The following is a 56,841-nucleotide window of genomic DNA, read 5'->3' on the forward strand; positions in this document are numbered from 1 at the left end:
GGGCAGCAGATTCGAACCGGGCAAGCGAACGTAAAAGTCTACAACCGCCGCTTGGCTGAGCTTATCCATCACGGGCGCGCCAACCCCGCGCAGATCATTTCGCACCGCCTTAAACTCTCCGAGGGGCCTGATGCGTACAAGCACTTCGACGCCCGTGACGACGGCTGGACCAAGGTTGTACTCAAGCCTGCTGCGTAAGTAGAACAAGCGTTGTAGTTTGATCAAACGCGCACACCCGTGGGAGCGGGCTGGCTTGCGATGCAGGCACCTCGGTGCATCAGGCATACCGAGTTGATGCTATCGCGAGCAAGCCCGCTCCCACAGTTGACTGCATTCTGCTTGGGAGCCCGCCCCGGCATCTGCGCGGCCGGTTTTCTGATGAAAGGTGCTTTTACACGGCTGGTCAGCCGTAACCTGCGCTTGCGCGTTTTAAAAGGTCTGGTAGAATCCGCGGCCTAATTACGTGCGGTATTCGACAATAGTGTCGAGTGGCGGCACGCTAGCCCGAGGAAGTCACCATGAAAGCCGATATCCATCCAGCGTACGAAACCATCGAAGTAACCTGCAGCTGCGGCAACAAGTTCGAAACACGTTCGAACCTGTGCAAGCCACTGGGTACTGACGTATGCAACGAGTGCCACCCGTTCTACACCGGTAAGCAGAAAACTCTGGACACCGGCGGCCGTGTACAGCGCTTCGCAGATCGCTTTGGTGCTTTCGGCAAGAAGCCTGCTGCAGCTACTCCAGCAGAGTAAGGCTCAAAAGCCCTGCGGGCTTTTGCAAGCTGTTAAAAAAGGCGCCCATCGCGGGCGCCTTTTTTGTGCCTGAAATGTGGCCGACTTCATCCGGTAGTGCATCGCTCACATCAATGCTGAAAGAAAAAATTGTAGACATTTTTTAATCGAATTGTGAACAGTTGAGCCCTTGTGCCGCGTGGCTCTTGGCCGAAAGTCTTAGCGCAGCGGCCTTGACACCTGTGACTGACCAGTCTTGTGGGGACTTTACGACACGCGTATCCTCGGCGGTCCGTCGACCAACAGTAAAAGCGGAATGCCGATATGTCTGATTTGAAAACTGCCGCTCTCGAATATCATGCTCATCCTCGTCCAGGAAAGCTGAGTGTAGAGCTCACCAAAGCCACTGCCACCGCCCGCGACCTGTCGCTGGCCTACAGCCCTGGCGTTGCCGAGCCCGTACGTGAAATCGCCCGCGATCCTGAACTGGCGTACAAGTACACCGGCAAAGGCAACCTGGTTGCAGTGATTTCCGATGGCACCGCGATTCTCGGCCTGGGTAACCTCGGCCCATTGGCTTCCAAGCCTGTCATGGAAGGTAAAGGCGTGCTGTTCAAGCGCTTTGCCGGTATCGATGTTTTCGACATCGAAGTCGACTCCGAAAGCCCGCAGGCTTTCATCGACACCGTCAAACGTATTTCCATCACCTTCGGTGGCATCAACCTGGAAGACATCAAGGCGCCTGAGTGCTTTGAAATCGAAAAGGCCTTGATCGAGCAGTGCGACATCCCGGTATTCCACGATGACCAGCACGGCACCGCAATCGTGACTGCGGCCGGCATGATCAACGCCCTGGAAATCGCCGGCAAAACCCTGGCTGACGCGAAGATCGTCTGCCTGGGCGCCGGCGCTGCGGCCATCTCCTGCATGAAGCTGATCGTGAGCATGGGCGCCAAGCTGGAAAACATCTACATGGTCGACAGCAAGGGCGTTATCCAGTCCGAGCGTACCGACCTGAACCAGTACAAGGCGATGTTTGCCCACCCGTCGTCCAAGCGCACCCTGGCGGATGCCCTCAACGGTGCAGACGTGTTCGTCGGCCTTTCCGGCCCGAACCTGCTGAGCGCTGATGGCCTGAAATCCATGGCGGCCAACCCGATCGTGTTCGCCTGCTCCAACCCAGACCCGGAAATCTCGCCGGAGCTGGCTCACGCCACCCGTAACGACGTGATCATGGCGACTGGCCGTTCGGACTACCCGAACCAGGTCAACAACGTACTGGGCTTCCCGTTCATCTTCCGTGGTGCACTGGACGTTCGCGCCAAACGCATCAACGAAGAAATGAAAGTAGCTGCCGCCAACGCCCTGCGTGAACTGGCCAAACTGCCGGTTCCTCAAGACGTGTGCGACGCCTACGGTGGCGCCAAGCTGGAATTCGGTCGTGAGTACATCATCCCGAAACCAATGGACAAGCGCCTGATCACCCTGATCTCGGATGCCGTGGCCAAAGCCGCCATCGAGACCGGTGTGGCCACCCTGCCGTATCCGAAGCACTACCCGCTGCAAAGCGTGGATGATGTGTTCAACGGCTAAGCCGTTGTAGCGCACCAACAAAAAGCCCCGGCTCTGACGAGTCGGGGCTTTTTGCTGTGTGGCATTAAACGCGAGCCTTGTGCCGAGCCAACTGTGGGAGGGGGCTTGCTCCCGATTACAGGCTGTCAGTCAATGAATCCGGCGACTGATACGGCGCAATCGGGAGCAAGCTCCCTCCCACATTGAGGTTGCGGTTAGAACAAGTCGATCGGCGCGCCTTCATCCGCCGGCAGTGGGCTGCCCGGTGCAACACTATTGCCCAGCTCGTTGACGGATGGCGGCGTGTCTTCGCTCTTGAACAGCTCGAAGTACGCGTTCGGGGTGCTTGGCGATGCTGCGCGGCCACTGACCGGATCAATCCGCAGGCTGAGGATGCCTTCCGGCTCGGGCTGAGTGTGCAGCGGCTTGTCTTTCAAGGCCGCGCCCATGTAGCTCATCCAGATCGGCAGCGCGACGGTGCCGCCAAACTCGCGACGGCCGAGGCTTTCCGGCTGATCGTAGCCCGTCCACACAGTCGTTACGTAGTCGGCGTTGTAGCCGGAGAACCAAGCGTCTTTGGACTCGTTGGTGGTACCGGTTTTGCCCGCGATGTCTGCTCGGCCAAGGGCCAGTGCGCGTCGGCCGGTGCCCTTCTTGATCACGTCTTCAAGGATGCTGTTGAGGATGTAGGTCGTGCGGCCGTCGACGATGCGCTCAGCCACGGCCGGTGCTTGTGGCTCGGCCGGGGCAGTGGCGTTGGTGGCGGGCGCTGCGCCTGGCGTCGGCTCGATGGTGATGCCGCCGTTGCTCGGCGCCGCGAGGCCGTCGGTGGCGGCCACGCCGTTGACCACGTCACCCGGCACGCGTGGCGGGTTGGCGGTGAACAGGGTGTCGCCATTGCGGCTCTCGATCTTGTCGATCAGGTACGGCGTGATCTTGTAGCCGCCATTGGCAAACGTGCTCCAGCCCGTAGCGATTTCCATCGGCGTGAGGGTTGCGGTGCCGAGGGCCAGCGACAGATTCGGTGGCAGGTCCGACTTGGCGAAGCCAAAGCGCGTGATGTAGTCGATGGTTTTGCCGACACCCATCGCCTGCAGCAGGCGGATCGACACCAAGTTACGCGACTTGTACAGCGCCTCGCGCACGCGGATCGGGCCGAGGAAGGTGTTGGTGTCGTTCTTCGGGCGCCAGACTTTGTCCAGGTACTCGTCGACGAACACGATAGGCGCATCGTTGACCAGGCTGGCAGCGGTGTAGCCGTTGTCCAGCGCGGCGCTGTAGATAAATGGCTTGAAGCTCGAACCCGGCTGACGCTTGGCCTGGGTCGCGCGGTTGTAATTGCTTTGCTCAAAGGCGAAGCCGCCGACCAGCGCGCGGATAGCCCCGTTCTGTGGGTCCAGCGACACGAGCGCGCCCTGTGCCACGGGCACTTGGCTGAACTTCAGGCTGTCGTCTTTCTGGCGCTGCACGCGGATCAAATCACCCACCTGCGCCACGTCCGACGGCTGCTTGGGCATCGGGCCCATGCTGTTGGTGTTCAAGAAGGGGCGCGCCCACTTCATGCTGTCCCACTCCACATGCGCTTCGCCGGTGCGCGTCAGCACCTGCACGCCATCTTTCATCACTTGGGTGACGATGGCGGGTTCCAGGCCGCTGATCGGGCGCTGTTTGCTCAGTTCGGTGGTCCAGGCGCTCAGGGTTTTGCCCGGCAGGCGTGACTCAGGGCCGCGATAGCCATGGCGCTGGTCATAGGTGACCAAGCCTGAATGCACCGAGGTATTGGCGATTTCCTGCAGGTCGCTCGGCACGGTCGTGGTCACGCGAAAGCCTTCGGTGTAGGCCTCGCTGCCATAGCGGCCGACCATTTCGGCCCGCGCCATTTCAGCGATGTACGGTGCGTTCACTTCCGGCGTCGGTACGTGGTAGCTGGCGTTCAACGGCTCGGCCACGGCACTTTCATAAGCGGCCTGATCGATTTTGCCGAGCTTGTACATGCGGCCCAGGATCCAGTCGCGACGCTCTTTGCTGCGTGCCGGGTTGGCCAGCGGGTTAAAACGCGACGGTGCCTTGGGCAGGCCGGCAATCATCGCCATCTGCGCCAGGCTGGCGTCACGAATCGACTTGCCATAGTAAACCTGCGACGCCGCCTCGATCCCGTAGGCACGATTGCCCAGGTAGATTTTGTTGACGTACAGCTCAAGGATTTCGTCCTTGGTCAACTGACGTTCAATTTGCAGCGCCAGCAGAATCTCGGTGGCTTTTCGCGAAAAACTGCGCTCGCTGGTGAGGAAGAAGTTTTTCGCCACCTGCATGGTGATGGTGCTGCCGCCGGACTGAATGTGTCCGCTTTTTACCAACTGAGTGGCCGCACGCACCAGGCTGCTAGGGTCGACACCATAATGATTGGCAAAATTATCGTCTTCAGCCGACAGCAAGGCGCTGATGAAGTTGGGCGGAATGTCGGCGAAACGGATCGGTGTGCGGCGCATCTCGCCGAACTCCGCGATCAGTTTTTCATCGCTGCTGTAGACCCGCAAAGGAATCTGCAACTGGATACTTCTGAGTGCCTCTACGGAGGGCAAACCCGGACTAAGGTAGAGGTATGCACCGCTGAGTACGAGCAGTAGCCCGCAGACGACCGCGACAATGGAGTACCCGAAAAACTTCAGCAGACGAATCAAGGCTTTTGGATTTCCAGAGAAAAGAAAGAGTTACGCGTCGGGGCATGCATGGCAAACGATGGATCGACCCGAGCAGCAGATAAAAAGCGGGGAAAAACGCTGGGCATTAAAGCATTTTCGGCTTGGGGCGTCATTCGTGCTACTCAAACAAGTCGACCGAATGCACCACGCCAACGCGCAATCAGGCGGTATGACAGGCAAAATTTTAGGGAGTTTTATGCGAAAAGGATTTTTCAGGCGAAAAGTCGACGCCGTATTGGGCATCGACATCAATGACGCAGGCATCAAGCTGGTTGAGCTGGGCCGGTCAGCCGACGGCTACACCATTCAGGGTTACGCCGCCCAGGCATTGCCGGCCACGCGGTAGTCGACGGCACCTTGTTGGACCTTGCAGCCATAGGGCAGGCGCTGCGCCAGGCGTTATCGCGGCTACGCACCTCAACGCGCCGGGCGGCGGTTGCGGTGGCGGGGCCATCGGTCATCACCAGGGTGATCGAAATGCAAGCCGGGCTCAGCGACGAGGAGATGGTCTGGAACATCCAGATGGAGGCCGATCAATACATTCCTTATCCATTGGATGATGTCGCCATCGACTTTCAGGTTCGCGGCCCGTGCGCCCAAGACCCTCTGAGGGTCGAAGTAGTGTTGGCCGCCTGCCTGCGTGAGCAAGTCGAGGCCCGCGAGGCGGTTTTAGCCCTGGCCGGGCTGGTGGCGCGCGTGGTGGATGTTGAAGGGTTTGCATTGGAGCGCGCTTGCAGTCAGGATTTCGCCAGCTTCACGCCGTGCCATCGTGTCGATGGCGCACAATGGGCGGTGGATGCCCACGGGATGGGAATTGCTTGTGGGTTGGCCCTGAGGAGTTTCGCAGGATGACACGGATCAATCTTTTGCCTTGGCGTCAGGCGCTGGCCGAGCGGCGGCGCAAATACTTCCTGGTGTTTTTGCTGGTGTTCGCAGGTGTCGCGCTGGCGGCGGTGTGGCTGGCAGATCAAGTTATCGATCAGGCTATCGACCGGCAGGTAACGCGTAACAATCACCTGAGCAAAGCAGTCACCGTTCAGGATTCGCTTATCAAGACCATCGACGACTTGCAGGAGCAGAGCCTGCAAATGACCGAGCGCATGAAGGTCGTGCAGGATGTGCACGAAGCCCGCTCCGCCAGCGCCGAGCTTTTGGACAAACTGGCCCGTGCGGTGCCCGACGGGGTGCACCTGCATGAGGTGGTCGCCAAGGGCGATACCGTCAGCATCAGCGGCAGTGCCGAGTCCAGCCAGGACATCGCGCAATTGATGCGCCGCCTGGAGGCTTCTGAAGGTGCTCACGCCACTCGGTTGCGGCATGTGCGAGCGGAAGGCGAGCGCGGCGCTAACCAATTTCAACTGGTGGTGCGCCAAGGCGATTCCACCGAGGCGCTGCCATGAGCCTGCCCAGGCTCGACTTTTTCACGCTCTCTCATAACGCTGCGAAATGGCCCTTGCCGGGCAAGCTTCTATTCGGCTGCGCGCTGGCAGGGCTCGTGTTTTTAGTGGGCAACGGCGTGTACCTGAGCCCTGCGCGTGATCGGCTTAATACGTCCGAGGCGCAGGCTGTTGAACTGCGACAGGCGCTTGCGCAAAAGGCTGGCTTGGCCGCCAGCGTTGAGGGCCGCACGCGTCACGCCCACGTGATGCAGGAGGCGGTTGCCGGGCTTTTACGGCAAATGCCCGGCGAGTCAGACACCCCAGGCTTGCTCGAAGACATTGCCCGGCTGGCGGTTGCCAACGGTTTGGCGGTGGAGGGCGTCACCGTGCTGGACGAGCAACCTCAGCCGTTGTTTATCGAGGAGCCTGTGCAGGTTGGTGTTGTGGGCGCCTACCACGACTTGGCGACGTTCGTGAGTGCTCTGGGCGGGTTGTCGCGCATCGTCAGCGTGCACGATGTTGTGCTTCGTTCTGATGGCGCCCGGGTGCAACTGGCGCTGCTGGCCAAGACCTATCGGAGTGCATCGCCGCGCAGCCCCTCGGGTGTGACGGTTGAACCGCTGCCGCGATTTGCCTACAGCGCCGCTTCGCTGCGTGATCCTTTCCAGCCGCGCACCTTGCAGGTCGATCATGCGCCTGGCCGCCCGGCGCCTGCGCCAGACCTCGCTCGGGCGCGTGGAGCGCTTGAAGGTCTGGCCGTCGACCAGTTCAAAATGGTCGGCACCTTGTCCCGGGGTGTGCACACCTTCGTCTTGCTGCGCGCCGCGTCCAGCGTGCATCGGCTTGCGGTCGGCGACTACCTGGGGCCGAACCACGGCCAGGTCACGGCCATTCATGCCGGCCACATCGAACTGGCCGAGCTGTTCCCGGATGAACAGGGCGCATGGCTGCAGCGTTCGCGAACCCTCGTTTTAAACGTCAACTCATAACGGAATCAAACAATGAAAAGGACTTTGCCGTCCTTCGGTGTGGCGCTATGGATAGCGTTCACGGCACCGATGGCTTTTGCTGTGCCTCATCGCGTGGACCTGATCCAACTGCCGCCCCCCGGCAGCGCAGGTTTGGGCGCTCACCGCGGTGAAACGCTGAACCTTAACTTCCAGAACATCGAGTTGCGTGCGGTATTGCAGCAGATCGCCGATGTCGCCGGGCTCAACCTGGTTGCCAGCGATGAGGTGCAAGGCTCGATTACCCTGCGGCTCAAGGACGTGCCCTGGGATCAGGCGCTGGACCTGGTGTTGCAAACCAAAGGCTTGGACAAGCGCGTGACGGCGGGTGTTTTGCTGGTAGCGCCCGCCGAAGAGTTGGCCGCCCGCGAACTGCTGGTGCTTGAGTCGCGCAAGCAATTGGCTGAGTTGGCGCCACTGCGCCGGGAGCTGTTGCAGGTCAATTACGCCAAGGCAGCGGACCTGGCCAAGTTATTCCAGTCGGTGACCAGCATCGAAGGCGTGCCCGACGAGCGCGGCTCGGTGGTGGTGGATGAGCGCACCAATAACATCATCGCCTACCAGACCGGCGAGCGGCTTGAAGAGCTGCGGCGCATCGTGGCGCAGCTGGATATTCCGGTACGTCAGGTGATGATCGAGGCACGCATCGTCGAGGCCAATGTCGACTACGACAAAAGCCTCGGCGTGCGCTGGGGTGGCCGGCTCAACCGTGGTAACTGGGGCGCCGGCGGGCTTGGCAAGCCTTCGGCCGAGGGCGCTGAAGCACTGGCGAGCCCGCCCGGTTCGTCGTTTGTTGACTTGGGTTCACTCACGGGTACCGCAGGCATGGGCATCGGTTTTATCACCGACAACCTGTTGCTCGACCTGGAACTCACCGCCATGGAGAAAACCGGCAACGGTGAAATCGTCTCACAGCCCAAGGTGGTCACTTCCGACAAGGAGACCGCACGTATCCTCAAAGGCACCGAGATTCCCTATCAGGAATCCACCTCCAGGGGTGCCACTTCGGTGTCATTCAAGGAGGCCTCGCTGTCACTTGAGGTAACCCCACAAATTACCCCTGACGGCTGGGTGTTCATGGAGGTCAAAGTCACCAAGGACGAGCCGGACTATTTGAACAAGCTCAACGACGTTCCGCCCATCAAGAAAAACGAAGTCAACGCCAAGGTGCTGGTCAAGGATGGCGAGACCATCGTCATCGGCGGGGTTTTTTCAGATACCCAAAGCAAAGTGGTAGATAAAGTGCCATTTTTGGGCGATGTGCCGTATCTTGGCCGCCTTTTCCGGCGAGATGTGCTGGCACAAAGAAAATCCGAGCTGCTGGTATTCCTGACTCCGCGTATTATGAATAACCAGGCGATTGCTGTGAGTCGTTGATTCTGTGCGAAATTTGATTCTTGTAGGACCGATGGGGGCTGGAAAAAGCACCATCGGCCGTTTGCTGGCCAAAGAGCTGCGCCTGCCATTCAAAGATTCCGACAAGGAAATTGAATTGCGCACGGGCGCCAATATCCCATGGATTTTCGATAAGGAAGGCGAGCTGGGCTTTCGCGACCGCGAGCAGGCGATGATTGCCGAGCTGTGCGGCTTCGACGGCGTAGTGTTGGCCACCGGCGGCGGCGCTGTCATGCGCGATGAAAACCGCCGGGCGCTGCATGCTGGTGGGCGCGTGGTTTACCTGCATGCGTCGGTTGAACAGCAAGTGGGCCGTACCGCCCGTGATCGCAATCGCCCGTTGCTGCGCACCGCCGACCCGGCCAAAACCCTCAAGGATCTGCTGACGCTGCGCGATCCGCTGTATCGGGAAATCGCCGATCTGGTGGTTGAAACCGATGAGCGGCCGCCACGAATGGTGGTTCTCGACATTCTTGAGCGCTTGCAGCAGTTACCACCCCGTTAAAGCCAAGCCCGAAATGCGCTATTCTCGGCGGCGCGTTATCACGGTTCGAGGTGTGGCGCAGAGCCATCAGGCGGCGTCAACTGAGCGTTGCCGATCGTACATATATCTTCACGCGGGGACACATGCAGACACTTAAGGTCGATCTAGGCGAGCGCAGCTACCCAATCCATATTGGCGAAGGTCTGTTGGACCTGCCCGAGTTGCTTGCGCCGCATATTGCCGGTCGGCAAGTGGCGATCATCTCCAACGAAACGGTCGCGCCGCTGTACCTTGAGCGTCTGAGCCGCAGCCTGGCGGCGTACTCGGTGATTTCGGTGATCTTGCCTGACGGCGAAGCTCACAAGAACTGGGAAACCCTGCAACTGATATTTGATGGCCTGCTGACTGCGCGCCATGACCGTCGTACCACCGTGGTCGCCTTGGGCGGCGGTGTGATCGGCGACATGGCCGGTTTTGCCGCCGCCTGTTACCAGCGTGGCGTGGACTTTATCCAGGTGCCGACCACTTTGTTGTCCCAGGTCGATTCGTCGGTGGGCGGCAAAACCGGCATCAACCACCCGTTGGGCAAGAACATGGTCGGCGCGTTTTACCAGCCGCAAGCCGTACTGATCGATACCGCTACCCTCAATACCCTGCCGCCGCGCGAGCTGTCGGCGGGTCTGGCCGAGGTGATCAAGTACGGGCTGATCTGTGACGAGCCGTTTTTGACCTGGCTCGAAGCGCATGTGGACGCGCTGCGCGCCCTCGACCAAGTGGCGCTGACCGAAGCGATTTCGCGCTCCTGCGCCGCCAAGGCGCTGGTAGTGAATGCCGATGAACGTGAATCCGGCGTACGCGCCACGCTCAACTTGGGGCACACGTTCGGCCATGCGATCGAAACGCACATGGGCTATGGTGTGTGGCTGCATGGCGAGGCCGTCGCGGCTGGCACGGTGATGGCATTGGAGATGTCGCAACGCTTGGGCTGGATCAGCGCGCAAGAGCGGGATCGCGGTATCCGTCTGTTCCAGCGCGCCGGTTTGCCGGTTATTCCGCCCTCGGCAATGACTGAGGCGGATTTTCTCGAACATATGGCAATAGACAAGAAAGTGATCGACGGTCGACTGCGGCTGGTGCTGCTGCGCCACATTGGCGAAGCTGTGGTGACCGACGATTATCCGAAAGAGATTTTACAGGCTACGCTGGGAGCGGATTACCGCGCCCTGGCCCAGCTGAAAGGTTAATAAGATCCCGATGACTAGTTTGCATGCCGACGAGGCGTTCCTCGGCCATTACCAGTTAAGCCACGACCCATTCGCTCCACGGGTGCCTGGTTTCAAATTTTTCCCTGCCCAGCGCAAGCCGGTGCTTGGCCAATTGCACCATCTTGCGCGCTACAGCCAGTTGTTGCTGGTGGTCACCGGCCCATTGGGCAGCGGCAAGACCTTGCTGCGCCAGGCGCTGGTTGCCAGCACCAATAAGCAATCGGTACAGAGCGTGGTGGTGTCGGCTCGCGGTGCTGGTGATGCGGCCGGCGTGTTGCGCCAAGTGGCGCAGGCGCTGAACGTCGCCACCGCCGAGCCGAACGCGATCCTCAAGCAAGTGGTGCAGTTGGGCCTGACCGGGCAGGAAGTCTACCTGCTGGTGGACGACGCCGAGCAGCTCGACGAATCCGCCCTGGAAGCGTTGCTGGCGTTGGCGGCGGGTACGCCGGAAGGTCGCCCGCACGTGTTCCTGTTTGGTGAGTCGTCGTTAATCGCCGATCTGGAGCAGATCAGCGGTGATCAGGAGCTGTTTCACGTCATCGAACTGCAGCCGTACGAAGAGGAAGAAACCCGCGAATACCTGGCTCAACGCCTCGAAGGCGCAGGCGCTGGCATCGAACTTTTCTCCGCTTCGCAGATCTCTGATATTCACGAAAGCTCCGACGGTTGGCCTGGCACCATCAACCAGGTCGCTCGCGATGCCTTGATCGAAGCCATGATTGCCAGCCGTTCTGCGGTTAAGCGTCCAAAGATGGGGTTTACTATGCCTAAGAAGCACGTATTGGCTATTTCCGCCGTTGTCGTGGTCGCTGTCGCCGCCGCCTGGTTGATTCCAGGTCGCAGCAAAGCGCCCACCACGGCCGGCGCGCCAACCGAACAGGCGCAGTTGCCACTGGGCAAGCCCACGCCAAATGTCGAATTCGCCAACTCCGGCCAACCGACCAACCTGCCGATGGTCGGCCAACCCGTGATGCGCGGCCCGCTCGCCGAAGAAGCCGGTGGCATTGCCGAAGGCGACGACGGCGTGCCGGTTGAAGGCTCCAGCGCCACCCCGCCGACGGTTACCACCACCGCGCCACCTGCCGGCGTACCGGCTGGCCCGGCGGCGACTGCCGCTGCCAAACCCGCGCCGACGCCGACACCGGCGCCCACTGTCGCCACCGCCAAGCCTGCGCCTGTGACCAAACCGGTCGCACCTGCGCCAGCCGCCAAACCCGCCCCGGCTGCCAAGCCTGCTGAAAAACCGGCCGCCACCGTTGCCAAGGCTGGCGCTGCCGGCAGCAGCTGGTACGCCAGCCAACCGACCGGCAACTTCGTGGTGCAGATCCTCGGCACCAGCTCCGAAGCCAACGCTCAGGCGTTCGTGAAAGAGCAGGGCGGCGAGTACCGTTATTTCAAGAAAGTGCTCAACGGCAAGCCTCTCTACGTGATCACCTACGGCAATTTCTCCAGCCGTGCAGCAGCCGATTCCGCCATCAAGGCCTTGCCAGCGAAGGTTCAGGCTGGTAAACCTTGGCCTCGCACTGTCGCCAGCGTCCAACAGGAACTGGCAACAACTCGCTGAAGATTCGGCGGCCTTACCCAGGCCGCCTCTCCCGGCACCTCAAGAAAACCGCAAGTGCGTGCTGCCCTCAAGGCCGCGCGCTTTGTAGTGTCTGCGTCACAGTAGCTATTGAGTCGTAGCAGTCAAAATTAAAAAGGTTTTGACTAGCACAGCATATCGCTTTAAACCTTTCATAAATGCGACATACATTTGCGACATTTCGTCGCTAAATTTGTGAGCCTAAGTGTCGGTGTGTACAATGACCTCCCTTTTGCCCCCGCCAAGCCGGCAGACGTTCGGCGCGGAAGGTAACCGGTTGAATTGAAAAGAAATTTGTCTCGAAATAAGAGGCAGCCTGGTGAGAAAGTGTCTATGAAAGCAGGTCTGTACCAACCCGATGAATTCAAGGATAACTGCGGTTTCGGCCTGATTGCCCACATGCAGGGCGAGCCCAGTCATACCCTTTTACAAACGGCCGTCGAGGCCCTGACCTGCATGACCCACCGCGGTGGGATCAACGCCGATGGCAAGACCGGTGACGGTTGCGGCTTGCTGATTCAAAAGCCCGACCAGTTCCTGCGCGCTGTTGCTAAAGAGCAATTTGCTGTCGACCTGCCCAAGCAGTACGCCGTGGGCATGGTGTTCTTCAACCAGGACCCGGTTAAAGCGCAAGCCGCTCGCGAGAACATGAACCGCGAGATCTTGGCTGCCGGCCTGCAACTGGTGGGCTGGCGCAAAGTGCCGATCGACACCAGCGTGCTCGGCCGCCTGGCCCTGGAGCGCCTGCCGCAGATCGAACAAGTGTTTATTGCAGGTGACGGCCTGAGCGACCAGGACATGGCGATCAAGCTGTTTACCTCGCGTCGTCGCTCGTCGGTGTCCAACGCAGCCGACGCCGACCACTACATCTGCAGCTTTTCGCACAAGACCATCATTTATAAAGGCCTGATGATGCCGGCGGATTTGACCGCCTTCTATCCAGACCTGAGCGATGAGCGCCTGCAAACCGCCATTTGCGTGTTCCACCAGCGCTTCTCCACCAATACCCTGCCGAAATGGCCGCTGGCTCAGCCATTCCGTTTCCTCGCCCACAACGGCGAGATCAACACCATCACCGGCAACCGCAACTGGGCCGTGGCCCGACGCACCAAGTTCGCCAACGATTTGATGGACCTCGAAGAACTCGGCCCGCTGGTTAACCGCGTGGGTTCCGACTCCTCAAGCATGGACAACATGCTTGAGCTGATGGTCACTGGCGGCATCGACCTGTTCCGTGGCGTGCGCATGATCATTCCGCCTGCGTGGCAGAACGTCGAGACCATGGACCCGGACCTGCGGGCGTTCTATGAATACAACTCGATGCACATGGAACCGTGGGACGGCCCGGCTGGCGTGGTAATGACCGACGGCCGCTACGCGGTGTGCCTGCTCGACCGTAACGGTCTGCGCCCGGCGCGTTGGGTCACCACCACCAACGGTTTCATCACCCTGGCGTCGGAAATCGGCGTTTGGGACTACAAACCTGAAGACGTTATCGCCAAAGGCCGTGTAGGGCCTGGCCAGATCCTGGCCGTGGACACTGAAACCGGGCAGATCCTCGACACTGACGCCATTGACAACCGCTTGAAGTCGCGTCACCCGTACAAGCAATGGCTGCGCAAGAACGCTTTGCGCATCCAGGCGACCATGGAAGACAACGACCACGGTTCGGCTTTTTATGACGTGGACCAGCTCAAGCAGTACATGAAGATGTACCAGGTCACGTTCGAGGAGCGCGACCAAGTGCTGCGCCCGCTCGGCGAGCAAGGCTACGAGGCCGTCGGCTCGATGGGCGATGACACGCCAATGGCCGTGCTGTCCCAGCGCGTGCGCACGCCGTACGACTACTTCCGCCAGCAATTTGCGCAGGTCACCAACCCGCCGATTGACCCGCTGCGTGAAGCCATCGTGATGTCGCTGGAAGTGTGCCTCGGTGCCGAGCGCAACATCTTCCAGGAATCGCCGGAGCACGCGTCCCGCGTGATCCTCAGTTCGCCGGTTATTTCGCCAGCCAAGTGGCGTTCGTTGATGACCCTGGAACGCCCGGGCTTCGACCGCCAGATCATCGACCTGAACTACGACGAAAGCCTCGGCCTTGAAGCCGCTGTGCGCAACGTCGCCGATCAGGCCGAAGAAGCGGTGCGCGCCGGTCGTACCCAAATCGTACTGACCGACCGCCACATTGCCCCAGGCAAACTGCCGATCCACGCCTCTTTGGCCACCGGCGCGGTGCACCACCGCCTGACCGAAAAAGGCCTGCGTTGCGACTCCAACATCCTTGTGGAAACCGCCACCGCCCGCGACCCGCACCACTTTGCGGTGCTGATCGGCTTCGGCGCCTCGGCGGTTTATCCGTTCCTGGCGTACGAAGTGCTGGGTGACCTGATCCGTACTGGCGAAGTGCTCGGCGACCTTTATGAGGTGTTCAAGAACTACCGCAAGGGCATCACCAAGGGCCTGTTGAAGATCCTCTCGAAGATGGGCATCTCCACCGTTACCTCGTACCGTGGCGCGCAGTTGTTCGAGGCTATCGGCCTGTCCGAAGAGGTCTGCGAGTTGAGCTTTCGTGGCGTGCCGAGCCGCATCAAGGGCGCGCGCTTCGTCGACCTCGAAGCCGAACAAAAAGCCCTGGCGGCCGAAGCCTGGAGCGCGCGCAAGCCGATCCAGCAAGGCGGCCTGCTCAAGTTCGTGCACGGTGGCGAATACCACGCGTACAACCCCGACGTGGTCAGCACCCTGCAAGCCGCTGTGCAGCAGGGCGACTACGCCAAGTTCAAGGAATACACCGCGCTGGTGGATAACCGCCCGGTGTCGATGATCCGCGATATGTTCAAGGTCAAAACCCTCGACACGCCGCTGGCGATCAGTGAAATCGAACCGCTGGAATCGATCCTCAAGCGTTTCGACTCCGCGGGCATTTCCCTTGGCGCGTTGTCGCCTGAGGCTCACGAAGCCCTGGCCGAAGCCATGAACCGCCTGGGTGCGCGTTCCAACTCCGGCGAAGGCGGTGAAGACCCGGCGCGCTACGGCACCATCAAAAGCTCGAAAATCAAGCAGGTCGCGACCGGCCGTTTCGGTGTAACCCCCGAATACCTGGTCAACGCCGAAGTGCTGCAGATCAAAGTCGCGCAGGGCGCCAAGCCCGGCGAGGGCGGGCAACTGCCTGGCGGCAAGGTCAACGGTTTGATCGCCAAACTGCGTTATGCAGTCCCCGGCGTGACCCTGATTTCGCCACCGCCGCACCACGACATCTATTCGATTGAAGACCTGTCGCAGCTGATTTTCGACTTGAAACAAGTCAACCCGCAGGCGCTGGTCTCGGTGAAACTGGTCGCAGAAGCCGGCGTGGGCACCATCGCCGCCGGTGTGGCCAAGGCCTATGCCGACCTGATCACCATCTCGGGCTACGACGGTGGCACTGGCGCTTCGCCGCTGACCTCGATCAAATACGCGGGCGCACCGTGGGAACTCGGCCTGGCTGAAACTCACCAGACCCTGCGCGGCAACGACCTGCGCGGCAAGGTGCGGGTGCAAACCGACGGCGGCCTGAAAACCGGCCTCGACGTGATCAAGGCCGCGATCCTCGGCGCCGAAAGCTTCGGCTTCGGCACTGCGCCAATGATCGCGCTGGGCTGCAAATACCTGCGCATCTGCCACCTGAACAACTGCGCCACCGGCGTCGCGACGCAGAACGAAAAGCTGCGCAAGGATCACTACATCGGCACCGTCGACATGGTGGTGAACTTCTTCACCTACGTCGCCGAAGAAACCCGTGAGTGGCTGGCCAAGCTGGGCGTGCGTTCGCTGGAAGAACTGATCGGCCGCACCGACCTGCTCGACATCCTTCAAGGCCAGACCGCCAAGCAACAGCACTTGGACTTGACGCCGCTGTTGGGCAGCGATCACATCCCGGCCGACAAGCCACAATTCTGCCAGGTAGAGCGCAACCCACCGTTCGACAAAGGCCTGTTGGCCGAGAAGATGGTCGACATGGCCAGCTCCTCGATCAATGACGCCAGCGGCGGCGAATTCGCGCTGGATATTTGCAACTGCGACCGCTCCATCGGCGCACGTATCTCCGGCGAAATCGCGCGCAAGCACGGCAACCAGGGCATGGCCAAGGCGCCGATCACGTTCCGCTTCAAGGGCACTGCGGGCCAGAGTTTTGGCGTGTGGAACGCCGGCGGCCTGCACATGTACCTGGAAGGTGACGCCAACGACTACGTGGGCAAGGGCATGACCGGCGGCAAGTTGGTGATCGTTCCCCCAGCGGGCAGCGTTTACAAGTCGCAAGACAGCGCGATTATCGGCAACACCTGCTTGTACGGCGCCACCGGTGGCAAGCTGTTTGCCGCGGGTACGGCCGGTGAGCGTTTCGCCGTGCGTAACTCCGGTGCCCACACCGTGGTGGAAGGCACTGGCGATCACTGCTGCGAGTACATGACCGGCGGTTTTGTCGCGGTACTCGGCAAGACCGGTTACAACTTCGGTTCGGGCATGACCGGCGGTTTCGCCTACGTGCTCGACCAGGACAACACCTTCGTCGACAAGGTCAACCACGAGCTGGTCGAGATCCAGCGGATCAGCGGCGAAGCCATGGAATCCTACCGGAACCACTTGCAGCACGTGCTGGACGAGTACGTCGAGGAAACCGGCAGCGAATGGGGGCGTAACCTCGCCGAAAACCTGGACGACTACCTGCGTCGTTTCTGGCTGGTCAAGCCCAAGGCTGCCAACCTGAAATCGTTGCTTTCCAGCATCCGTGCCAACCCGCAGTGATATGCGCCTGAAGAAGTTTGATGAGGTTTTAACATGGCTGAACGTCTGAATAACGACTTCCAGTTCATCGATGTCGGGCGCAAAGATCCGAAGAAGAAACTGTTGCGTCAACGCAAAAAAGAGTTCGTGGAAATCTACGAACCCTTCAAGCCCCAGCACTCGGCCGACCAGGCCCACCGCTGCCTGGGGTGCGGTAACCCGTATTGTGAATGGAAGTGCCCGGTGCACAACTTCATTCCCAATTGGCTGAAACTGGTGGCCGAGGGCAACATCCTCGCGGCCGCCGAGCTGTCGCACCAAACCAACACCTTGCCGGAAGTGTGCGGCCGCGTTTGCCCACAGGACCGTCTGTGTGAGGGCGCTTGCACGCTCAATGACGGTTTTGGCGCAGTGACTATCGGCTCGGTGGAGAAGTACATCACCGACACCGCGTTCGCCATGGGCTGGCGCCCGGACATGTCCAAGGTCAAGCCGACCGGCAAACGCGTCGCGATCATTGGCGCAGGCCCGGCTGGTTTGGGCTGTGCCGACGTGCTGGTGCGCGGCGGCGTGACCCCGGTGGTGTTCGACAAGAACCCGGAAATCGGCGGCTTGCTGACCTTCGGCATCCCCGAGTTCAAGCTGGAAAAAACCGTACTGAGCAACCGTCGTGAAGTGTTCACCGGCATGGGCATCGAGTTCCGCCTGAACACCGAGATCGGCAAAGACGTGACCATGGAGCAACTGCTCGCCGAATACGATGCCGTGTTCATGGGCATGGGCACCTACACCTACATGAAGGGCGGCTTTGCCGGTGAGGATTTGCCGGGCGTGTATGACGCGCTCGACTACCTGATCGCCAACGTCAACCGCAACCTGGGCTTTGAAAAGGCGCCGGAAGACTTCGTCGACATGAAAGGCAAAAAGGTCGTGGTGCTGGGCGGTGGTGACACCGCGATGGACTGCAACCGCACCTCGATTCGCCAGGGCGCCAAGTCGGTGATCTGTGCGTACCGTCGTGACGAAGCCAACATGCCGGGCTCGCGCAAAGAGGTAAAGAACGCCAAGGAAGAAGGCGTGCGATTCCTCTACAACCGCCAGCCGATCGCTATCGTCGGTGAAGACCGCGTCGAAGGCGTGAAGGTGGTAGAGACGCGTCTCGGCGAGCCGGACGCGCGTGGCCGCCGCAGCCCTGAGCCGATTCCGGGCTCTGAAGAGATCATCCCGGCAGACGCCGTGGTCATCGCTTTCGGTTTCCGCCCAAGCCCGGCGCCGTGGTTCGGGCAGTTCGAGATCCAGACCGACAGCCAGGGCCGTGTAGTTGCCCCGGAACAAGGCCAGTACAAGCACCAGACCAGCAACCCGAAAATCTTCGCCGGTGGCGATATGGTTCGTGGTTCTGACCTGGTGGTGACGGCGATCTTCGAAGGCCGCAATGCCGCCGAAGGCATCCTCGATTACCTGCAGGTCTAAGCCCAATCCCGAGTCGAAACGGGATCAACAGGTGGGAGGTGGCTTGCTCCCGATGGTGGTGTATCAGTCACCCAATGTATTGACTGACACTCAGCTATCGGGAGCAAGCCCCCTCCCACATTTGCTTTCAGCGCATTCAATACCCCGCGACAAATCGACCCGATAGACAAAAGGCACGGCGCATACCGTGCCTTTTGCGTCGCGCTCTGAGAAAATGCCCGCACTTTTTTTGCGGATGCCGACATGACTGCCCTCAAGAACGACCGTTTCCTTCGTGCCCTGCTCAAGCAACCCGTAGACGTCACGCCCGTGTGGATGATGCGTCAAGCCGGTCGCTACCTGCCGGAATACCGCGCCAGTCGCGCCCATGCCGGCGACTTCATGAGCCTGTGCATGAACCCTGCGTTCGCCTGCGAAGTCACGATGCAGCCGCTGGACCGCTATCCACAACTGGACGCGGCCATTCTGTTCTCCGATATTCTCACCATCCCTGACGCCATGGGCCAAGGCCTGTACTTCGAGACCGGCGAAGGCCCGCGTTTCAGGAAGGTCGTCAGCACCCTGGCCGATATCGAAGCCCTGCCGATCCCCGACCCGCACAAAGACCTCGGTTACGTGATGGACGCCGTCAGCACCATCCGCCGCGAACTGAACGGCCGCGTGCCGCTGATCGGCTTCTCCGGCAGCCCATGGACCTTGGCCACCTACATGGTCGAAGGCGGCTCGTCGAAAGACTTCCGCAAAACCAAGGCCATGCTCTACGACAACCCGCAAGCCATGCACCTGCTGCTGGACAAGCTGGCGCAGTCGGTCACCAGCTACCTCAACGGCCAGATCATGGCCGGCGCGCAAGCGGTGCAGATTTTCGACACGTGGGGCGGCAACCTGTCGGCGGCGGCGTACCAGGAGTTCTCCCTGGCTTACATGCGCAAAATCGTCAGCGGCCTGATCCGCGAACACGAAGGCCGCAAAGTGCCGGTGATCTTGTTCACCAAAGGCGGCGGCCTGTGGCTGGAAAGCATCGCCGACGCCGGTGCTGACGCGCTCGGCCTGGACTGGACCTGCGACATCGGCGAAGCCGCCGCCGCGTCGGCAACCAGGTTGCGTTGCAAGGCAACATGGACCCGACCGTGCTCTACGCCAAGCCGGAAGCGATCCGCAGCGAAGTCGGGCGTATTCTCGAAAGCTACGGCAAAGGCAGTGGACACGTGTTCAACCTCGGCCACGGCATCACGCCAGAAGTGAACCCGGAGCATGCCGGCGCGTTCCTGCGCGCGGTGCATGAGCTGTCGGCGCAGTATCACGAGTGATTGCAGCCCTATCAAAAACGCCCGGCTAATGCCGCGTTTTTGTCTGGGTTGGTTTTAGTGTCCGAGGAGTTGTTCTGCATAGCGAGCAACGACGTGGTCGAACGCTTCGTATTGACCACTGAGGGGCTGACGCGAACGCTGAATGATGGTCTCCAACTCTTCCATCGTGAAATCAGCCAGAAAGGCGTTGTCGAAAATACCTTCCAGTTTCTCCTTGCGGCGGCTGTTCAGGAACTCAATATCCAGTGCAAGCAGATTGATCATGCTCTCGGCAGGTGAGTCGTCATTGCCTTTAATCTCACCTAACAAGGTGAATCTGAATCGATTCTCGCAGTCATCCTCTAGCGGAGATATGTGGGTGTCCTCGCAGAAGTCGCTTTTTTTGCTGTGACCGCAGTGGGCGGGCTTGGGCGTTTCTGTCTCACCTTGGCAAGATGCGTGAAGGTTTATATATTCCAGACCCAGGTGCCTGAAGTGTTTCTGGGGCCGGAAGTGCTCTATGTGGCTGGAGTCCAGTGTGATTTTGTCGCCGCAATAACAGCACGCATAACCTTGTTCGTTGAGCAGGCTGGTGTGCAGTTCCTTTTTCTGTGGGTGCTTAAGATCGCGATAAGTGGGCGTCCACTGCTCATTTTCTAATGCTTTCCACTCGGTAAATGATACGGGTTCAGTTCCTTTGATAACGCGTTTCATCGACCAATCATCTCCTTGCGCTTGAGGAGCGCTTCAGCTCTGAGGAACTCCGGAAGACCGGGCGCTTTTGTTCTGAGCGTCTGAAGTTGAGTCTTGGCTTTTTGAAGGTCGTTGCCTTCGATTGTGCTGAACAGTTCGCTAAGGAGCATTTCTATTTCCGGCTCTCGTTCGGATACACCCATGACTTCTTCGAGTACCCGGCTGGAGTCGAGTCCGTACGTAACTCGTGGGTGTGAGCTATCACCGCGGTCTAAAAGCATGACCTCCTCAGGCCTCAGACTACCGATGATTTGCGGTGAGTGGCTGGCGGCGATGAATTGCACATTGGGAAATGCGGCCTTCAGGGCTTGAACGATACTGCGCTGCCAAGCGGGATGCAGGTGAATATCCAATTCATCAATAACCACAATGCCCGAGGTATCTTTCAGCACGTTCTTACCGAGGTGTGGGTTAAGAATGCACATGCGGCGGGCAATGTCGGCGAAGAGCGCAATCATTCCACGTTGACCATCACTGAGTTCGTAGAATGGAAGGGTGTTGTTGCCTGAAAGATTGATCAGAAGGCTTTGAAGCCTTATGTCATAACGCAAGCCTTGCGCGTCTGGAACCGCGAATTGTATGGCTTGGTTAACCCACGCAAGTTCGTCATCAAATTCCACAGGTGCGGTTTTCGTGTCCAAAAGGTCTTGCATGCGTTCGAGGGTTCGCCCAATCAACCAACCCTCAAAATCTTTCAAGTCGGTAACGGCATCGAACCAATTGTTGTAGCCGTCGAATCGGGATACGCGTTGTTGCGCAGCAAACTCGGCAGACACGTTGGCACTCTTCCAGTGGCGATTAGCACGATAAAACGCCAGTACCGGCAGGTCCACATTCACAGCAAGATTGATGCTGGTTTTTATAAGTTGAATTTGAGACTCAACTTCAGAGTCGACGAGATAAGGTTCTGTGTCTCCAGCGTGCGCCAGCTTCCACTCAGTCGCTTTGAAAATATTGCCTTTTGCTGCTATTCGAACAGGGTCAATGCGTTCGAGTCGTGTACGGCCATTTACACTGTCGATCACGAACCGAATATCTTTCGTCTGCAGGCAGGGTTGTTCTGCACGTACAAGTTTGCCAAATTCGAAAAATGAAACCGCCACCGCCTGCAACAACGAAGTCTTGCCACTCCCATTAACCCCCACCACCAGGTTAAACCCCGGCTGAAAGTTAAAAGTGGCTTCTTCGTAGCAACGAAAATTCTGAATGTGAAGCTGGTCCAGGCGCATTCTGGCTTTCCTTTACCAAGACTGACGAATGCCGTCAGTGTACCTTGGCCCGTCAGAACCGCCAGAGGCGCAGGTGTTACTGGCTTTTGGCGTGCCCCAATGGCGCCAACTTTGCCAGCTTCAACGCCACCAGCAGCGCACCGGTCAACAGCGCCACGATAAACCCGCCAATTCCGTTCCAGCCGGCAAAATGCCAGAAGAACCCGCCCGCTGTACCGGCAATGCTCGAACCCGCGTAGTAGCAGAACAGGTACAACGACGAGGCCTGGCCCTTGGCTTTCAGCGCGCGGCGGCCGATCCAACTGCTGGCAACCGAGTGGGCGGCGAAGAAGCCAAAGGTGAAGATCAGCATGCCGGGCACCACCAGCCATAGCGGCCTGAACAGCGTCAGGGCGATGCCTGCGAGCATCAACACGATGGTGGCCCAGAGTACGCGGCGGCGGCCGAGGCGGTCGGCCAGCGAGCCGATTTTTGCCGAGCTGTAGATGCCCGACAGGTACACCAGCGAGAGCAGGCCGACCACCGCTTGGCTCAGCTCATAGGGCGAGGCCAGCAGGCGATAGCCGATGTAGTTGAACAGCGTGACGAACGCGCCCATCAACAGAAACGCTTCGAGGAACAACCACGGCAGGCCTGCGTCCTTGAAGTGCATCACGAAGCCTTCCACCAGGCTGCGTGGCTTGAGGCTGCTGGCGCGGAAGTTGCGCGACTCGGGGAGGATTTTCCAGAACACCGTGGCCGCGATCAGTGCCAGGGCGCCGATGATCAGCGTCGCGGTGTGCCAACTGACAAAGTCGATCAGCACGCCCATGATCAAGCGCCCGCTCATGCCGCCAATCGCGTTGCCGCCGATGTACAGGCCCATGGCCAAGCCAATATGTTGCGGATGAATCTCTTCGCTCAGGTAAGTCATCGCCACCGCGGCCAAGCCGCTTAAAGACAGGCCGACCAGCGCGCGCATCAGCAGAATCCCTTCCCACGTCGGCATCAAACCGCTGGCGATAGTCGCCAGCGCCGCGCAGAACAGCGCCGCAACCATCACCGGTTTGCGCCCGAGTGTGTCGGAAACCGGCCCGGTGATCAGCAAACCCAGCGCGAGCATCGCTGTAGCCACCGACAGGATCAGGCTGCTTTGCGCCGCATTGATGGAAAACTCATGGGACAGCGCCGGCATCATCGGCTGCACGCAATACAGCAGGGCAAAGGTGGCGAAACCACCGGAGAACAGCGCCAGCACTGTGCGCATGAACATCGGTGTGCCTTTTTCGATGTACTCCTCGTTGAGCTGGGCCACCACCTCATCCAGGGCGGAAGGCGGGACTTCTTGAGCAAAGGGCGCGACAGCAGATTTCACAAGGACCTCGGGGAGGGAAAGCCTGCCAGGACTGGCAATGGAAAAAGAATATAGCTGCCTAATGATTCTTTCCAATATATTGTTCGACCTGTTTGAGAGCTTTTACGACCTAATGGGGTTTGCATGGAATTACGTCACCTGCGGTACTTCATTGCCGTCGCCGAAGAACTGCATTTCGGTCGCGCCGCGCAGGTGCTGGGCATCTCGCAACCGCCGTTGAGCCAGCAGATTCAAGCGCTGGAGCGGGAAGTGGGCGCGCGGTTATTTGAGCGCACCAATCGTCGGGTTGAACTGAGCGAAGCCGGACGATTGTTCCTGCAAGAGGCGCGGCTGGTGCTGGCTCAAGTCGATAAAGCGGCGGACGTGGCGCGTCGCGCGCAGTTTGGCGAACTGGGCGAATTGAAGATCGGCTTCACCTCGTCGGCGCCGTTCAACGCGAGCATTCCGCAGGCGATCTTCGCGTTTCGCCAGGCGTTCCCGGCGGTGCACCTGAACCTGCAGGAGATGAGCAGCACGGAAGTCGCCGAGTCGCTGGTGGATGAGTCGATTCAAGTCGGCTTGATGCGCCCGCTGCCATTGCCGGATTCGCTGAGCGTGGTTGAGCTGATGCGCGAACCTTTGGTCGCGGTACTCAGCGCCGGTCACCCCTTGGTGGCGGGCAGTGAGCGCGGCTTGCACCTGGCGCAACTGGCTGAGGAGCCGTTTGTATTTTTCCCGCGCAGCTACGGCAGCGGCCTGTACGCGCAGCTGATCAACCTGGCACGCGACGCCGGCTTCAGCCCGCACTTCGCCCAGGAAGCCGGCGAGGCCATGACGATTATCGGGCTGGTGGCAGCGGGTTTGGGCGTGTCGGTGCTGCCGGCGTCTTACCAGCGCATACGCATTGATGGCGTGGTGTATCGCACCTTGCTCGACCAGGAGGCGGTAACGTCGGTATGGCTGGTGCAACGCAAAGGCGCGCAAACGCCGATGGCCAAAGCGTTTGTGGACCTGTTGACGCGCAAGTCCACTCAGTAAAGCCCGGCGATCAGGCCGGCATCTGTGGCGAGCGAGCAAGCCCGCTCGCCACCGATTGCAGGCGGTCTGTTTTCAGGCATACTGGCCCAGTTCCCGAAAGGGGCTTGTGAGACTCTGAGGATCCTGGGTAACCAGCCATCGCAGAGCCAGGCAGGAGGTGGCGATGACAAGCCAACCTGTTTGTGAAGAGGGCGCCGAAAGGCGCCCTTTGTCGTTTCCGACTCACTGCGATCCTCAGTTTTGCTTCGCGGTGCCTGTTCGCTCAACCCACTCATTCGTGCCATTGCTGCGCAGTGCGGTCAGGCTGTCGCGGTAGCTGATGGCGTAGCCCGTCAATTAATACCTCAGCGCCAGCGCCGGAAGATCAACGAGGTGTTGACGCCGCCAAAGGCAAAGTTGTTGTTCATCACATAGTCGTGGTGCATCTCGCGAAACCCGCCTTGCAGGTAATCCAGCTCGCCGCAATGCGGGTCGACGGAGTCGAGGTTGAAGGTGTGCACGTACTGGTCGCGGTTCATCATTTCGATGCTGAACCACGACTCCAGCGCGCCACAGGCGCCCAGGGTGTGGCCGAGGAAACTTTTTTGCGAGCTGATCGGCATGCGGCTGCCGAACAGGCTGTGGGTGGCCAGCGTCTCGGCGATGTCACCTTGATCGGTGGCGGTGCCATGACCGTTGACGTAGCCGATGGCGCCGGGTTCAAGCCCGGCGTCTTCCAGCGCCAGCTCCATCGCGCGGCGCATGGTTTTCTGTTCCGGGCGCGTGGTGTGCTGGCCGTCGGCGTTGCTGCCGAAACCCACCAGTTCGGCGTGGATGTGCGCACCGCGGGCCAACGCGTGTTCGAGTTCTTCGAGCACCAGCATGCCGCCGCCTTCGCCGATCACCAAGCCGTCACGGCCGCTGTCGTAAGGGCGCGGGCTGGTTTGCGGCGCGTCGTTTTTCAGGCTGGTGGCGTACAGCGCATCGAACACCATGGCTTCGGTGGGGCACAGCTCTTCGGCGCCGCCTGCGAGCATCAACGGTAAACGGCCAAATTTGATCGCCTCGTAGGCATAACCAATGCCCTGGCTGCCGCTGGTGCAGGCGCTGGACGTGGGAATCAGCCGCCCGGTCAGGCCAAAAAAAATGCTGATATTCGCCGCCGTGGTGTGCGGCATCATGCGCACGTAGGAATTGGCATTCAGCCCTTCGGCCACCGAGTTCAGCAGCATATTGCCGAACGCCTTGATCTCGTCGGTGCTGCCGGTGGACGAGCCGCAGGCCACGCCCATGCGCCCGTCCTTGATCGATTCATCGCCGAGCAACCCGGCGTCCTGCAACGCTTGCTCCGCCGCCCACACCGCCAGGCGTGAAACGCGGCCCATGCTGCGCAGTTGCTTGCGGGTCCAGTGCGCGGGCACCACAAAGTCGTCGATTGGCCCGGCCAGGCGTGTGTTCAATTCGATGAAGCGGTCCCACTCGTCCATGCGCCGAATGCCGCTGCGGTTGGCGCGAAAGTTGGCGGCGATGGTCTCCCAATCGCTGCCCAACGAGGTCATGCCGGCCATGCCGGTGACTACAACGCGCTTCATCAGCACAGGCCTCCATTCACGGCCAACACCTGGCGCGTGATGTAGCTGGCTTCGGCCGACATCAGAAAATTCACCGCGCCGGCGACTTCTTCCGGGGTGCCCATGCGTTGCGCGGGGATCATCTTCATCAGTTCTTCCACCGGCACGTTTTCATCCAGCATTGCGGTGTCGATCAAGCCGGGGGCGACGCAGTTGACGGTGATCTTGCGCTTGCCCAGCTCGATGGCCAGCGCCTTGGCCGCGCCGATCAGGCCGGCTTTCGAGGCGCTGTAATTGACCTGGCCACGGTTGCCGATCAACCCGGACACCGAGGTAATGCAGACGATACGGCCAGCGGCGCGCCGACGAATCATCGGCATCATCACCGGGTGCAGCACGTTGTAGAAACCGTCGAGGTTGGTGCGCATCACCACGTCCCAATCGTCTTCCGACAAGGCCGGGAACGCGCCGTCGCGGGTCAGGCCAGCGTTCAAGACCACGCCGTAATAGGCGCCATGCTGTTCCACGTCTGCTTCCAGGATGGCTTTGCAACTGGCGCGGTCTGCCACATCAAATTGCAGGACGCGCGCCTTGCGGCCCAAGGCCTCGACCTCGGCCTGCACCGTGTCGGCTTCAACCCGGCCACTGCGGCAATGCAGCACGATGTCATGCCCGGCCTGGGCCAGGCGCAGGGCAATGGCGCGGCCGATGCCACGGCTGGAGCCGGTGACCAGTACGGATTCAGTCATGGCGTTTGGTCCTTCAATTCAGCTAAATAATTGGCCGCCTGCGGCGGTCGAAATACGTTCAAGCGCGCGCTGGCCTGGATACCCACGCCGGTGAGGTGGCATTCGAACACACCCATGCCGTTGTCGTCCTCCAGCGAGCGCAGGCCGTGGATACGCAGCTCGGCGCCTGCGGGGAAGTGCGCAACGTTGCACACAAACTTGCGTGTGCCCAGCAGGAAACCGAGTTCCACCGCTTGGCCTTTTTGGCGCGCGTGGCATCCGGCATACGCGGCGACGCTCTGCGCCATCAGCTCGATACCGACCCAAGCGGGCAGGCTGCCGTCGGGCCGGTTGAACAGGCCACCGGGCGTGACGGTAGCGCGGGTGTGAACCTGCTCTTCATCGAACGACAGTACCTGGTCGATCAGGATCATGTCGCCCGCGTGGGGCAGCAGTTCGGCGAGTGGCCAATTGATCATGGGGCCTCCGCAATAATCAGGCTGACGTTGTTGCCGCCGAAGGCAAACGAGTTGCTCATCAGGCAGCGTTTTTTCAAAGTGTCGCCGGCGTGCGCCCACTGCAACCCCGGCAGCGCCGGGTCGGCCTGGCCGTCCCACACGTGCGGCGGGATAACACCGTGGGTCAGGCTCAGCCAGCAGAACGCGGCTTCCAATGCGCCCGCAGCGCCGAGGGTGTGGCCGCTCATGGGCTTGGTCGATGAACACGCCACGCCGTTGGCGAACACGCTCGCCACGGCCAGGCTTTCCATCGCGTCGTTGTGGTGGGTCGCGGTGCCGTGCAGGTTCAGGTAACCGATTTGCCCGGGCAGCCGTTTGGCGCTGGCCAAGGCCTTGCGCATCGCCTGCAACGCACCTTTGCCGGTGGGTTCGGGCGCCGAAATATGGTGCGCGTCGCAGCTCGCGCCGCTGCCCAGCAATGCGATAGGTGCGGTTTGCCGGCTCATCACGAACAGCACGGCCGCTTCGCCGATGTTGATGCCATTGCGGTTCACCGAGAACGGGTTGCAGCGTTGATTCGACACCGCTTCCAGCGCGGCAAAACCGTTGAGCGTCAGTTTGCACAGGCTGTCGACACCGCCGCAGATCACCGCGTCGCACACGCCAAGGTCGAGCAGGCGCTGGGCACTCATCAACGCGCGGGCGCTGGAGGTGCAGGCGGTAGAAATAACGTAAGCCGGGCCGCTCAATTGCAGCCACTCGGCGAGAAAATTCGCCGGGGCGCTGAGTTCCTGTTGCTGGTAGTCGTAGTCGCCGGGGAACTGCTGGTCGCGCAGGTAACGCGCGATGCCACGGCTGGCTTCGTCGATGCCCGAGGTGCTGGTGCCCAGCACAACGGCCACGCGGGAGGCGCCATAGGTGTGGATCGCCTGGCGGATCTCATCGTCGATCTGCAGCGCCGCTTCCAGCAGCAACTGGTTGTTGCGGCTGCTGTGCTGGTTCAGTTGCACCGGCAGGCTCGCCAGTGCGCCGTGCACGCCGGCCACCGGCACCACGCGCTCAGGCACCCAGCCGCTCTCGGCGCGCATGCCCGAACAGTCACCGGCGAACAGGCTGCGGCTGACCTCGGCCTGGCCACGGCCGAGGGCGCAGATCACGCCGAGCGCATTCAGGTAGGCCGTCATCGCTCAGCCCCCAGCGGCGTGACGCGGTAGCTCAACGGCTGACCGCTGATGTTCACGCTGAACACCTCCGACGACTGATACACAATTTGCCAATGCCCCGGCAACGTGCGCGTGAGGTCCATCGCCTGTGCGCTCGGGTAAAGCGCGCGCAGCTCATCCGCCGAGGTCAAGGCAAACAGCAAGGCGGCAAACAGCTCGCGCGCCGGTGGATTCGGCGGCAGCAAGCCATCGGCCTGCCACTGGCCATTGATCAGCTTTTGCCGGGCCAGAGGAATGCCCAGCGGGTCCATCATCGACCAGCGAAGGGCGGTGCCTTCGCGCTGAATCACCAGCAGCCAATCCTGGCTTTGCCCGCCTTCCTTGCGCTGCACATGCAATTGCATCGGCAAGGCCAGCGTCGGGTTTTTCTCGGGCAGCGGTGGCTGGCTGGCGCAGGCGCTCAGCAGCAACAGGCAGCCCATCAAGAACAGGCGGATCATGTAGCGGCGCTCGTTAAAGGTTTACGCGCCACGCAGTTCACCAGGGTTTCTTCACGCTGGCCCACCGGCGGCGGCTTGCGCAGGCCCAATCGTTCGAGCAGGCCGAAGTCACCGGCGCGGCTCCACCACAAATACGGGTACGAGACGTTTTGCGGGCCGAATTCAAAGCCCTGCTCTCGCAGCATGTCCAAGTATTCTTCGGCGCTTTTTTGTACGTGCATCGGGTGGCGGAACAGCCAGCGAATCACCCACGTATCGATATACGCTTCGGTGGACTCGGCAAACAGCAAATAGCCGCCCGGCTTGAGCACCCGGTAAAACTCCTGAAGTGCGCGATGCTGCTCCACCAGATGGTGGAAGGTCTGATGGCAGAACAAAATGTCGACGCTCGCGTCCGGCACCTCCAGGGTCGCACAGTCGCTGCCGACCAGCTCGACGGCCAAGCCTTGGCGCGTGGCTTCGGCCTTGCTCAGTGCCAGGCTGTGAGGGTCGGCATCCAGGCCAATCAGGCGCTGCGGCGCGAACACTTGCTGCAACAGCTTGAACGATTTGCCCTGACCGCAACCGGCGTCGAGCAACACCGGCGCCACGGGCAACGGCTCGCTGAACAAACCGTGCAGGTCGTTGATCGCCACGCGCAATACACGGTGCTGCCAGGTGTGGCTACGCAGGAACCACAGGCCGAAGCGGGTTTCTTCCACGTAGTTTTTGCTCAGGTATTGGCTGCTCACGCGGCATCCCCTGCACAAATCTCCGACAACACCCGCAAGCGCCGCTTGGGTTCGCTGACAAACGGGTTGCGCTCATCCCACGCATAGCCTGCGAGAATTGCGCTGATCATCCGGCGAATGTCGTTGGAGCTGCCAGGGTGAAAAATCACATCCTGAAACGTCCCCGCGTACCAGCCTTCGACGTAGCAGCGGAAGGTGTCGACACCGCGCTTCAACGGCTCGGCGAACTCGCGCTGCCAGTCCACCGTGTCGCCCGTGAGTTGTCGGTGCAGCAGGCCTGCGGCCATGCTCGCCGAACGCATGGCGATGGTCACGCCGGAGGAAAATACCGGGTCGAGAAATTCCGCCGCATTGCCCAGCAGCGCAAAGCCTGGGCCGTGCAAGGTTTTGACGTTGGCCGAGTAGCCGCTGAGCGTGCGCGCCGGCGTATCCCACACGGCGTGTTGCAACACGCGCGCAAGGCTTGGGGTTTCGGCGATAAAACCGCGCAGGCAGGCGTCGAGGTCACCGTCGCGGCCTTCGAAATGCTGCTTGGCGGCGACCACGCCCACTGAGCAACGGCCGTTGCTGAACGGGATAGTCCAGAACCAGATGTCGCGATGGGTCGGGTGCGTGGTGATGAGGATCTTGCTGCGGTCGAAACCTGGGTGTTCGATACGGTCTTCAACGTGGGTAAACACCGCTTGGCGCACCGGGAAATTCGACGGTGCTTCCAGGTCCAGCAAGCGCGGGAGCACGCGGCCGTAGCCGCTGGCGTCGAGCACGAAGGTAGCTTTGAGGTGGTACTCGCTGCCGTTTTCGCGGCGCACGTGCAAGTAGCGGCACTTGCCTGCCATGTCCACGCCGACAACGCTTTCACCGTAGCGAATGTCCACGCCTTGCAGCGCCGCCTGATCGGCCAGCAACTTGTCGAACGCGCCGCGCTCTACCTGGTAGGTGATGGGCTTGCCGTTGCTGAACGTGTCACCAAAATCAAACGCGCTGTAACGCTCGCCCCACGCGAACGCGGCGCCGGTTTTCACCTGAAAACCCGCCGCCTGCACGGCGTCGAGCATGCCGGCTTCTTCGATAAAGTCGATGCAGTGCGACAGCAGGCTCTCGCCAATCGAGAAGCGAGGGAAATGCTCACGCTCGATGATCAATACATCATGCCCGTTGCGCTTTAGCAGCGCGGCGGCGATAGCGCCGGATGGCCCTGCACCGATCACCACCACCTGGCGACGTTCCATTTCAACTGTGGGCACGAAGGCTCCTTGCCACTTTGGCGATATTCACATTCATAAGGCGTGCTTCTGATGGCCGGCCCAAGGCGCCAGCATAAAGCTGAACGCCAGGCCCAGGCTGACCGACAGGCCGAAATTGCTCACGGCCGGTGTACTCGACACCGCCAGCAGCCCAAACGACAACCAGGTCGTCAGCGCCGCCAACAGCGTACCTAAAAGACTCACGGCAGGGCCGCCGATTTGCTCGCGCATCAAAATCGCGTAGTCGACGCTGATCGCCGTGACCAACAGCAGGCCGAACAAGCTGAACAGGGTCAGCGGCTGGCCCAGCCAACCCAGGCTGGCCAAGCTGCAGAGTGCCGCGAGCAGCGGTAGGGCGACGATGCGCAAGGCACCGCCAACGCCAAACGGCAGTATCAGCAACAGCACGATCAGCACGCACGACATCAACTTCAATTCAGCCGCGCTGATCTGCGTGTCGGCGAACACCCGGTTCAAATCGCCGAGGCGATCCACCAACTGCACGCCGGGTAAATCCAGCGCCTGCACCCGCAGCAACGCCGGGCTGTTCAAGCCTTGCAGGCTGACCATCGCCGCCACGCCGCCGTCCACCGGGCCCAGCCACAGCGTGCGCCAGGGTTCGGCCAATGGGCCGACCAGCGCGGCGTCGATGTCTTCGGTGGGCAGCGCTTGCAGTTGCGCGACTTCAGCCTGCAAGGCGCTGGCGGGCACGCCGAGGTCGACCAGCGGCTGCCAGAATGGCTCCAGCCTGCTCAATGCATCGCGCAGTTGTTGTTGCTCGGCGGGCAAATTCACCAGTTGGTTCAGCGCCAAATAGCCCTGCAGCTTGTTCATGTTGACCAGTTGGTCCAGGCGCTGGCCCAGCGCAGCCTGGCGTTCCAGCAACTGTTGTTGATTGTCCGCGCGCACCAAAAAGAATTGGCTGGTGGGCTGGAAGCCGGTGATGCGCGCCACGGCTTGCGCCTCTTGCAGTAACTGCGGCGGCGCGCCGATCCATTGGCGAATGTCGTTTTTGCTGTTCAACTGCCACAGGCCACCGGCGCAAAACAGCAGCACCCACACCAGCAGCACCGCGCTTGGCACGCGTTTGATCAACCCGGCACGCAGCTGCCACAGGCATTCGGCGATGCGCAGTGGCCATTGCGCGGGGCGCAGTTCCACGCCCTTTAGCAGCGCGGGCAACAGGCACACGGCAGACAAGTAAGCGCCGAGCAGACCTGCGGCGGAGAACACCGCGATTTGCGTCAAGGCCGGAAAAGGCGTCCAGGCCAGCGCCAGGTAGCCGATGCAACTGGTCGCCAGGCTCAGGCTCAGGCCCGGCAGCGTGAGGCGCAACGCCGGCCAACTGCGCCATGGCTGCAGGCTCCAGCTTTTCGACAGGTAGTGCAGCGGGTAATCCACCGCCACGCCGATCAGGCTGGAACCCAGCACCAGGGTCATCACGTGCATATGGCCGAACAGCGCCACACACGCCACCGCGCCAAACAGCATGCCCACCAGCACCGGCACAAAGGCCAGCAGCACCCGCCAGCGACGAAACGCCAGCAACAGCAGTAACAGAATGCCCAACGTTGCGCCGCCGCCGACCCAAGTGATCTCGCGGCTGGCCTGTTGCTGCCCATTGGCCGCGTAGAGCAAACCGCTGGCGGCGAGCAATTGCGCGCCGTGTTCGCTGGCTTGCGCACGGCTGGCCTGAAGCAAGTCGGCCACTTGCACCGGCAGTTTCATGTCGAAGGCATTGCCGGTGGTGCGCGCACGCAGCATCACCCAGCTCTTGCCGTCGGCCTCGGCTATCAGTGCGCCGCTGCCGATGTCCAACTGCACCGAGCCATGCTGCGGCTGGCTGTTCTGGATGCGCCCGGTAAGGCCCAGCCAGTCGTCCTGGCTTGGCACCAGGCTGAACCCGGTAAAGGGGTCGAACAGCGCCTGCACACGCTGTTGAATAAACGCTTCGGGCTGCTCGATCAGTTGCTCGCGGTCCTTGGCTGAAAGCATCGCCAACCGCCCGCGCAGCAGTTGCTCACGCAGCGCCGGCAAGTCGGCTTGCAGGTTCCACTGGACCTTTTCAAACAACCCGCTTGCCTGCCAGCGTTCGCCCAATTGTTGCGCCACCGCCACGGCTTGCTGGCGCTCGGCATGCCCCACGAGTACCAGCATCTCGCGGTTCAACGGCTCCTGCATGCGCTGTTCGGCTTGCTGCTCCAGCGCATCCGGCGTGTTGCCCGGCACCAGTTCCATCAGGTTGGCTGACAACGGCGCGCCATGGCGCCACTGCCAACCGGCCAGTGCCAGCACGGCCACCAGCAGCATCAGGAACAGGCGCGGCAGCATGCGCTCACTGAGCAAAGTCATGGTGCTCCGCGTCGCTTAACGGTTGGTCGGCGGTGCTGTCCTGCATGCGCAGCACGGTGCTGTCGCCCTGGGTTTCCAGCAGTTCGACTTTTTGCACCAGCGCGCCGCCGTCGATGTTGATTTGGCTGAACACTTGTTTTAACAGCAACGAGCGCGGAATCAGCGTGAGCGTCCATTGGTTGGCTTCGCCTTGCAGCTGCAATTCGAAATCGCGCTGCAAGCCACTGCTGTCGCCCTGCAGCACAGCGAGGAACAAGCGATTCTGCTCGGCGCCGGCGCTCTTGTTCGGCAGCAATTGCCAGCCATTGGCGTCACGCCGGGCGATGCCTTGGGCGCTGATGCGGTAGTCCTGTTGCAACGGCGTTTTCAGCCGCCACAGCAAACCGTGGTCTTTGGCGAGTACGAAGGTGCCTTTGCTGACCAAGGGTTGGGGCAGGGCACGCAGGTGTTTTTCCTGGATGAAACTGCCGTGAATCACCGACGGTTTTGCCAGCTGATCACTCAACTGCTGCACGTCAAAAGCATGCGCGCTGAAGCTCAGCAACAACCCGATCAAGGTGGGAGCGGGCTTGCTCGCGAAGAACCTGAGGGCGCGGCGTAGTGTCAGCGGACCAGCGTTATCGTTAACGACCATCGCGAGCAAGCCCGCTCCCACAGTGGATCTCATTTCAAAGCCCTTTCGACGGCGTTCGTGAATACTGTGGGCGATGCCATTTGCATCTCGTGGCTGGCGATTTCCACCGCCACTTGCACCGTGCTGGCGCGGGTCAAACGCTCGCCGCTGGCGAGGTCGGTAATCAGGTAATTGACCTTCAAACGATTCTCCCACTCGACCAGGCTGGCGCGCACATTGATGGTCTGGCCGAACACCGCGCCACGCACATAACGCAGCTGCATATCGATCACCGGCCAGGCGTAGCCCGACGCCAGCATCGCCGTGTAGTTATGCCCGATCTTGTCCAGCAGCGCGCAACGCGCCACTTCAAGGTACTTCACGTAATGCCCGTGCCATACCACATTCATGCTGTCGACGTCGAAAAACGGCACGAGGATTTCAGTGTCGCAATGCAACACACCGGGGCTACGCATGCAGCCTCCAGTGTTGCTCGGCAATGCGTTTCAGGCACAGGCGCAGTTCGCCTTCCAGCGCGCGGTCTTCGATGACCGGCGCAAAGTCTTTGGCCAATTCCTCGTGCATGGCGGCCAACGCCGGTGGCAGGGCGCGCGCGTCGTCGGCCTGGGCGCGCAGCCACACGCCCTGGTTGGCGGCGAGCAAGGTGGCGGCGGCGACCTGTTCGGTCAGCTCCAGCACGCGGATCGCATCACGCGCGGCGATGGTGCCCATGCTCACTTTGTCCTGGTTATGGCACTCGGTGGAGCGCGAGAACACGCTGGCCGGCATGGTGTTTTTCAGCGCTTCGGCGGTCCATGCGCTGGTGCCGATCTGCACCGCCTTGAAGCCGTGGTTGATCATCGCGCGGTCCGCCGGGGCGCCCGACAGGTTGCTCGGCAGGCCGTGGTTGTAACGCACGTCTACCAACAACGCGAGCTGGCGGTCGAGCAGGTCGGCCACGTTGGCCACCAGGGTCTTGAGGCTGTCCATGGCGAAGGCGATGTGCCCGCCGTAAAAGTGCCCGCCGTGCAGCACGCGTTCTTCCTCGGCGTCGATGATCGGGTTGTCATTCGCGCTGTTCAGCTCGATTTCGATAAACGAGCGCAGCCAGTTCAGGCTGTCGGCCAGCACGCCCAGCACATGCGGCGCGCAGCGCAGCGAGTAACGGTCTTGCAGGCGATGCAGCGGCGCGGTCGGTGCATCAATCGCCAGGTCTTTGCGTAACCACGCGGCAACTTGCATCTGCCCAGGGTGCGGCTTGGCGGCGAACAGGCGCTCGTCGAAGTGTTCCGGGTTGCCTTGCAGCGCCACCACGTTCAACGCGGTGATGCGCGTGGCCAGTTGCAGCAGGTAGTCGGCGCGGGCAAAGGCCAGGCAAGCAAGGCCGGTCATCACGGCGGTGCCGTTCATCAACGCCAATGCTTCTTTGGGGCGTAGCACCAGCGGCTCCCAGCCCAGCTCGCGGTGCACGTCGGCGGCGTGGCGGCGTTCGCCGCCGAACAGCACGTCGCGTTCACCGGACAAGGTGGCGGCCACGTAAGACAGCGGCGTCAAATCACCGCTGGCGCCCACCGAGCCTTCTTCCGGGATCAACGGCAGCACGTCGTGTTCGAGGAACGCGTGCAGGCGCTCAAGCAGTTCCACACGCACCCCGGAAACGCCGTGGCACAGCGACTGCAAACGCGCCGCCAGCACCGCGCGCGTGGCTTGGGCGTCGAGTAACTTGCCCAGCCCGCAGCCGTGGAAGGTGTACAGATGACGCGGCAACGCCTCGACGTGCTGCAACGGCACCGCCACCACGCACGAGTCGCCGTAGCCGGTGGTTACGCCGTAGATCACGCCTTCCTTGTTCAGCAACGAGTCGAGGAACTGCGCGCCTTTGGCGATGCGCTGGCGATACGCCGCATCGCCCTGCAATTGCGTGGGCGCCTGGCGGTTGGCCAGGGCCAGCACGTCTTCAATGCGCAACGCGCGTTCGCCAAACGTTACCGGCTCAAGATGCGGGGTCATCGGTTTTCCAGAAAGGGTAAAAGTTGAACCATTGTTGGGGGGCTTGCAGGCAAAACTCGCCCAGGCGTGCGGCGTAGCGCGCGGTCCACTCGGCAATCACCTGCTCGCGGGTGCTGCGCTTCCACTCGATCAAGTCGGCAAACGGCTCGATGCTCAGGCGGTAGCGCTTGTTGTGTTTGAGGCACATCAGCAGATTCACCCGGCATTTGAGCAGGCCGGCCAGCAGCCATGGGCCTTGCGGGAAGGCGGCGGCCTGCCCGAGGAAATCCACGCGCACCGTGCGTGCGCCGTGCAACGGCACGCGGTCGCCGGCAATCGCCAGCCACTCGCCCTCGTCCAGGCGCTGGCTGAGCAGCAGCATGGTGGCCGGGTCCAGTTCGCTGACCTGAATCAGGCGCAAATGCGTGGCGCCGGCTTCGCCCAGCAGGCGGTTGAAGTGTTCGGCGTGCTTGGTGTGCACCAGCACGTTCATGGTGACTTGCTCGCCGATTTCGGCGAGCGCGCGGCACACTTCGAGGTTGCCCAGGTGCGCGCCCACCAGCATCTGCCCGCGCCCGCCGCGCAGTTGCCCGCGCAACTGCGCCGGGTCGTGGATTTCGATGTGTTCGATGCGCAGCTTGCCGTTCCACACGTCGAGCTTGTCGAGCAAGGACTCGGCGAAGGCCATGAACTGGCCGAAGACTTTTTTATGCGTGGGGCGCAGTTCATCGCGCCCGCTCCAGTCGGCCAGCCGCTGTTGGTACTGCCAGGCGCTTTGGCGCGCGCTGCGGCCGAACACAAAGAAGTACAGCACGATGGCGTACAGCAACGGGCTCAACAGGCGGCGGCCGAGTACCTTGGCGGCGACCGCCGTGAATTTCATCAGCCAGAAGCTGCCACGCTCCTTGCGGTCGGCCCAGTGCCTGGTGCTGTCGCTCATGCCTGCCACCGTCGCCACAGGATCATCGGCGCGCGCAGCAACATGCCGAAAAACAGCCGGGTGTGCATGGCTGAAATACGCACGTTGTCGTGGAATAAACGGAAGTGCGAGAGCCCGTCAGCGGGGTAGTGCACCTGCGTCGGCAGCCAGCGCATCGGCTGGTTGCGCCAGGCCAGGCGCACCAAAATGTCGGAGTCAAAATCCATCCGCGTGCCGATGTAGGCCGAGTCCATCAGTGCCAGCGTGGGCGCCAGCGGGTACACGCGAAAGCCGCACATCGAGTCGCGAATTTGCAACGACAAGGTGTTGATCCACACCCACACGTGGGTCAGGTAGCGCGCGTACAAGCGGCCTTTGGGCACGCTGTCGTCGTACTCGGGGTAGCCGCAGATCAGCGCGTCGGGGTGAGTGCGCGAGGCATCCAGGAAGCTCTCGACTTCGCGCAGGTCGTGCTGGCCGTCGGCGTCCACTTGCAGCGCGTGGCTGAACCCCAGGCGCGCGGCCTCGCGGAAACCGGCCATCACCGCGCCGCCCTTGCCTTGGTTGCGCGGCAAGGTCAGCAAGGTGACGTTTTGCAGGCTCGCCAGTTGCGCCAGCACCGCCGCGCAGGTTGGGCTGCTGCCGTCGTCGACCAGCAAGCAGGGCAGGCCGCTGTTTAACAGGCTGTGGATGACGGCCGGCACGGCGGCTTCATGGTTGTAGACCGGGATCAGGGCGCAGGGGTTATGCATGCGCGTCCACCAGTTGGATGCGGCCGCTGGAGCAGGCGGCGACGCCGTTGCGGTAGGCGAAATACAGTTTGCTGCGTTCCTGATCAAAGCGCAGGTGCAGTTCGATGTGGTCGCCGGGGCGCACCAGTTGCTGGAACTTGAGCACCTCCATGCCGGCAAAGGTGCCCGGCAGGTCGAGCAGTTGCTGGCCGAGGTTGAAGGCCCATTCCACCTGTACCACGCCTGGCAGTACCGGCGTTACCGGGAAGTGCCCGCTGAAATAGGCCAGGTCCGGCGGGACGGCCAGCTGCAAGGTCCATTCACCGTTGGCTTCGACTTGCTCCAGCACGTGTGGCGTTTTCGGCCGTGGGGCGATCAGCAGCGCGGCGACATCTGCCTGCGGCAGTTTGCCTTGTGCATTCAGCGGTAACTGGCGCAGCAAACGCCAGCGGCGTGGCAGCGCCAGGGCTTCGCAATGTTGGCTCAGGTGTTGGCGCAATGCCTGGGTGACGGCGCGGCGGCCTTGATTGCGCAGCGCATGCAAACCTTCGGCGCTGAGCACCACCAGTGCGCCGAGGGAGGCGCGGTTTTCCTGCACCACGCCCAAGCGGGTTTCGGCGACCCAGGCGTGGGCCATCAGCGCCTGTTCGAGCATGGGCAGCGAGATGCGTTTTTCTTCCAGCTTGACGATGCGGTCCAAGCGGCCCAGCAGTTCGAAACGGCCATCGGCATGCAGGCGGGCCGCATCGGCGGTCTGTTCGGTATGCCCGGCGGGCAAGTAAGGTGAGGCAACGCGCAGCGCACCCTCGGCATCCTGGCTCAGTTGCACGTCGGCAAATGGCTGCCACGGCTGCGCGCCCTGGCGCCAGGCGATGCCACCGGTTTCCGAACTGCCGAGAATTTCCGTCGGCCATTGCTGCAAACGCTCGTAGAGGCTGGCGGCGGCCTCAATCGGCAAGGCGCCGCCGGACGAAAACACCCGGCACACCTGGCTCAGCGCGGGCCAGTCAAGGTTATCGCCCATGCGCTTGAGCAGCGCCGGGCTGGCGACCCAGGCAAATTGTGCATGCTCGCGGCTGGCGCGCTGCAGGTCTTCGGGGAAGGCCAGCTGTTTGCGCACAAAAGTGCGCCCGGAACACAGCGGCCACAACACGCGAAACAGCAAGCCGTAGATATGTTGCGTGGCGACGCTGCCGATAATGCACGCGCCTTTGAGGTCCGCGCCCCACAGGCTTTCCAGCGCCGCAACTTCGTTGGCCAGTTGGCGCAGGGTTTTGTCGATACGCTTGGGCTCGCCACTGGAGCCGGACGTGCACAGGCTGAGTTGGCAGGTGTCCAGGTCGAGCGCGGCGGCGCTCAACGGCGCTTGATACAGCGCGTCGAGGTCGCCCTCTGCAACCAGCCAAGCGTCAACGTCAGCGCTCCAGCGTTGGCGGGTTTGCGCTTGCAGGTCGGCCGGCAGCAACACGCAGGCACCCGCACGCCAGGCGCCCAACAGGGCAATCGCGAGCAAGCCGGCGTCTTCCAGGTGCACCGCCAAACGCTGAATGCCACGCGCTTGCAGGCCTGCCGCCAGGCTCAGGGCGTGCGCCCACAGCTGGGCGTGGTTCATCGCAGGTTCGGTGGTGACCGAACGCTGTTGCAGCGGCTCAAGCAACAGGTGCTCAAGTTTTAAACCTTCCATACGCGGCCTCGAACCCTTTGTCGTACCAGCCATTCCACGGCAAACAAAAGCCCCATCAGCCCGTAGGCGATAAAGCCTGTGTACAACGTCCACCAGCTCAACGGCGCCCACAGGGTGAGGGCGGCGGCGAGCAGGCCATTACACAAAAAAAATACACTCCACACCACCGTGACCTGGCGCGTATACACCAGCGCTCTGGGCGGCAACTGCGGTTCACTGATGCGCGCCATGCGCTCGACCATCGGCGGGCCGTATTTCAGGCTCAAGCCAAACAGCCCCAGCATGAACGCGCTGACCAAGCTTGGGTACCAGCGCAGCAAGTGCGGGCTGTCGAACCACGCCAGCGCCAGGCAAAACACAATCGCCGCCACGGCCATCCAGCGGTTGCCGGGTTGCTGCGCGCCCATCAGCGCGCGCAACAACCACAGGCTGCCCAGCAGCAGGCCGAATTGCCACGGCGCAAAGTGTTCGGTGCCGTAATACACCGCAAAGGGGTACAGCAGCCCCGCCAGCAACAGGCCAAGGCCGATCAGCCGGCTCATGCGGCAGGTTGCACCAGACGGTACACCGCCTCAACCACGTCGCTTACCGTGCGCACCGCTTTGAACTCTTCGGCGGCGATTTTCTTGCCGGTCTGGCGCTTGATGTGGTCGATCAGGTCGACGGCATCGATGCTGTCGATTTCCAGGTCCTGGTACAGGTTGGCGTCGAGTGTGACGCGCGCAGGTTCCAGTTCAAACAGTTCCACCAAGGCGTCGCGCAGGGTGTTGAAAATATCGTCACGAGTTTGCATGGTCCGCTCTCAAGCTGCCTGTCTGGCTGTGACGAACGCCGCAAGGCTGGCCACATTGGTGAAGTGATTGCGCGTGTCCTTGGCGTCGGCGTCGATCTTGATGCCGTACGTTTTCTGAATCGCCAGGCCCAATTCCAGGGCGTCGACCGAATCCAGGCCCAGGCCTTCGCCGAACAGGGTTTGCTCGCTGCCAATGTCGTCGGCGCTGATGTCTTCCAGGCCCAGGGCCTCGATGATCAGCATCTTTATGTCGTGCTCAAGGCGGTGTTGGTCGCTCATCTTCGGCGAGCTCCTTAATAAAATAGTGGTGCAGGTAATCGTTGAGCTTGCGTGAAGCTTGAGGCGCTGGGCCGAGTGTTGCGAACGCCTGCGGTTCTATATCGGCCCCCACGCGCAAACTGAAGTGAAAGCGGCGTTTGGGGATGCGATACCAGGGTTCGGCCTTGGTCAGGGTGGTGGGGCTGACCTTGATCACCACCGGCGTGATGACCGTTGCACCGCGCAGCGCAATGGCCGCGCCACCGCGATGAAACGCCGGCATTTGCCCCGGCGAGGTGCGCGTGCCCTCCGGGAAAATGATCAGCGTCTGGCCTTCACGCAGCGCGTCGGCGGCGGCATCGAGCATGTCGGCGCTGCCGTCATTGCTGATGTAGCCCGCGTCGCGCACCGGCCCACGGGTGAACGGGTTTTGAAACAGGCTCTGCTTGATCACGCAGTTGGTTTGGCGCATCAGGCCGATCAGGAACACCACGTCGATCAGCGACGGGTGGTTGGCGATAATCATCTGGCCTGGACGGCCGAGGTTTTCGGCGCCTTCGACGCTGTAGGTCAGCACGCCTGCGCGCTGCATCAAACGGATAAAAAACCAGAACAGTGTGCTGATGGTGTGGCGGGCGCGGCGCTGGTGTTTTTGCGCACTCCCCGGCAAGCAACTGAGCAACGGCAACACCAGTAAGCGCAGGCACAGGCCGCCGACGCCGAACATGAAGAAGCTCGCGGCGGTGGCGAACAGGCGCCAGTAATAGGCGTCCCGTGGCTTGTTGTTCAGGGCTTGCGTTGCCAATTCCATACGCGGTTCTTCCAGGCATGTTGGCAGGCGCCTGTTCGGTCAGCAGGGTGCGTAGCAGGTTCAGGGCGTGGGGCCACTGGGTTTGAGTGGGTTGGACAGTGCCGGTGGTGAGTTCCAGCTGCCACTCGTCGCCGGGTGTCAGCAGCAGGCCGAGCGCGTAGGGGAAGGGCACGTCAACGATCCAGTTGGCATAGGCTTCGGGCGCTTGTTCTTCGGTGATCACCAGCAACACTGCTGGCGCGCCTTCGTTAAGCAGCGCGGCGGCCTCAAGCAGGCCGTGTTCCAGGCCATCGCCGGCGGCGGCAAGCGCGGTCATTTCGCTGGTTTCGTTACGCAGGATCGACCACAGGCCAATCACCGCGTTGTGCACCGACAGGCTGAACTGGGTGGGTGACAACGGCTCGTCGTTGGCCAGATCGCTCAGAATATCGAGGGTGCGCGGGGTTTCGCCGTGCCGGGAAATAAACACCAGCGGCAGGTTTTGCAGGCCTTCAGCCAACGGCCAGCCCACGCTGAAAGCCATGCGCGCCAAGCGGCTCAGGCGCCGACGCTGCATGGCCGGCAGGAACGACACGTCGGGGGCGGCAACGCTGGCGGGCAGCAACACGGGTGCTTGGCACCAGGCACGCCAGTCCTGCGCACTCTCCAGGCCAGGAGCCCAGGCGCGCCATTGGGCGATGTTGAAGTTGATCACTGAGACGTTATCCCGCCCCTGCGGGCTTCCATATGCGGCCGTTGGCCCCGAAAACCGGGACAGCGAGCAATGGCCGAATGGCGCGCATTATCCCGGTGCTGCGGGGTTCTAGCAAACTTTGGTAAAGAATTATTCACAGCTGATTACAATTTTTAGCGAACGATTTATAGATTGTCCGCTACTGCACACCTGGTGGGGTTATAGGACTATTCCTTTTGATCTGTCAGAGCCGTAGCACAGTGACTGCGAATCTGGCCGCACACTGCAGCAGTGCATGCATAAACGAGGTAGCTAGCAGGCGCTTTTGCCCTCTACACTCGAACATTCATTGAAACGCGGAGGTTTTTCCATGCGGCGCGTGGTGTTCAATCAAAAAGGCGGCGTTGGCAAGTCCAGCATTGCCTGCAACCTGGCGGCGGTCAGCGCCAGTGAAGGCTACAGAACCCTGTTGGTGGACCTCGATGCACAAGCCAACTCAACCCAGTACCTCACCGGTCTTACCGGCAACGATATACCGATGGGCATTGCGGAATTCTTCAAGCAAACCCTGTCCAGTGGTCCGTTTTCGAAGAAGAACCGGGTGGATATTTACGAAACCCCCTTCGACAACCTGCACGTGATCACCGCCACGGCGGAGCTTGCCGACTTGCAGCCCAAGCTTGAGGCCAAGCACAAGATCAACAAGCTGCGAAAGCTGCTGGACGAGTTGAGCGAAGATTACGACCGGATCTACCTGGATACACCGCCGGCATTGAATTTTTACGCGGTTTCGGCACTGATCGCCGCTGATCGTGTGCTGATCCCCTTCGATTGCGACAGCTTCTCGCGTCAGGCGCTGTACGGCCTGCTGGCTGAGATCGAAGAATTGAAGGAAGACCACAACGAAGGCCTCGAAGTGGAGGGCATTGTGGTCAACCAGTTCCAGGCCCGCGCGAGCCTGCCGCAGCAGATGCTCGACGAGTTGATTGCCGAAGGGTTGCCGGTGCTCCCGGTGTACCTGGCCAGCTCGGTGCGCATGCGCGAGTCGCACCAGCAGAACAAGCCGCTGATTCACCTGGACCCGCGGCATAAGCTGACGCAGCAGTTTGTGGAGTTACATAACCTGCTCGAAAACGCATGATTTAAAGCGCAACACCCAACCCACGGTGGGAACGGGCTTGTGTGGGAGCCGGGCTTGCTCGCGATGCAGGCACCCCGGTATTTCTGTTAGACCGAGGTGATGCCATCGCAGGCAAGCCAGCTCCCACATGTTGACCGCATTCCTGCAGGCGCTTTGGCGTTATCCCACGCGAGGTGTAGGAAGGGTCTGGCAAACAGGGGTGTGCCTTGTCTCATTGCCTACAGATAAGCCAGAATCGCCCGGCTTGTGCGTCTGGATGGGCGTCTCTAAGGTTCTCCGGTCACTGAATGTTCAGTGATCGGGTTTAGTAGCCCGTGGTGAGGCGTACAGCAACTCTTCGGTCAGGACTTTCCTGAACGTGATGGTGGCTGTACGAAGGGCGCTTTCGAGCGCGCCGGTTGCGTCTCCCCGGTCTACTAACCTGCGTACAGCTGCCACCCTCCGTTTAGTAGCGGCTGGTTGCGGCTCCCGCTCGGAGACGATCCATGGTTAACCTTTATACCGTTGCACCCAACCTCCCCACCGAAACCCTCGTGCTCAACAGTTACGAAACGTTCTCTTCCGTCCGCACGCTGTTACTCAACCTGTCCAACGACCTAACCGGCGAACACCGCGACGTGGCCCTGGCGATTCATCAATTGAGCGAACTCGGCGTCATGCTGGTAGGCCAGATAATGGACCGCGAAACCCCCGCAGCCTCAAGGTAAAACGCGCTTGAAATGTGGGAGGCAGCAAACCGCCTCCCACACTAGACACCTTGGCTACGCAGCCAGCTCATCAACTGCGCTAGAGGAAACGCCCCGCTCTGGCGCGCACTTCGCGGCCTTTCTCCCACATGTTGACCGCATTCCTGCGGGCGCTTTGGCGTTATCCCACGCGAGGTGTAGGAAGGGTCTGGCAAACAGGGGTGTGCCTTGTCTCATTGCCTACAGATAAGCCAGAATCGCCCGGCTTGTGCGTCTGGATGGGCGTCTCTAAGGTTCTCCGGTCACTGAATGTTCAGTGATCGGGTTTAGTAGCCTGCAGAACATCTTAAAGAGTACAAGCTCCATCTTTGATGGTGGCTGTGCGCAGGGCACTTTCGGGTGCGCCGGTCTTTTCGATGTTCCCCGGTCTACTAACCTGCGTACAGCTGCCACCCTTCGTTTAGTAGCGAAGTATTCGCAGCCCTAAGCGGGAACATCGAATATGTCCAAAGCTACCAATCTTTTCAGCATCACCCCCAACCTACCCACCGAAACCCTCGTGCTCAACAGTTACGAAACCTTTTCGTCCGTCCGCACGCTGTTACTCAACCTGTCCAACAACCTCACCGGCGAACACCGCGACGTGGCCCTGGCGATTCATCAATTGAGCGAGCTCGGCGTCATGCTGGTAGGCCAGATAATGGACCGCGAAACCCCCGCAGCCTCAAGGTAAAACGCGCTTGAAATGTGGGAGGCAGCAAATCGCCTCCCACACTAGACACCTTGGCTACGCAGCCAGCTCATCAACTGCGCCAGCGCAAACGCCCCGCTCTGGCGCGCCACTTCGCGGCCGTTCTTGAACAGAATCAAACTGGGGATCGAACGAATCCCCAACTGCGCCGACAGTTGCTGATTGGCCTCGCTGTCGAGCTTGGCCAGCCGGCACCTGCCCGCCAGTTGCCCAGCCGCCTGTTCAAACACCGGCGCAAACGACTTGCATGGCCCACACCACTCGGCCCACACATCCACCAGCAACGGCAGGTCGCCCTTGATCTGGCTGGCGTAGTCGCCCTGTTTCAGCTCAAAAGGTTTGCTCAACAACACCGGCTGCTTGCACCGCCCGCACTTGGGCGCATCGCTCAGGCGTTCGCCGGGGATGCGGTTGAGGCCGTTGCAATGCGGGCAGGGGATGACAAGAGGTTCGGACATCGGGGGCTCCTTGGAATTGGCCATGGAGTGAACTTGGAGTCGGCGAGCGGGTTTATCAAGGTGTGCAGCAAACGACTCATCCACTCACAGTTTACCCAAGCTGATGTGAGATCGCCTATCTAGGCTGTTGGAGCTTGTCCTGTTTTGCGCCATCCGTCTGTTTGCGAATATAGCAAATTGCGATAGTTCGAATTCAGGTTTAACCTTCATAGCAAGATGCGATAAGGATGTTGCATGCGAGTGATCAGCGAGAAAAGAATCTGGTAACAACACAATTGGAAGGAGAAAATCAGATGAGCGCACTCATCCGGCTCGCTGCTGAACATTGGCAATTTGTTTCACCTTTGCTGCGCAAGCCAAAAAACGAGGCGGATTACGACCTACTGGTAATTGCTCTCGACGAACTGCTGGACCTGGTCGGTGAGGAGGAATCAAATCCGCTGATGAGCTTGGTGGACATCCTCAGCGACTGGATCGAAGCTTACGATCTTGAGCATCGCCCGATGCCTGTTGCCAGTGGTGTCGACGTGCTGCGCGCAATGATGCGCGAGCACGGTTTGAACCAGAGCGACCTGCCAGGGGTTGGCGCCCAATCGGTCGTCTCCGAGGTGTTGAGCGGCAAGCGCCAGCTGAACGTGCGGCAAATTCGCTGGCTGGCCGAGCGGTTTGGCGTGTCGGTGGAGACCTTTATTTAGCCGAGGCACCTTTGAACACATACACACAGGTGTCATCAACCACGCCGGCTTTATCGATCCGCGCATTCGAAAGCACTGCCTCACGTTCAAACCCGCAACGTTCTGCCACTCTAATGCTGCGAGTGTTTCGCGCGGCCGTGGTGAGTGCGATTCGCTTGGCGTTGAAGAACTCCACAGCGATGTTTCGCACCAAGGCGCACGCTTCGCTGGCGTAGCCTTTACCCATGCTGGCGCTGCCAATCCAGTAGCCTATTTCCAGGTAAGGAATGCGCAGGTCGTGAATAAACAGGCTGATGCAGCCGACCAGCGCGTCGGAGCTGTTTTCGATAATCAAAAACGTGTATTCGGTCTTATCGGCGCTGAAGTTATCCACAGCCGTTTGCATAGTGGTGCGGGCATCTTCCAGGCTGGCGGTGCCATTCGCCCACATCAAAAACTCAGCGTGGGGTTGGCTGAAATCGCTGATCAGGCGATGCATGGCCGACACTCTGTCGAGTGCCGGTGCCGCAAGGTGCAGGCGCGTACCGCGTAATAGCCCTGCCGGGATGTCCGAAAGCTTCATCGAGCGTCTCCTTATGACGAACAGCTAATTTCCAAATGCTTGCCCCAATCCGGCGGCCGCTGGGCGTATTGCTCCATGCCCGGTTGCTCTTCAAACGGCTTGCTCAGCACCTCATGCAGCCGGCGTACTTCGCTGTAATCGCCTGACTCGGCGGCAGCAATCGCGTTTTGCGCCAGGTAATTGCGCAGGATGTACAGCGGGTTCACCGCGTGCATGCGCGCACGGCGTTTTGCCTCGTCGCTGTCGCCGTCGCGGGCTACGCGGGCGGTGTACAGCTCGGCCCAGGCATCAAAACCGGCGAGGTCGACGAAGTCATCGCGCAGCTTCGTCACGGCCAGCGCTGCCGGTTCATCGCCCAGGCGGCGGAAGAACAGCGTGTAGTCGACGCCGCTGTTCTGCATCAGTTTGAGCAAGCGCTCCAGCAGTGCCTGGTCATCGTCTTCAGCGGTGGTGAGGCCGAGCCGGCGGCGCATCAAATCCAGGTAATGCGCCTGGTACAGCGGCAGGTACAGGCCAAGCGCCTCCTTCAAAGCATCGACGCTGATAAACGGCGTCAGCGCCTGGGCCAATGCGCTGAGGTTCCACTGCCCGATGGGCACCTGATTGCTGAACGAGTAGCGCCCTTCATGATCGGAGTGGTTGCAGATGAAGTGCGCGTCAAAGTCATCCAGAAACGCGAACGGCCCGAAGTCGAAAGTGATGCCGAGGATCGACATATTGTCGGTGTTCATAACGCCGTGGCAGAAGCCATAGGCCTGCCATTTTGCGATCATTTCGGCGTTGCGCTCGACGATCTCGCGGAACATCGCCAGGTAGGGTTCTGGCTGTTCGCGGCACTCGGGGTAGTGAAGGTTCAACACGTGTTTGGCCAACTCGGCCTGCTGCTCGGGTTTTTTGGTGTAGTAGAAATACTCGAAATGGCCGAAGCGAATATGGCTGGGCGCCAAGCGCAGCACCATCGCGCCGCGTTCCTGTTTCTCGCGCCACACCGGGGTGCTGGAGCCGATCACGCAGGCCGCGCGGCTGCTGGGAATACCCAGCGCATGCAGCGCTTCAGAGGCTAAAAACTCGCGAATCGAAGAGCGCAGCACCGCGCGGCCATCGCCCATGCGCGAGTAAGGCGTCATGCCGGCGCCTTTGAGGTGCAGGTCCCAGTGTTCGCCAGCTGCGTTATAGACCTCGCCGAGCAACAACCCACGGCCATCGCCCAATTGCGGGCTGTAGCCGCCGAACTGATGCCCGGAATAGACCATCGCACGCGGCTCGGCGTCGGCCCACAGTGTGTGCCCGCTGAACAGTTCGGCGAACACCGGCGTTTCGGCCACGGCCGGGTCTAGGTCGAGCAGGGCCAGGGCGGCGCTGCTCGCCGCTACAAGGTGCGGCTCGTCGAGGGGCTCAGGCAGTACGTGGGTTGAGAACGCGTCGCCGAGGCGTGCGAAGCGGTTGTCGAAGGTCAGTTCGTCGAGGGCTTTCACCGGCCATCTCCAGCAGAATGTTTGAGCATTCTGCTGGGGATAGGGCGTTTAGTCGAGTTTGCTCGGTGGCGGTTCCGGTGCATCTTCGACTTTGCCGGCGGGCGGCTCGGGGGCGTCCTGCACAACCGCAGGGCCGACGATGGTTTTGCGCTCGTCCTCGGCCGGCACCAGTTTGTATTCCTGACCGTGCATGTTCTTGAGGTACACCTCCATCTGCCGGAACGAGATGTTGATGTGCTGTTTCTTGAACTCACGGTTGATGTAGCGGTTGACCTCATCCAGTACCGGGTTGCGGTCGCCGAGGTCACGCACGTGCATGCGCAGCTCGTGGTCGAGGGTGCTTTCGCCGAAGTTGAGGAAGTAAACGTGGGGTTCCGGGTCTTTCAACACCCGTGGGTTTTCCCTCGCGGCCTTGAGCAACAGCTCTTTCACCAGGTCCAGGTCGGAGCCGTAGTCCACGCCGAGTTTCAGGGTGACGCGGGTGATGGTGTCGGTCAGCGACCAGTTGATCAGTTGCCCGGTGATGAAGGTTTTGTTCGGGACAATGATGTCTTTGCGGTCGAAGTCGGTGATGGTGGTGGCGCGGATGCGGATCTTGCTCACCGTGCCCGACAGGTTGCCGATGGTGATGGTGTCGCCGATGCGCACCGGGCGCTCGAACAGGATCATGATGCCGGAGATGAAGTTGGCAAAGATCTCCTGCATCCCGAAGCCCAACCCCACCGAGAGCGCCGCCACCAGCCATTGCAACTTGTCCCAGCTCACGCCGAGGGTCGACAGGGTTGAGACGAAGCCGACACCGGCAATCACATACGACAGCAAGGTGGTGGTCGCGTAGGCGCTGCCTTGGGCCAGATCCAGTTTGGACAGCACCAACACTTCCAGCAAGCCGGGCAGGTTGCGCGCCAGGGCAAAGGTGATGCCGACGATGATCGAGGCGCCGAGCAAGTCGCCGATGCTGATCGGCACCATGCTGATATTGGCGCCGGTGCCGCTGGTGTATTCGTAGAGGGTCACGTTGTCGAGGTAGGAGAACACCGTGATCAGGTCTTTCCACACCCAGTACAGCGCCGCGATAAAGCCGCCGAGCAAGGCCAGGCGGATCAGGCGCATGGACTGTTCGTTGACCTGTTCGATGTCCAGCGTCGGCTCCTCGATCACGGCTTCACCGTCACCGGCTTCCTTGGCGGCCTGGCGTTTGGCCAAGGCGCGCGCATAGGCCAGGCGCCGTGCGGCAACCCCGAGGCCGCGCACAAATGTGGCTTCGATCACCAGCCAGAACATCAGCAGGTACAGGGTGTTGATCAAGCGGTCGCTGAGTTTGAGTGCGGTGTAGTAATAGCCAAAACACACGGCGATAAACAGCGCGACGGGCAGGGCGGTAAACATCAGGCCCACGGCTTTACGAAACAGCGAGGCCTTTTCATGGGCCGGGCTGTGCAGCAACAGGCGGCCCAGCAGCCAAGCCATCAACGCGTAGCAGGTAAGTACCACGCCGATACCCAGCACATCGTCGGCCAGCGCCGCCGGTTGGTGTTCGGCGATTGCCACCACGGCCACCAGGGCCAACACCACCAGCCCGAGTTTGCGTACCCAGCCTTGCAGGAACTCGACCTGGGGCTTTTCCCAACGGAAGTGCAGTTCCGCCACGCCACCCGGCGCCAGAATGCGATAAGCGGTGTAGAACACCAGCCACGCCTGGGCGATTTGCAGCAGCGCCGCGCCGAGGTTGGCGTTTTGCCCACGGGCGTCGATCTGCAATGCGTAGCCGCACAGCGCGAGGCCCAGCGACACTGGCATCGCCAGCAAAATATTGATCAGGATGGCCTGCGGTGTATGCCACTGGCTGTCGCGCTTGAAGTGGCCGATGTCGAGGTGGACTTTGTTGAGGCGCTGGTACAGCGCTTTGCGCCGCCACAACAACACGCCAATCAACAGCAGCAGCGGCAAAAACAGCAGCGGGCGCTGGGTCAGGCCGTCATACAGTTCGCTGACGCTGGAGGCCCATGGCAGCGTGGTGACTTGCTTGCTCAGGTGCGCCGGTACGGTTTCCAGCCACTCGGTGTCCAGCGGCTTGTTGCTGGGTATCCAGAACATTTGCTCGTCGAGGGTCGCGCGCAGCGTACTGGCGGTGCTCAGCAGTTGTTTCTGGTTGAGTTGCAGGGTGATCGATTCGTTAAGCAGTGCGCTCAGTTCACGGCTCAGGCGCTCGAGCAGGTCGCTGCGGGTGATTGCCAGCTCCAGCAGAGTACGGCGCAGTTGCGGGGTGACGTCTTCCGGCGGCTGGTTGGCCAGCAAGTTATCCACATAGGCGCTCGGCGAGCTGATCAACTCGCGCTGTTGGTTAACCTCGAACTGGTACAGGCGAATGTTGGCGATGTCGTCGGCCAGGTCGCGGTCGACGGTAAGGCGCGGCAGCGCTTGTTTCTGTTTATAGAGGATCTTGGAGAGCAGCAGGCTGCCCTTGAGCACGTTGATCTGCTCGTCCAGCGCCGAGTCGCTTTGGGTCACGGTGTCCAGTTGCTGCTTGGTCTGCAGGTTTTTCTGGGTCAGGTCGTTAAGCCGGTCGGTGCTTCTGAGCAGGTAGTCGGAGAGTTTCAGGTTAGCCGCGCTTTCCGCAGCCAGAATGCTGCTGCCGCCGGACTTTTGCGCTTCGATGGACTGCTGGGTAACGGTCTGCTGAGACTGGGCCAGGCGCTTCTGGTTGATCAGGGTTTGCAGGTCTTGAATCTCTTGCTCCAGGCGCGAGGTGCGTTCCTGGATCAGATCGTGCCGGCTGTTACCGAGGTCTTGCAGTTGGCTGTTGCCGGCCAGCTCCTGGCGGCGCAGGGGGATCAGCGCATTCAGCGCGGCGAGTTCAGCATTCAGCTGGTTGCGCTGGTCGCCACTGATGGCTTTGCCGTTGTCTTTACCCGCCTTGAGGATCGAATTGATCTGCTGGATGCGCGTTTGGCTGCTGCTGATTTCGGTTTGCGCGCGCTCGGGGCGGGTTTGCGCCGCGATGGTCAGGCTGTTGGCGTCGGCCAACTCTTTTTGCAGATCGCCTTGCTGGGTGGTGCGCTGCACCAATAGTTGCTCAAGCTGCGGCACCGCGAGCGTTGCGTAGCGCTGTGCGACCGGGGTGATCTTGGTGGCTTTTAGCCGCACCAGATCACGCTGGTTTTCGGTGGCCTCGCGCGGTGCATCGGCCAACTGGTGCTTGAGGTCGGTGAGGCGTTGCTCGTAATCCTGCTTGTTGCCCAAGAAGGTCAGGGTTTGCTGCAGAATGGATTGCAACGCCTTCATGTCGGCGTCGGGCAGCTTGCGGTCAGGCAGCTTGTCCAAAGATTGCTGGATAGCCTCGGCGCTGGGCGGGTCGGCAGCGTAAACGCTGCGACACAAAGCGTCAGGCCGAGCAGGGCAGTGGCTAAAAAAGTGCGCAAAGTCGTCATGGTTACCGGTCGAGCAAGGTAAAGAAGGTGGGGGGCGTGACGCCGTAGCCCCGCAGTTTAGAGGAAGAGCCCAGGCCCTGGACGACTTCCTTCGGGGAATTTGACGCCGACTTTTCCGATCTTGTTCCCGTCCATGACCGCGACGGTCCACAGGGTGTTGTTCCACTCTACCTGATCGCCCACCACGGGCGCGCCGCCGACTTTTTGCGTGATGAAGCGGCTCAGTGGCATGTCCGGGTCGATCCCTTCGAGCTTGAGGCCATACAGGGCGGAAACCGCGCCCAATTGCGCGTCGCCTTCGAGTACAAAGTCGCCAAAAAAGCGCAGGTCGAGGCCGCGTTGCGGTGCCTGGCTGAACAGTTTGCCCAACGCCGGCAGGTTGTGTTCGTGGCCGATGACGCAGAGCAAATCATCCACTTCCAACACCGTACTACCCGACGGATGGAGCAGTTGCTGGCCACGAAACAGCGCGGCGATGCGCGTACCTTCGGGCATTTTCAGCTCTCGCAGGGCCGCGCCGATGCACCATTTTTCCGCGCCAAGGCGGTACACGAACAGCTCCCACTCGCTGGTAACGTGCACTTCCAGGGCCGCGCGGGAAATCGGCGCGGGGTCTGGCGGTACGGTCACTTTCAACAGCTTGGCCACCCACGGCAGGCTGGTGCCTTGTACCAGCAGCGAGACCAGCACGATAAAAAAGGCCAGGTTGAAGTACAACTGCGCATGGGGCAGGCCGGCCATCAGCGGGAACACCGCCAGAATGATCGGCACCGCGCCGCGCAGCCCGACCCAGGCGATAAAGGCTTTTTCGCGACCGTGGAACGCCTTGAACGGCAGCAGGCCGATCATCACCGACAGCGGCCGCGCAAACAGGATCATCCACAGCGCCAGGCCCAATGCCGGCAGCGCGATGGGCAGCAAGTCATGCGGCGTGACCAGCAAGCCCAGCACCAGGAACATGCCGATTTGCGCCAGCCAGGCCATGCCGTCGAGCATGTGCAAAATGCCATGACGGCTGCGCACCGGCCGGTTGCCGATCACCAGGCCGCACAGGTACACGGCGAGGAAGCCGCTGCCGTGCAGGGCGTTGGTCAGGGCGAACACGAACAGGCCACCGGCGATTACCAGGATCGGATAAAGGCCGTTGGCCAGGTTGATGCGGTTGACCATCTGCAGCATCAGCCAGCCGCCGCCGAGGCCCACGACGCCGCCGATGCCGAATTCGCGCACCAAGTGCGTCAGCAGGCTCCAGTGCAAACCGGTCTGGCCGCTGGCGAGCATGTCGATCAGGGTGACGGTGAGGAACACCGCCATCGGGTCGTTGCTGCCGGATTCGATTTCCAGGCTGGCGGTGACCCGCTCGTTCAGGCCTTTGCCGCCGAGCAGCGAGAACACCGCGGCGGCGTCTGTGGAGCCGACGATAGCGCCGATCAGCAAGCCTTGAATGATATTGAGGTTGAACAGCCAGGCGGCCGCCATGCCGGTGAGGCCGGTGGTGATCAATACGCCCACCGTGGCCAGCGACAACGCCGGCCACAGTGCCACGCGGAAACTGGCAACGCGTGTGCGCAGGCCGCCGTCGAGCAAAATCACGGCCAGGGCGAGGTTGCCCACCAGGTAGGCGGTTGGGTAATTATCAAAGATGATGCCGCCGCCATCGACGCCGGCGATCATGCCCACGGCCAGGATGATCACCAGGATCGGGATGCCCAGGCGCGACGATAAAGAACTGACCAGAATGCTCGCACTCACCAGCAACGCGCCGATCAAGAACAGGCTGTTGATGGTTGTCGCATTCAAAGGGCAGTACTCCATGAGCAGGAAAGACGGGCACAAACTGACCATGCAGTCTGCGTGCCAGCGATTCTAACCTGTTGAATTGCTGTGCTGTCAAAAAGGTTTTTCTGAATCGCACAGATCCAAATGTGCGAGCTGGCTTGCTCGCGATTGCGCTGTGTCAGTTGAGAAATACTTATCTGACACGCCGCTATCGCGAGCAAGCCCGCTCGCACATTTTTTGCCGAGGCGTCAGTTATAGGCGAAAGCGGCCGACCATCCCGTTCAAATCCACCGCCAAGCGCGACAACTCATTGCTCGCTGCACTGGTTTGGCTGGCGCCGGTCGCCGATTGCACCGACAGATCCCGAATATTCACCAGGTTGCGGTCCACTTCCCGCGCCACTTGCGCTTGTTCTTCGGCTGCGCTGGCGATCATCAAGTTGCGCTCGTTGATCTCCGTAATCGCCGTGTTAATGGTATCCAGCGACAAACCTGCACCTTTGGCGATGCTCAGCGTCGACTCCGCGCGCTCGGTGCTGTTACGCATCGAGTCCACGGCGTGTTCGGTGCCGGATTGAATGCTGCCGATCATCCGCTCGATTTCGCTGGTCGATTGCTGGGTGCGATGGGCCAACGCCCGCACTTCATCTGCAACCACGGCAAAACCACGGCCCGCTTCGCCCGCGCGCGCTGCCTCAATCGCTGCGTTGAGCGCCAGCAGGTTGGTCTGGTCGGCCAGGCCGCGAATCACGTCGAGCACTTTGCCAATATCACGCGACTCATTCGCCAGGTCGCTGATCAAGGTCGCGGTGGCTTGCACTTCGCCGCTCATACGTTCGATCGCGCTGACGGTTTCTTGCACCAGGTCGCGGCCATCACCGGCAGAAGTGGTGGCTTCGCGTGAGGCTTGGGAGGTGCTGACGGCATTGCGCGCGACTTCTTCGACGGCGCTGGTCATCTGGTTGACGGCGGTAGCGGCTTGTTCGATTTCATTGTTTTGCTGCGTCAGGCCACGCGCGCTTTCGTCGGTGACGGCGTTCAGTTCTTCGGCGGCGGAGGCCAACTGAGTGGCGGAGCCTGCGATGCGTTGCAGGGTGTCGCGCAGCTTGTCCTGCATTTTGGCCATGGCGGCGAGCAGGCGGCCGGCTTCGTCGTTGCCGTCGACCTTGATCGGGCGCGTCAGGTTGCCTTCGGCCACCGCTTCAGCCGCTTCCAGCGCCTGCGCGATTGGCAGGGTGATGCTGCGGGTCAGCAGCCACGCGAACAGTATCGTCAATGCCGTGGCGATGATCAGCAGGCCGACCACCATGGAAAACGCCGACGTGTATTGGTCTTCGGCGTCGCGGTTGGTGGCCAGGACCATCTTGTTATTGAGGTCCAACAAGCGCGTCAGCACGCTGTTGACTTGCTCGGAGTTGCTCAGCAACTCGGTATTCAGCAGGCCGCGCAGCGCATCCACTTGGCCTGCGCGCGACAGGCTTTTCATGCGCTCTTCGATCTGATGGTACTGGGCAAGCAGCCGAACGTATTCGTCGTAGGCGGCGCGCTCCTCGTTGCCTTCGATCAGTTTTTCGTAGACGCCTTGGGCGGCGCGAATTTGCTGGTTGCGCAGTTCAAAAGACTCGAGGGTCTTTTGCTGCACTTCCGGCTCGCGGTTAGTCAGCAACCGGTACGACAACACCCGCAGGCGCAGCGTCAGTTGGGTGAACTCATCGAGGGCGCGAATGCTCGGCACACTGCTCAGGGTGATGTCTTGGGTCGCACTGCGCATCTTGCCCAGTTGACTCAGGGCGAACACACCGAGAAACAACATGAGTGCACCAATAAAAGCGAAGCCGAGAAAGGCTCTTGGAGCAATATTCATATGACGAAGTGACATGCTGGAATCCTGGGGGAGAAGCGCGATCCATGCGGCCATCAGACGGGGTGTGAATGGCCTATCGGCAATGCGACTAAAGTCTTAAGGGGGCGCGCGCTTTTGTCGCATCTGACCGGGGGTTGGGTGGATTCAGGAACCAGATGGGGTAATTGCAGTCACTAAGGCTCGAAAGCGCGGCCCGGCGGCTAAAAATCGGGCTGCGCGCCGGGGATAACCCTGGCATCCGAGGTGAATTTTCTTTATCGTCACCGCCCTTTAAAAATGCCCGAGAAATCAAAATGTTAGAAGCATCCCTCAGCCAGTTGGAACAACTGGTCAGCGACTTGGTACAACAGAATCAGGACCTGTTGGGCAGCAATGAATCGCTCAAGGCCGAACTGGCCCGCGCCAAGGACGACAACGACAGCCTGCAACTGAACTTGATGGAGCAGGAAGAAAAAAACGGCGCCACGGCCGCGCGCATCCAGGCATTGGTTGAGCGTGTGAGCGCAGGTCCTGTCGGCGCATGAACGAAGGGATAAAGGTCGTTTCGATTCTCGGAGAGGATTACTCGATCAAGGCGCCGCAAGGGGAAGATCAAACCCTGATGCACGCTGTGACCATGCTCAAGGCCTCCTTGGCCACCACCAAGAAAAAGTACCCGACGCTGATCGGTGACAAATTATTGGTACTGGCCGCGCTGAACCTGTGTGCCGAGCAGATCGAAATGCAAAAGCATCACCAGCAGGAACTCGACCGTTACCAAGAGCAAGTCAGCGCCACGGTCGATGTGATCTCCAAGGCAATCGGCCAGCCGTGAGCGTCTAGGGGTTAGAACCACTCATCCTGCATCCCCAGGCACGTGTCATCGCGTGCCTCCAGAATCGCCAGTTCATGATGGCAGCTCGGCACTTCCCAGGTCAGGAAGTACCGGGCGGCCTGGAGCTTGCCTTTATAGAAGACGACATCGGCCGCATTGCCCTTGGCCAAGCCTTCTTCGGCGCGAATCGCCTGCTCCAGCCAGCGCCAGCCAATCACCGTGTGCCCGAACACCTTCAAGTACAGCGCCGAATTCGCCAGGCTACTGTTGACCTTGCCTTGTGCAAGATCGGTCAGCAGGCCAAGCGTTACGCTTTGCAGGCGCGCCACCAAGTGTTCCAGCGGCGCTCGCAGCGCCGTCAGATGCGCGTATTGCTGGGCGCGTGCGCCGGTTTCGGCGATCAGGCGGATCAGTTGTTTCAAGCCGGCACCGCCGTTTTGCGCCAGCTTGCGCCCCAGCAAATCCAGCGACTGAATGCCGTGCGTGCCTTCATGGATCGGGTTCAGGCGGTTGTCGCGGTAGTACTGTTCCACCGGGTATTCACGGGTGTAGCCGTGGCCGCCAAGAATCTGAATCGCCAGTTCGTTGGCCTTGAGGCAGAACTCCGACGGCCAGGATTTGACGATGGGCGTGAGCAGGTCGAGCAATTCGTGGGCGTGCGTGCGCTCGGCGTCGGTTTCCAGCGTGGTGGTGTCATCGAACAACCGCGCGGCGTACAGGCCAAGGTCAAAGGCGCCTTCCACGTAAGCCTTTTGGGTCAGCAGCATGCGCTTTATATCGGCGTGCTGGATGATCGAAACCGGTGCAGTGGCCGGGTCTTTGCTGTCGGGCAGGCGACCTTGCGGGCGTTCGCGGGCGTACTCCAGGGAATACAGGTAGCCGGCGTAACCGAGCATCACTGCGCCCATGCCGACGCCGATGCGCGCCTCGTTCATCATCTGAAACATGCAGCTCAGGCCCTGGTGCGGTTTACCCACCAGATAGCCGACACAGTTGCCGTTATCGCCGAAGTTAAGCGCGGTGGATGTAGTGCCGCGCCAACCCATCTTGTGGAACAGCCCGGCCAGCAGCACATCGTTACGCGCGCCCAGGCTGCCATCGTCGTTGACCAGGAATTTGGGCACGATAAACAGCGAAATGCCCTTAACCCCGGCTGGTGCGTCCGGCAACTTGGCCAGCACCATGTGCACGATGTTCTCTGACAGCGAATGGTCGCCGCCGGAGATGAAGATCTTGTTGCCCTTGAGGCGATAAGTACCGTCAGCCGCAGGCTCTGCGCGCGTACGAATATCCGACAAGGATGAACCGGCGTGCGGCTCGGTCAGGGCCATGGTGCCGAAAAAACGGCCGTCGATCATCGGTTGCAGGAAGCGTTGTTTCTGCGCTTCGGTGCCGAAGCTTTCGATCAGGTTGGCGGCGCCCATGGTCAGGAACGGGTAGGACGTTGACGCCGCGTTGGCCGACTGGAAGTGCGCAAAGCACGCTTGGGAGAGCAAGGTCGGCAACTGCATGCCGCCAGCCTCGAAACTGCGCGCGGCGTTGAGGAAGCCGGCCGCGAGGAACGCGTCGACCGCTGGCTTGACCTCGGGAATCAGAATCGCCTTGCCGTCTTCAAAGCGCGGTTCGTTTTCGTCGTTTTTGCGGTTGTGCGGCGCAAAGTACTTCTCGGCAATGCTGCGGGCAGTGCTGATGGCGGCGTCGAAGGTTTCGCGGTTGTGCTCGGCAAACCGCTCGCGCTGGGTCAGGCCCTCGGCATCGAGGACTTCGTACAGCTCGAAAGCCAGATTGCGGGAACTGAGCAGCGTCTCGGACATGGCGGTTTACCTTTAAAGGGAATCGCCTGAGTCTAAGTGTGCGAATAGATGCTGGATAGCAAGATTGATCTGGGTGATGCAGAGGCAAAACATGGGCGAGGAATTGACATGCCATCAACTGTGGGAGGCTCCACTGCATCTTTGTAGCGCTGTCGCGCAGCAAGCCTGCGTGCGGCCATCG

The 56,841-nt window shown here is 61.0% G+C and carries 44 protein-coding genes and 7 pseudogenes; 20 read left to right on the plus strand and 31 right to left on the minus strand.

The window, feature by feature from the left end; translation table 11 throughout:
* From F0169_RS20500 to F0169_RS20510, 3 genes and pseudogenes are all read left to right on the plus strand, one after another.
* Positions 1-198: pseudogene (locus tag F0169_RS20500) on the plus strand (aldehyde dehydrogenase); the annotation flags it as partial.
* A 320-nt stretch (positions 199-518) separates the two neighbouring features.
* Entirely contained in the window at positions 519-755 is a 237-nt protein-coding gene (rpmE, locus tag F0169_RS20505) for a 50S ribosomal protein L31 (RefSeq protein ID WP_003237330.1), read from the plus strand.
* Between the two features lie 303 nt (positions 756-1,058).
* Positions 1,059-2,327 carry a malic enzyme-like NAD(P)-binding protein gene (locus tag F0169_RS20510; RefSeq protein WP_099240886.1) on the plus strand — a complete coding sequence of 423 codons (1,269 nt, stop codon included), beginning with the start codon at positions 1,059-1,061 and terminating at the stop codon, positions 2,325-2,327.
* A gap of 194 nt (positions 2,328-2,521) precedes the next feature.
* Here the strand turns inward: F0169_RS20510 and F0169_RS20515 are convergent, their stop codons facing one another.
* Positions 2,522-4,984 (minus strand): penicillin-binding protein 1A, encoded by a 2,463-nt coding sequence (locus F0169_RS20515; RefSeq protein WP_425274308.1) that lies wholly within the window; start codon positions 4,982-4,984, stop codon positions 2,522-2,524.
* Between the two features lie 220 nt (positions 4,985-5,204).
* Between F0169_RS20515 and pilM the strand changes: the two are divergent.
* The 10 genes and pseudogenes from pilM (at position 5,205) to hemE (ending at position 19,661) form a co-directional block, all read left to right on the plus strand.
* A pseudogene (pilM, locus tag F0169_RS20520) lies at positions 5,205-5,860 on the plus strand (type IV pilus biogenesis protein PilM).
* Positions 5,857-6,408, plus strand: coding sequence for a PilN domain-containing protein (locus F0169_RS20525; protein WP_058411826.1), 552 nt, complete (start codon positions 5,857-5,859; stop codon positions 6,406-6,408). The pseudogene pilM and the gene F0169_RS20525 overlap by 4 nt, the downstream one beginning before the upstream one ends.
* On the plus strand, positions 6,405-7,376 hold the full coding sequence (locus tag F0169_RS20530) for a pilus assembly protein PilP (RefSeq protein ID WP_152747479.1): 972 nt from the start codon (positions 6,405-6,407) through the stop codon (positions 7,374-7,376). The genes F0169_RS20525 and F0169_RS20530 overlap by 4 nt, the downstream gene beginning before the upstream one ends.
* A 138-nt stretch (positions 7,377-7,514) precedes the next feature.
* Positions 7,515-8,771, plus strand: a pseudogene (locus F0169_RS20535) (type IV pilus secretin PilQ); the annotation flags it as partial.
* Positions 8,772-8,775: 4 nt separating this feature from the next.
* Complete coding sequence (gene aroK / locus F0169_RS20540; RefSeq protein ID WP_058411823.1) at positions 8,776-9,294, plus strand: shikimate kinase AroK; 519 nt, start codon at positions 8,776-8,778, stop codon at positions 9,292-9,294.
* A 122-nt stretch (positions 9,295-9,416) separates the two neighbouring features.
* Positions 9,417-10,517 carry a 3-dehydroquinate synthase gene (aroB, locus tag F0169_RS20545; RefSeq protein WP_122251956.1) on the plus strand — a complete coding sequence of 367 codons (1,101 nt, stop codon included), beginning with the start codon at positions 9,417-9,419 and terminating at the stop codon, positions 10,515-10,517.
* A 10-nt stretch (positions 10,518-10,527) separates the two neighbouring features.
* Positions 10,528-12,102 carry an SPOR domain-containing protein gene (locus F0169_RS20550; protein WP_058411821.1) on the plus strand — a complete coding sequence of 525 codons (1,575 nt, stop codon included), beginning with the start codon at positions 10,528-10,530 and terminating at the stop codon, positions 12,100-12,102.
* A gap of 351 nt (positions 12,103-12,453) precedes the next feature.
* Positions 12,454-16,899 carry a glutamate synthase large subunit gene (gltB, locus tag F0169_RS20560; RefSeq protein ID WP_058411820.1) on the plus strand — a complete coding sequence of 1,482 codons (4,446 nt, stop codon included), beginning with the start codon at positions 12,454-12,456 and terminating at the stop codon, positions 16,897-16,899.
* A gap of 33 nt (positions 16,900-16,932) precedes the next feature.
* Positions 16,933-18,351, plus strand: a complete 1,419-nt coding sequence (locus tag F0169_RS20565; RefSeq protein ID WP_152747481.1) for an FAD-dependent oxidoreductase — start codon at positions 16,933-16,935, stop codon at positions 18,349-18,351.
* Positions 18,352-18,594: 243 nt separating this feature from the next.
* Positions 18,595-19,661 (plus strand): annotated as a pseudogene (gene hemE / locus F0169_RS20570) (uroporphyrinogen decarboxylase).
* A 54-nt stretch (positions 19,662-19,715) separates the two neighbouring features.
* Here hemE and F0169_RS20575 read toward each other — a convergent pair.
* The 3 genes from F0169_RS20575 to F0169_RS20585 all read right to left on the minus strand — a co-directional run bounded on the left by F0169_RS20575 (position 19,716) and on the right by F0169_RS20585 (position 22,928).
* Complete coding sequence (locus F0169_RS20575; protein WP_152747482.1) at positions 19,716-20,354, minus strand: retron system putative HNH endonuclease; 639 nt, start codon at positions 20,352-20,354, stop codon at positions 19,716-19,718.
* The gene (locus F0169_RS20580) at positions 20,351-21,622 is read right to left on the minus strand and encodes an AAA family ATPase (RefSeq protein ID WP_152747483.1); all 1,272 of its coding nucleotides are present in this window, start codon (positions 21,620-21,622) and stop codon (positions 20,351-20,353) included. The genes F0169_RS20575 and F0169_RS20580 overlap by 4 nt, the downstream gene beginning before the upstream one ends.
* A gap of 76 nt (positions 21,623-21,698) precedes the next feature.
* Positions 21,699-22,928, minus strand: a complete 1,230-nt coding sequence (locus tag F0169_RS20585; protein WP_152747498.1) for an MFS transporter — start codon at positions 22,926-22,928, stop codon at positions 21,699-21,701.
* 171 nt (positions 22,929-23,099) lie between these two features.
* On the opposite strand from F0169_RS20585, the gene F0169_RS20590 reads away from it, so the two are divergent.
* Entirely contained in the window at positions 23,100-23,993 is an 894-nt protein-coding gene (locus tag F0169_RS20590; RefSeq protein ID WP_152747484.1) for a LysR family transcriptional regulator, read from the plus strand.
* 344 nt (positions 23,994-24,337) lie between these two features.
* On the opposite strand, the gene F0169_RS20595 is transcribed toward F0169_RS20590, so the two are convergent.
* The 19 genes and pseudogenes from F0169_RS20595 to F0169_RS20685 form a co-directional block, all read right to left on the minus strand.
* Positions 24,338-25,564, minus strand: a complete 1,227-nt coding sequence (locus tag F0169_RS20595) for a beta-ketoacyl-ACP synthase (RefSeq protein ID WP_058411813.1) — start codon at positions 25,562-25,564, stop codon at positions 24,338-24,340.
* The gene (gene fabG / locus F0169_RS20600) at positions 25,564-26,292 is read right to left on the minus strand and encodes a 3-oxoacyl-ACP reductase FabG (protein ID WP_058411812.1); all 729 of its coding nucleotides are present in this window, start codon (positions 26,290-26,292) and stop codon (positions 25,564-25,566) included. The genes F0169_RS20595 and fabG overlap by 1 nt, the downstream gene beginning before the upstream one ends.
* Positions 26,289-26,750: a hotdog family protein gene (locus tag F0169_RS20605; protein ID WP_152747485.1), complete on the minus strand. Its 462-nt coding sequence runs from the start codon at positions 26,748-26,750 to the stop codon at positions 26,289-26,291. Before F0169_RS20605 ends, fabG begins: the two co-directional genes overlap by 4 nt.
* A complete protein-coding gene (locus tag F0169_RS20610) occupies positions 26,747-27,913 on the minus strand; it encodes a beta-ketoacyl-[acyl-carrier-protein] synthase family protein (protein ID WP_152747486.1) in 1,167 nt (388 codons plus the stop codon). The genes F0169_RS20605 and F0169_RS20610 overlap by 4 nt, the downstream gene beginning before the upstream one ends.
* Entirely contained in the window at positions 27,910-28,392 is a 483-nt protein-coding gene (locus tag F0169_RS20615) for a hypothetical protein (protein WP_152747487.1), read from the minus strand. The genes F0169_RS20610 and F0169_RS20615 overlap by 4 nt, the downstream gene beginning before the upstream one ends.
* Positions 28,389-29,123 (minus strand): methyltransferase domain-containing protein, encoded by a 735-nt coding sequence (locus F0169_RS20620; protein ID WP_172979500.1) that lies wholly within the window; start codon positions 29,121-29,123, stop codon positions 28,389-28,391. The genes F0169_RS20615 and F0169_RS20620 overlap by 4 nt, the downstream gene beginning before the upstream one ends.
* Complete coding sequence (locus F0169_RS20625; RefSeq protein ID WP_235592386.1) at positions 29,120-30,367, minus strand: NAD(P)/FAD-dependent oxidoreductase; 1,248 nt, start codon at positions 30,365-30,367, stop codon at positions 29,120-29,122. The genes F0169_RS20620 and F0169_RS20625 overlap by 4 nt, the downstream gene beginning before the upstream one ends.
* 33 nt (positions 30,368-30,400) lie before the next feature.
* Positions 30,401-32,719 (minus strand): MMPL family transporter, encoded by a 2,319-nt coding sequence (locus tag F0169_RS20630; RefSeq protein ID WP_152747489.1) that lies wholly within the window; start codon positions 32,717-32,719, stop codon positions 30,401-30,403.
* Positions 32,703-33,353 (minus strand): outer membrane lipoprotein carrier protein LolA, encoded by a 651-nt coding sequence (locus tag F0169_RS20635; RefSeq protein WP_152747499.1) that lies wholly within the window; start codon positions 33,351-33,353, stop codon positions 32,703-32,705. Before F0169_RS20635 ends, F0169_RS20630 begins: the two co-directional genes overlap by 17 nt.
* Before the next feature lie 29 nt (positions 33,354-33,382).
* A complete protein-coding gene (locus F0169_RS20640; RefSeq protein WP_058411804.1) occupies positions 33,383-33,808 on the minus strand; it encodes an acyl-CoA thioesterase in 426 nt (141 codons plus the stop codon).
* Complete coding sequence (locus F0169_RS20645; RefSeq protein WP_152747490.1) at positions 33,801-35,342, minus strand: HAL/PAL/TAL family ammonia-lyase; 1,542 nt, start codon at positions 35,340-35,342, stop codon at positions 33,801-33,803. The genes F0169_RS20640 and F0169_RS20645 overlap by 8 nt, the downstream gene beginning before the upstream one ends.
* Complete coding sequence (locus F0169_RS20650) at positions 35,326-36,261, minus strand: LpxL/LpxP family acyltransferase (protein ID WP_152747491.1); 936 nt, start codon at positions 36,259-36,261, stop codon at positions 35,326-35,328. The genes F0169_RS20645 and F0169_RS20650 overlap by 17 nt, the downstream gene beginning before the upstream one ends.
* The gene (locus tag F0169_RS20655) at positions 36,258-36,992 is read right to left on the minus strand and encodes a glycosyltransferase family 2 protein (RefSeq protein WP_122251944.1); all 735 of its coding nucleotides are present in this window, start codon (positions 36,990-36,992) and stop codon (positions 36,258-36,260) included. Before F0169_RS20655 ends, F0169_RS20650 begins: the two co-directional genes overlap by 4 nt.
* Positions 36,985-38,655 (minus strand): acyl-CoA synthetase family protein, encoded by a 1,671-nt coding sequence (locus F0169_RS20660; RefSeq protein WP_152747492.1) that lies wholly within the window; start codon positions 38,653-38,655, stop codon positions 36,985-36,987. The genes F0169_RS20655 and F0169_RS20660 overlap by 8 nt, the downstream gene beginning before the upstream one ends.
* Positions 38,643-39,197 carry a COG4648 family protein gene (locus tag F0169_RS20665; RefSeq protein ID WP_122251942.1) on the minus strand — a complete coding sequence of 185 codons (555 nt, stop codon included), beginning with the start codon at positions 39,195-39,197 and terminating at the stop codon, positions 38,643-38,645. The genes F0169_RS20660 and F0169_RS20665 overlap by 13 nt, the downstream gene beginning before the upstream one ends.
* On the minus strand, positions 39,194-39,448 hold the full coding sequence (locus tag F0169_RS20670) for an acyl carrier protein (RefSeq protein WP_058411798.1): 255 nt from the start codon (positions 39,446-39,448) through the stop codon (positions 39,194-39,196). The genes F0169_RS20665 and F0169_RS20670 overlap by 4 nt, the downstream gene beginning before the upstream one ends.
* Before the next feature lie 9 nt (positions 39,449-39,457).
* Positions 39,458-39,727 (minus strand): phosphopantetheine-binding protein, encoded by a 270-nt coding sequence (locus F0169_RS20675; protein WP_058411797.1) that lies wholly within the window; start codon positions 39,725-39,727, stop codon positions 39,458-39,460.
* Positions 39,705-40,517: a lysophospholipid acyltransferase family protein gene (locus F0169_RS20680; RefSeq protein ID WP_058411796.1), complete on the minus strand. Its 813-nt coding sequence runs from the start codon at positions 40,515-40,517 to the stop codon at positions 39,705-39,707. The genes F0169_RS20675 and F0169_RS20680 overlap by 23 nt, the downstream gene beginning before the upstream one ends.
* A pseudogene (locus tag F0169_RS20685) lies at positions 40,493-41,211 on the minus strand (beta-ketoacyl synthase chain length factor). Before F0169_RS20685 ends, F0169_RS20680 begins: the two are co-directional and overlap by 25 nt.
* 349 nt (positions 41,212-41,560) lie before the next feature.
* Between F0169_RS20685 and F0169_RS20690 the strand changes: the two are divergent.
* The 3 genes from F0169_RS20690 to F0169_RS20705 all read left to right on the plus strand — a co-directional run bounded on the left by F0169_RS20690 (position 41,561) and on the right by F0169_RS20705 (position 43,750).
* A complete protein-coding gene (locus F0169_RS20690) occupies positions 41,561-42,331 on the plus strand; it encodes a ParA family protein (protein ID WP_058411794.1) in 771 nt (256 codons plus the stop codon).
* A 485-nt stretch (positions 42,332-42,816) separates the two neighbouring features.
* Positions 42,817-43,038 carry a DUF6124 family protein gene (locus F0169_RS20695; protein ID WP_122251940.1) on the plus strand — a complete coding sequence of 74 codons (222 nt, stop codon included), beginning with the start codon at positions 42,817-42,819 and terminating at the stop codon, positions 43,036-43,038.
* 481 nt (positions 43,039-43,519) lie between these two features.
* Positions 43,520-43,750, plus strand: a complete 231-nt coding sequence (locus F0169_RS20705) for a DUF6124 family protein (RefSeq protein WP_152747493.1) — start codon at positions 43,520-43,522, stop codon at positions 43,748-43,750.
* Positions 43,751-43,791: 41 nt separating this feature from the next.
* Here F0169_RS20705 and trxC read toward each other — a convergent pair whose 3' ends face one another.
* The gene (gene trxC / locus F0169_RS20710; RefSeq protein ID WP_099240829.1) at positions 43,792-44,226 is read right to left on the minus strand and encodes a thioredoxin TrxC; all 435 of its coding nucleotides are present in this window, start codon (positions 44,224-44,226) and stop codon (positions 43,792-43,794) included.
* A gap of 293 nt (positions 44,227-44,519) precedes the next feature.
* Between trxC and F0169_RS20715 the strand changes: the two genes are divergently transcribed.
* A complete protein-coding gene (locus F0169_RS20715; RefSeq protein ID WP_058411791.1) occupies positions 44,520-44,921 on the plus strand; it encodes a helix-turn-helix domain-containing protein in 402 nt (133 codons plus the stop codon).
* Here F0169_RS20715 and F0169_RS20720 read toward each other — a convergent pair.
* The 6 genes and pseudogenes from F0169_RS20720 to F0169_RS28500 all read right to left on the minus strand — a co-directional run.
* Positions 44,914-45,483, minus strand: coding sequence for a GNAT family N-acetyltransferase (locus F0169_RS20720; protein WP_152747494.1), 570 nt, complete (start codon positions 45,481-45,483; stop codon positions 44,914-44,916). The genes F0169_RS20715 and F0169_RS20720 overlap by 8 nt on opposite strands.
* Before the next feature lie 11 nt (positions 45,484-45,494).
* Positions 45,495-46,958, minus strand: a complete 1,464-nt coding sequence (selO, locus tag F0169_RS20725) for a protein adenylyltransferase SelO (protein ID WP_172979501.1) — start codon at positions 46,956-46,958, stop codon at positions 45,495-45,497.
* Positions 46,959-47,006: 48 nt separating this feature from the next.
* Positions 47,007-50,389, minus strand: a pseudogene (gene mscK, locus F0169_RS20730) (mechanosensitive channel MscK).
* A 57-nt stretch (positions 50,390-50,446) separates the two neighbouring features.
* Positions 50,447-52,189 (minus strand): potassium/proton antiporter, encoded by a 1,743-nt coding sequence (locus F0169_RS20735; RefSeq protein ID WP_058411788.1) that lies wholly within the window; start codon positions 52,187-52,189, stop codon positions 50,447-50,449.
* 232 nt (positions 52,190-52,421) lie between these two features.
* On the minus strand, positions 52,422-53,294 hold the full coding sequence (locus F0169_RS28495) for a methyl-accepting chemotaxis protein (protein ID WP_425274309.1): 873 nt from the start codon (positions 53,292-53,294) through the stop codon (positions 52,422-52,424).
* Positions 53,277-54,086: pseudogene (locus tag F0169_RS28500) on the minus strand (MCP four helix bundle domain-containing protein); the annotation flags it as partial. The pseudogene F0169_RS28500 and the gene F0169_RS28495, both read right to left, overlap by 18 nt.
* Before the next feature lie 239 nt (positions 54,087-54,325).
* Here F0169_RS28500 and F0169_RS20745 point away from each other — a divergent pair.
* Both F0169_RS20745 and F0169_RS20750 read left to right on the plus strand, forming a co-directional pair.
* Entirely contained in the window at positions 54,326-54,556 is a 231-nt protein-coding gene (locus F0169_RS20745) for a hypothetical protein (protein ID WP_058411786.1), read from the plus strand.
* Positions 54,553-54,846: a cell division protein ZapA gene (locus F0169_RS20750; RefSeq protein WP_058411785.1), complete on the plus strand. Its 294-nt coding sequence runs from the start codon at positions 54,553-54,555 to the stop codon at positions 54,844-54,846. The genes F0169_RS20745 and F0169_RS20750 overlap by 4 nt, the downstream gene beginning before the upstream one ends.
* Before the next feature lie 11 nt (positions 54,847-54,857).
* On the opposite strand, the gene F0169_RS20755 is transcribed toward F0169_RS20750, so the two are convergent.
* Complete coding sequence (locus F0169_RS20755) at positions 54,858-56,660, minus strand: acyl-CoA dehydrogenase (RefSeq protein WP_152747496.1); 1,803 nt, start codon at positions 56,658-56,660, stop codon at positions 54,858-54,860.
* Positions 56,661-56,841: the final 181 nt, after the last annotated feature.

The sequence above is a fragment of the Pseudomonas kitaguniensis genome, from assembly GCF_009296165.1.
Taxonomy (GTDB): domain Bacteria; phylum Pseudomonadota; class Gammaproteobacteria; order Pseudomonadales; family Pseudomonadaceae; genus Aquipseudomonas; species Aquipseudomonas kitaguniensis.

Bases quoted from the DNA above. Each gene is read 5' to 3' on its own strand.
- F0169_RS20550 (WP_058411821.1), top strand. From the start codon at position 10,528: ATGACTAGTTTGCATGCCGACGAGGCGTTCCTCGGCCATTACCAGTTA.
- F0169_RS20580 (WP_152747483.1), bottom strand. From the start codon at position 21,622: ATGCGCCTGGACCAGCTTCACATTCAGAATTTTCGTTGCTACGAAGAA.
- trxC (WP_099240829.1), bottom strand. From the start codon at position 44,226: ATGTCCGAACCTCTTGTCATCCCCTGCCCGCATTGCAACGGCCTCAAC.
- F0169_RS20705 (WP_152747493.1), top strand. From the start codon at position 43,520: ATGTCCAAAGCTACCAATCTTTTCAGCATCACCCCCAACCTACCCACC.
- aroB (WP_122251956.1), top strand. From the start codon at position 9,417: ATGCAGACACTTAAGGTCGATCTAGGCGAGCGCAGCTACCCAATCCAT.
- F0169_RS20605 (WP_152747485.1), bottom strand. From the start codon at position 26,750: ATGATCAATTGGCCACTCGCCGAACTGCTGCCCCACGCGGGCGACATG.
- F0169_RS20530 (WP_152747479.1), top strand. From the start codon at position 6,405: ATGAGCCTGCCCAGGCTCGACTTTTTCACGCTCTCTCATAACGCTGCG.
- F0169_RS20590 (WP_152747484.1), top strand. From the start codon at position 23,100: ATGGAATTACGTCACCTGCGGTACTTCATTGCCGTCGCCGAAGAACTG.
- fabG (WP_058411812.1), bottom strand. From the start codon at position 26,292: ATGACTGAATCCGTACTGGTCACCGGCTCCAGCCGTGGCATCGGCCGC.
- F0169_RS20610 (WP_152747486.1), bottom strand. From the start codon at position 27,913: ATGACGGCCTACCTGAATGCGCTCGGCGTGATCTGCGCCCTCGGCCGT.
- gltB (WP_058411820.1), top strand. From the start codon at position 12,454: ATGAAAGCAGGTCTGTACCAACCCGATGAATTCAAGGATAACTGCGGT.
- rpmE (WP_003237330.1), top strand. From the start codon at position 519: ATGAAAGCCGATATCCATCCAGCGTACGAAACCATCGAAGTAACCTGC.
- F0169_RS20510 (WP_099240886.1), top strand. From the start codon at position 1,059: ATGTCTGATTTGAAAACTGCCGCTCTCGAATATCATGCTCATCCTCGT.
- F0169_RS20755 (WP_152747496.1), bottom strand. From the start codon at position 56,660: ATGTCCGAGACGCTGCTCAGTTCCCGCAATCTGGCTTTCGAGCTGTAC.
- F0169_RS20525 (WP_058411826.1), top strand. From the start codon at position 5,857: ATGACACGGATCAATCTTTTGCCTTGGCGTCAGGCGCTGGCCGAGCGG.
- F0169_RS20665 (WP_122251942.1), bottom strand. From the start codon at position 39,197: ATGAGCCGGCTGATCGGCCTTGGCCTGTTGCTGGCGGGGCTGCTGTAC.
- F0169_RS20715 (WP_058411791.1), top strand. From the start codon at position 44,520: ATGAGCGCACTCATCCGGCTCGCTGCTGAACATTGGCAATTTGTTTCA.
- F0169_RS20650 (WP_152747491.1), bottom strand. From the start codon at position 36,261: ATGAGCGACAGCACCAGGCACTGGGCCGACCGCAAGGAGCGTGGCAGC.
- F0169_RS20695 (WP_122251940.1), top strand. From the start codon at position 42,817: ATGGTTAACCTTTATACCGTTGCACCCAACCTCCCCACCGAAACCCTC.
- F0169_RS20670 (WP_058411798.1), bottom strand. From the start codon at position 39,448: ATGCAAACTCGTGACGATATTTTCAACACCCTGCGCGACGCCTTGGTG.
- F0169_RS20655 (WP_122251944.1), bottom strand. From the start codon at position 36,992: ATGCATAACCCCTGCGCCCTGATCCCGGTCTACAACCATGAAGCCGCC.
- F0169_RS20680 (WP_058411796.1), bottom strand. From the start codon at position 40,517: ATGGAATTGGCAACGCAAGCCCTGAACAACAAGCCACGGGACGCCTAT.
- F0169_RS20635 (WP_152747499.1), bottom strand. From the start codon at position 33,353: ATGGTCGTTAACGATAACGCTGGTCCGCTGACACTACGCCGCGCCCTC.
- F0169_RS20675 (WP_058411797.1), bottom strand. From the start codon at position 39,727: ATGAGCGACCAACACCGCCTTGAGCACGACATAAAGATGCTGATCATC.
- F0169_RS20645 (WP_152747490.1), bottom strand. From the start codon at position 35,342: ATGACCCCGCATCTTGAGCCGGTAACGTTTGGCGAACGCGCGTTGCGC.
- F0169_RS20630 (WP_152747489.1), bottom strand. From the start codon at position 32,719: ATGACTTTGCTCAGTGAGCGCATGCTGCCGCGCCTGTTCCTGATGCTG.
- F0169_RS20565 (WP_152747481.1), top strand. From the start codon at position 16,933: ATGGCTGAACGTCTGAATAACGACTTCCAGTTCATCGATGTCGGGCGC.
- F0169_RS20595 (WP_058411813.1), bottom strand. From the start codon at position 25,564: ATGAAGCGCGTTGTAGTCACCGGCATGGCCGGCATGACCTCGTTGGGC.
- F0169_RS20690 (WP_058411794.1), top strand. From the start codon at position 41,561: ATGCGGCGCGTGGTGTTCAATCAAAAAGGCGGCGTTGGCAAGTCCAGC.
- F0169_RS20750 (WP_058411785.1), top strand. From the start codon at position 54,553: ATGAACGAAGGGATAAAGGTCGTTTCGATTCTCGGAGAGGATTACTCG.
- F0169_RS20575 (WP_152747482.1), bottom strand. From the start codon at position 20,354: ATGAAACGCGTTATCAAAGGAACTGAACCCGTATCATTTACCGAGTGG.
- F0169_RS20660 (WP_152747492.1), bottom strand. From the start codon at position 38,655: ATGGAAGGTTTAAAACTTGAGCACCTGTTGCTTGAGCCGCTGCAACAG.
- F0169_RS20720 (WP_152747494.1), bottom strand. From the start codon at position 45,483: ATGAAGCTTTCGGACATCCCGGCAGGGCTATTACGCGGTACGCGCCTG.
- F0169_RS20640 (WP_058411804.1), bottom strand. From the start codon at position 33,808: ATGCGTAGCCCCGGTGTGTTGCATTGCGACACTGAAATCCTCGTGCCG.
- F0169_RS20745 (WP_058411786.1), top strand. From the start codon at position 54,326: ATGTTAGAAGCATCCCTCAGCCAGTTGGAACAACTGGTCAGCGACTTG.
- F0169_RS20615 (WP_152747487.1), bottom strand. From the start codon at position 28,392: ATGATCCGCCTGTTCTTGATGGGCTGCCTGTTGCTGCTGAGCGCCTGC.
- F0169_RS28495 (WP_425274309.1), bottom strand. From the start codon at position 53,294: ATGGCCAAAATGCAGGACAAGCTGCGCGACACCCTGCAACGCATCGCA.